The following is a 57,671-nucleotide window of genomic DNA, read 5'->3' on the forward strand; positions in this document are numbered from 1 at the left end:
ATAGAGAATAACGTTGTTAAGTCAAACAAATATGGTATTTACCTTAACAATTCAGATAATAATGAAATAATCAATAATACCCTGGAATCTAACGATTATATTGGATTATGCCTCTTTGAAAGTAATAGTAATGAAATAAAATCAACATATTCATTTAATGACCTTATAGGATTTGATCTTGTAAAATCCTGCAACAATACTGTTATTGAAAACCATTTACAGGACGATAAAGTATACGGGATATATTTCCATGAGTCATCTCACAACAATTCACTGATTAATAACTCTATAATTCACACTTATTCTTATGAAGTTTCATCAACAAGTGTAAACTCATTGAGTGTTGATTCCTCAAATATTGATAGTCCTGATGAGTTTGAACTTGTTACAAAAGAGATAGTAATCTACCCAAACGAAAATGATGGTAAAAACAGCACAGATTTAGTATTGAGCTCTGCCTCTAGCTCCTATGTCACCCCTAATCTGGCAGTAGCAAGCGGAATTGGATTGTTTTTGAGATATAACAATAAAGAAAACCTGATAGCTGGAAATACTATAGAGAACAGTTATATGGAAGGAATGTACGTTGGCTACAATTCTTCCGGAAATACAATATATAACAATTATTTCAACAACGATTTAAACCTGAAACAATATTCAAATTCATCTAATACATGGAATATCGATAAAACAGCAGGAGAAAATATTGTTGGCGGACCATATCTTGGAGGGAATTGTTGGACCAATCCATCAGGAACGGATTTTTGCCAAACGCATCTTGATACAGATGAAGATGGAATTTGCGATGAGACCTATACAATTAATGAAAACAATGTAGATTTCTTACCTCTTTATTCCTACCAAAATCTAATTCCTGAAGCTTCAATTTTCTCAGTATCACCTGGATACGTAAAGGCCGGGGAGACTATTCACTTTGCAGGAATAGGTATTGATCACGACGGTTATATTCTGGAATATAAATGGGAATCAAGCATTGATGGAATATTGAGTGACAATGCTTACTTCAACACTAATAAATTGTCACCTGGAAATCACACCATTTATCTCAAAGTAAAAGACAACGAAGATGAATGGTCAGCAGAAGTTACAAGCCTATTGGTCGTGGAAAATGATAATGATGCATATATCAGAAGTCAGGTTTATAATGGAAGTAACCTCTACTCTATTTTTAAAGAAAATGCTATTAACATTGAAAACGGATCTTCTGCAATCGAAATAAATTCTTCTAATTTCAAAGCCTTCAACTACGATCTGGATACTAATAAAGGCAGTGAATCATTAAGGATTTACAATACCACAAATACTAACCAATCAGCAGATAGCAGGACTCTCGAAGAAGGAATGATCAACTACAAAACTGAAATACTTCAGGTAGCTTACGAAGCAGATTTTGATAACGAAGATGTATACGGATCTATACATCCTGCCACATACCCATCAATAGGGTTCTTTGGTGATAGATATGTATCTCTTTCAGATGAAAATCCAGATGAAATTGTTAAATTGCTTTTAGATAGCGATGATAAACATCTGATTAGAAAAAGTTTTACCTTTGAGCTTCCGGAAGGCTATGAACTTACAGCAAAACAAATCGATGTTGAAGGAGATAAAGTCTGGTTGGAACTATCCCAAAATGGAGAGTTTATAGAAGATGAAGTTATTGATCTTTCAAGAGGTCCTGTTACATGGGAGTATTATCAGGATGTTGGTGATGAGGATAATGTCATTGTTTTTAGATTACTTGTTACTGATGTATTCATGGGAGAGGTAGACGAATTTGTTGATGTAGAAGGTATATGGTTAATTGATTTTGAAAATCCCATAAATGTAGAAGAGGGATCTACTTTCAATGAAATGGAAGTCCAACTGGTGGATAATGATTCAATCAGAATGAACAATTCGAATAATATTGTTCTTGAAAAAGATAGTACTATAAATGTTGCCAATGACCTTAACTTTAAAGTTGCTGATTCAGATTCATTACGTTTCTGTCTGATTAAAACATACGACCAATCAACTCAACATGACATCCCAGGTGCTATTGCAACAGGACCGGAATCATGGGATTATTTGAATTTTGCTGGTCTATTCTATGATATTGACAATGCCATATCTTCTGAAACACTTGAAGTAACACAACCTTTGACGAGTACTGAACGAATAATAGACCCAGGAAACCTCACATATAGAACAACTATCCAGAAAAGTTATTTCTCATGTGATGAATTAAATTCTGACGGAGAGCAATATGAAGTTGTAGGTATACTCGGAGAGAAGTACATACCTTTAGAACAGGGAAATCCGGCAAAACTTGGAAAACTGCTTCTTGATACAGATAAAGAATATATTGTGACCGGAAGTGGTAATATTGATTTTAAGGATGATTACAGTATTCGTTATTCCTATGATGAAGAAGAAGACGAGTTTCACATTTATTTCCAAAAAGGAAACTGGATATATGGTGGAACATCCATTGATAACACCATAGTTTTTGACCCGGTATCTCAAGATGCTATATGGAAATGGGAATATGACATTGCAGGTGTAGACGATGTCAGAGTTATGAAATTGCATATTAAAAAAATAGAGGGACCGGTTTCGAAACAATTTATAATTGATGGTATTTGGATTCTGGACTTTGACGATATACTGGACTTTGAAATTTCAGATGAAGAGGGTCTACTAGAAGTAGCTGATATTTCAGAGAATTCTATCACTTTCTCAAATTCGAATTATATCAATCTGTTATCAGGAGAGAGATTTGATATTTACAATTGTTTGAAATTGGAAGTTGCAGATAACAGTACACTTTATTACTATCCGGTGATTGAAAAGACAATACCCGAAAATACACCAGCAAATATTGATTCTTATGAAACCAGAATAAGAAGTTACCAAAATGAGAATCCTACAATTAATATAAGCCTGGATTGTCCTTCTGATGTGGTATGGTATTTAGATGGAGATTATCAACAGATCAATTACTCAGTAACAGATGCATCCTATTATTCAGATACTTATGCATCAGGTGATTATGACATTACTGCCTTTGTATCAAACGAAAATGGAACAGATGTTATAAACTGGGACTGGGGAATTATAAAACCAACAACTTCAGTTGATATTACCCATACAGGAAATATCGAAGTCAGAAGCCCTGTATATGACAAAAATGATATATTTGCACTTAATGATAACAATACTTTCCTAGAAATCAATGCTTCCAATTTTGCAGGTTTTTATTATGACCTTGACAGAAACACTTCAACTGAATCGATTATTATAAAAAATATTACCGCTGCAGAAAACGGAGACTTAAAGGTTGGAAAATATGGGCTAAATTATTCCACTTCTATTCAGCAGGTCATGTACAAATCAGATTATGGAAATAGCAAATATGGATTAAATGAAACATATCAAGTAATAGGAATTCTGGGTGATCCTTATGTTCCAATTACTGAAATAGAAAATAGTAAAACTTGCAAGTTTGCAAAATTACTGGTTGACACTGATAATAAATACACATTAAGAACAAATTCTTCTCTTGAACTTGCAAATGGCTATGCTCTTACAGCAAAACAAATTAAAGTTGAAGAAAATAAGGTCTTGTTGGAGCTATCCCGAAACGGAGAGTTCGTTGAAGATGAAGTAATAGATGTAAGTGATGGATTAGCAATATGGGAGTATTATTCTGATCTTGGAAACGAATCTAATGTACTTATCTACAGACTACTTGTAAGTGATGTATTCATGGGGCAAGTCGATGCTCTTGCAGTTACACAAGGAATGTGGTTGATAGACAGTAATGAAGATAACCTGCTTGAAATTGATCACGGAGACCGCTTCAGCGAACTAGATGTCGATCTCTTGGACAACAACAGAATAACGATGTCCAATAACCATGATGCCATCATTCTGAAAAAAGGAGAAGACACAACCATTGCACTGGATTTATCAATAAAACTTTCAAATTCAAGTGATCACAATTTCTATCTTAAAAAGGATATTTATCCTACTGAGGAATATGAACTTAGAGGTACAGTAGCTACAGGACCAATTATATGGAATAATGGATTGTCCTGGAATTTCAAGGACTTTGCAGGCTTTGTATATGACTTTGAAGAAAACATCGGAACAGAACAAATCAATATCAACTATATTTCAAATAGCTCTATCGAAGAAGAAGGAATCACTTATTACTCCACACTCATTCAAAAAGAGTATGCTGGAAATTTCACTCCTGAAAACAACATCCATAATAATGAAACATATCCTATGGTAGGTATTTTCGGAGAAGAATACGTATCCCTTAAAGACAGTAGACCGGATGAATTAGCAAAACTGGTAATTGATTCTGATTCACAATATACTTTGAAAATAGGTTCACCGCTTGAACTTCCAGAAAGTTATGAATTAATCGTAAATGAGATTGAAAACAATAATACTGCAGTTATAAGCATATTAAAGAACAGAGAACTACTATTCAGTGAAAATATAGATTCTTTTGCTGGAGAATTTACTCTGGAATTTAAGGAAGATATAGGTTCTCAGGAAAATGTTATTGTTGTCCGCACAAATATCAAAGAAATAGTTACCGAACAAACAGACAGTTATATAGTCCTGAATGGTCTCTGGATAGTAGATTCTGAAAGCTATCTTGCAATAAATATAGGAGACAGATTTGGAGAATTTGTAGTCGATTTTATCACAGAAGATAATATCTATATGTTTAATTTTAGAAAGATTTCCATAGGTAAAGGGCACGAAATAGAACTTGCTGAAGGGATCAACCTTAGAATATCAGACAGTGATTCACTACTGTTCTATCCTTATAGAGAATATAAGCCAACCGGAGCACTAAGCAATTATTTACCATCTGTCTCATCATTACTTCTATCAACAAATATTACAACATTCAACTCAGACGTAAGCTTCTATGGAAATGGAACCGATCAAGATGGTTCCATAGTCGCCTACAACTGGCGTTCCAACATCGATGGCCAATTAAGCACCAACTCCAGTTTCACAAGTTCTGAGCTCTCTATAGGTAATCACACGATATACTTCAAAGCCAAAGACGACAATGGTGACTGGTCCGAAGAGGTTTCAACAAATCTTCTGGTTAATGCAGCTTCTCCTACAATCACAACAACCTCGAGCTCCGGCGGCGGTGGCGGAGGAGGCGGTGGAACCTCTGGCGAACTTTACGAAAACATCGCATTCAAGGACGTTAAATCTGAATTCATAACCAAAGATTCAGTCACAACCTACGACTTTGAGAATGAGAACAATGAAGTAGAATTCATCCAGTTCACAGCTTCCCGCAACTGGGGTAAGATATCTGCAACCATTGAATGTTTGCATGACACATCTGCCCTCGTGGACAAGGAGCCTGAAGGAACAGTGTACCGCAACCTCAACATATGGGTTGGAAAATCAGGATTCTCAGATTCAGACAATATCAAAGACTGCATTATAGGGTTTAAAGTAAGCAGGCAGTGGCTTGAGGACAACGACATAGATGAAGATTCTATCAGGCTGTTGCACTATTCAGATGGAGAATGGGAAGAACTTGATACGGAAATGACAGGTGAAGATGATGAGTATCTTCACTTTGAAGCAAAAACATCAGGATTTTCTCCGTTTGCAATAGTTGGCAATTCTAAGGAAGAAAACCTGAATTCTAACTCTGACGACTCAAAAATGTCAACTAATTCAATTGAAAACAACAATAATGTTGAAGAGGAAATAACTGAAACTGCATCACAGAGCACACCTGGCTTTGAAAGCATTACTTTAATAACCGCATTTTTGCTTGCTGTCTGTTGCATTACTCGCGTGAGGAAGGACTAAAACTGAAAGTTTCAGTTTTTCTTCTCCAATCTTTTTTTAACCTGCCATTATTATATTTGCACTTAAATTCCCTGGAACTGCAGATAGCCCAGTCCACCACTGTTAAATATATAGTACAATATTTGAATCCCTATATATTTGTAAATACATTCTTATTTATTTCAGGTGAAATTTTTGATCGGAAAACTAGTCAAAGAAAAGGTAAAAGCCGGAAAAAAAGCCATCAATGAGCTTTACAACACCGGGTACTATGGTCGTCCAAAGGGCGATGTTCTTGAACTCACACTCGTTGAAGCCGCATATTTACTTTACAAGAACAAACTGGAGATAAGTCAGGATGAAAAGAACCTTGGATTTGAAGAGTTTTTCACAGAAGCATCAAGAAGACAGCAATTCTTTGAATTGAAATACATCGTTTACAAAGACCTCCGTGAAAGAGGCTACTATGTACAACCCAGTGTAACTGACTTCAGGGTCTATCCTAGAGGCGGACACCCTGGCAAGACACAGGCAAAGATGTTTGTTTACGTCAGATCAGAACGTGTACCAATGTTACTGAAAGACCTGCTTACCCAGTATAACGCCGCACTTAATGTCCGCAAACAAATGGTTCTTGCCATCGTTGACGAGGAAAGTGACATCACATACTACGAAGTTAAAAGACTGGATATTAAAGGAGAAATGGGACAAATTCCACCTCTGGAAAAGCCTGCATCTGTTACGATGCTCGAAGACCGTGTCCTTGTCTGGGATGGCGAAACATCCAGGCTTCTTTATGAGAACGGCTTTTATGGCAAACCACTAGATAATGAACGCCTTCAGTTGTCACTTGTGGAATCTGCCTACCTGCTTGATAAAGGCATAATAGAGATAAAGAACAGTAATGACGAAATAATTCCTGACATTTCTGAATTCTCAGAAATTGCGGCCTCAATTGATCCTGATTTCACACGCAAGTACAGTGCCTATGTAGACCTTCGAAGCAGAGGATTTGTCCCGAAGACCGGTTTTAAGTTCGGAACACACTTCAGGGTTTACAGCGAAGTGCACTCTACTGACAAGCTTCCACACTCTAATTTCCTGATTCATGCCATACCACATAACCACGAATTCTTACTCCCTGTTATGTCCAGAGCCATCAGGCTTGCAAACAGCGTCAGAAAACAGATGCTCTATGCAGTGGAATTTAATGGTGCTATTGAATACATCGATATCGGCAGGATAAAGATGTAATTACAGTTTCATGAATGAATAAAGAGAACAGGAATAAACTCCAAAACTGCTCAAACTTATATAAGATACCCGACTTTGCTTTAGAAGATGTTTGATATAATCGCGGTGGATATTTCCGGCAGGCATAAGGTAAATGATGAATACCTCATGGTATGTGCAGCAGTTGCTGCTTCTGTCACTGCAGACCACATTGAAAAAGTCAATCAGATAAACCTGAGGTCTTTCAGGAGTAAATCCGCACCTGATGTCCAGTTTGTTGTAAAAATGGTAGAAACCACTGTTTCCGAACTGAAATCCTGTGGAACCATTGTTACAGAAGCGGGTGATTTTTATAATAAACCCCAATGGTTAATCGACAGTATGTTCACCCGGGATTTCAAATATCAGGAATCACTCAGTGAGAGAAGATGTATTGAGATTGCCCATCATGCATCACTCAGTTCACGAAAGCTTCTTTTAAAAGAACTGGATATTCAGTGAAATGCCAATTCAAGGTACCCCTATGATGCGTGCTATATTAGTAAAGAGGAATGACCCAAGGTCTGAAGATGAAAAAAATGACCTTCAAATGAATGAACTTCGGGAACTTGCCGGAGCAGCAGGTTATGAAATCATTTTGGAAATAAGCCAGACACGTCATCCCGACCGCAAATATCACCTTGGAAGAGGAAAGGTTGAGGAACTTGCACTGATGGTCTCTGACCTGAAACCAGATAAGCTAATATTCCACAACCCTCTCAGCACCATGCAGATCTACAATATTTCTGAAACATGCCGCTGTGAAACTATTGACAAATTTCAACTAATTCTGGAAATCTTCGCAACAAGAGCAACTACACATCGTTCCAAATTACAGGTGGAACTTGCAAGACTGGAATATGAACTCCCACGTGCAAGAGCAGTAATATCCATTCTGAAAAAGGACGAAAGACCTGGTTTTATGGGACTTGGCGGTTATGAGGACTCATATGCCCAGGATATCAAAAACCGGATGACACGTATCAGAAGTGAGCTTGAGACCATACAGAAGGATAACGAATCCTTGCGGGCACATCGTCATTCAAAAGGATTCTCACTTGCGGCACTTGCAGGTTATACTAACGCCGGAAAAAGTACTCTGTTCAATGCACTCGTGGACGAAACTGTCGAATCAAAGGATATGTTATTCACCACTCTTCTACCCACAACAAGATCGCTTAAAGTAGAGGGTCGTGATATTCTTGTCACGGATACTGTTGGTTTTATAGAAGACCTTCCTCACTGGATGGTTGACGCTTTCAGATCAACACTTAATGAGATATTCCTTGCCGATGTCGTGCTTCTTGTAGTAGACTCATCAGAACCGTTTGAGATTATACGTAAAAAGCTTCTTGTATGTCATGAAACAATGTGGGACCAATTACAGGAAGTAGCTATTGTCACCGTTTTCAATAAAGCAGATCTTGTAACAGATGAGGAACTGCAGGAAAAGATGACAGGTCTTGCATATCTTGCCCCAAATTCTGTAACTGTATCTGCAAAAACAGGTTTTGGATTTGAAAAGCTCAAAAAACAGATACGAAACCAATTACCTGAGTGGAAAAGAATCAGTATTACGATACCAATGTCGGAAGAGGGTATGTCACTTGTAGCATGGATCTATGACGAAGGAGTAGTCCATAATATCAGTTACACTGATGTAATTTCAATTGATTTTGAAGCAAGGGATAAAGTTATAAATAAAGCCATATCTCTAGTGAATGAACTATCATGACATGTATATACAGCTGTAATTTTTAAAGATTTTAATTCACAGCGTTATATATATATGCGATCCGGTAGTTAGTATATATGCGAACGGGAACAAATACTCTAATGTACCACCAATCCTATCCAACCACCCAACCACCAAAATTCTATCCCCGTTCGCAGTATTTTCTATTATTCACCTTGGTTTACCTGATTTCAACTGGTTTCCAGCATAGAATCTAAAATATCTTTATTAACCTGTAAGACCAAGATGCTTACATGAAGTTCGATCTTCACGTACATTCCTGTTACTCTAAAGACAGCAACGCCAGTCTTGATGAGATTCTAAAAAATGCTGAATCCAATGGACTTGATGGTTTTGCAATATGTGACCACGATCGTATTGAAGGAGGATTTGCCTGCGTCAAAAGAGCGCAGGAACTTGGTTCAAAAATGATTGTCATCCCAGGTGTTGAAGTCAGTTCTTCAAAAGGCCATATACTTGTTCTCGGTGTCCATAAACCAATAAAACCTGGACTCAGTCCGGAAGAAACTATAAAAAAAGCACGTCAACAGGGCGCAGTAGTTATAATCCCACACCCCTTTAAAGTGACATCCCACGGAATAGGTTACATTGAAGGATTAGATGCGGATGCAATCGAAGTCCTGAATTCAAGATGCGTAACAGACGGCCCCAATAACAAAGCCCGAAAAGCTTCAGAAGAACTTGGATTCCCAATGGCAGGTGGGAGTGACGCACATGAAGCTGAAATGGTAGGAATATCATATACTGAAATTGATACCGACGCCACAACTGTAGAAGAGGTTCTGGATGCAATCAGAGCAGGAAAGACAAGTCCCGGCGGAAGAAAAACACCTGTGTCATTTGTGGTGAAACAAATGTTTATTGGACATATGAACAAAATCACCAGGCGCCTTGGAATGAGATGAAAATAAAAAGAGGAAATGATAATTCCTTTTTTGCTTATATTTCATCCATAATTAAAGGTATATCTTCCGGTTTTTCCAGTATAGTAATACCTTCGAGTTCCCTTATGATTTCCACGTTTCTGGCATCAATATCCCTTACTTTCAACTCAACAGGACCGCCTTTTATAGCATTAAAGTTGCAAAGGTCTTTGCATATACCGCAACCACTGCATTTGAGCAAGTCAATCTGGTCGTTTATTGCACCGTTTGGACAGTTATCCCGGGGCGGACAGGAGTCACATTTTCGGCATTTTTCCCTGGCAATGCCATAAGGAAGCTCAGATATAACCACTCCTGCGATATCCACAGGAACAACATAAACCGGCACACTACCTTTTACAGCCTGGGCAACAGCATTGCTCACAAGTGAATCTGCGGTACCGTGCGCTATCTTGGAAACCGTGTTTGATGTCGCGGGTGTTACTACAAGAGCATCATATTTGTCAAGTAAAAAGCGTCCTGTTTTAGGCCAGCTTTTGCCCTGATGTGTTTCAAGGAAGACTTCCTCAAGGTATTCACCACAGGATATCTTTTCCAGTTCATGCTCAAGTCCGTACATCCTCACAACTTCCTCAGCTGCACTGGAAAGGAAAGTGTTCACTCTGATATCATATTCGTTTTTCATCTGCCCGAATATGTCAAAACTCGAAGTAAGGAAATGACCTGCTCCGGTAATTCCCCATGCTATCGTTTTTGTCATAGGGAGAAAATGGTTCTTCTGTGTTATATACTTTAATATACCGGATTTAGTTTGAATCTGGAGTTACAGGTAGGCATAGAGCAGCTTCATGGCTTCCTTTTCTTTTTCCCCGCCGCACTTATCCACAATTTCGCCATAGGCCTTGATGAGTTTTAGATATTTTTCCTCACCTGTAAGCCGGTATCTGGTTGCATGGATGCATGCTTCAATCACACCGAAAAGTCCGCGGTTTGGAGCTCTTATCCGGCACTTGTTAACATGTGTTCTCAAAGGAATAAGCTCAGCAACCAGGGCCTCTGATGTAAGTTTTATATTCATGCATTCAAAAGCTATCCAGCACTGTGCCTCTTTGAGAGCTACAATTGTTCTTCCATTAACATTAATGGATTCAAAATCAGAATCCTGCAGATCGGAAAATGTAGAGTTTACAAAAATTGCGGCATTCCACGTGGTATTTGCAACAAGGACTTTTTCCGACAATACATTATCATAAGTAGTTGAGCCTTTGAAAAGACGCACAAACAACTTATCGTTCCTGCGGATAATTCCCATAGGTGCAGCATTCATAGACCATCCCCTGTTTGTCGTAACAATGGTTTCCGAAATGCCTTCATATATCCCGTAATCCTCAAGATTTAATTTAATATGCATCAAAATCGGACTCCGGCAAGTAATGCTATGAACAAACCTGCAATGACTATATCTGCTGTAGAACCCGGATTTATCTTCTTCCGGAGAAGTTCCTGATCCAGTTTCTCAATCAATGGTAATATACTATTAAAGTCTTCACCGATATTATACATTTGCTCAAGTATCTCTTTTGCTTTTTCTGATACATAGAGAGCCGTATCCGTATCATATTTGGTGCTGATGAACGTATCCTCATTCTCAGAAAGCATCTTCAGGAATGCATAAACAGTAACGTTATTAATATCAGCCCGAAGTCTGGGAGCCTCAAGACCTTTCATTCCATCAATAATCAGGTCTGCACAACGGGCACACCTCTTAAAACCTGTGACCCATTCATTAGCTATGATATCATAACCCCTGGCAATATCCATGAGTTTGTAAAGACTCATATCCTTTTCGTGGAGCTCATCTATAGCACTGTTATCCTCAAGATCAAACTCATCTACCGAATTGACCTTAACACCTGCATTATCAAAACAACTGTAGAAATCCACTGAATCCTCAGTTGTGGTGCTCTTTACTATCCTGTATGCAGATTCTGTCAGTTGCTGGATAGTAAATGTCTCATCTTCCTCAAACATTTCCCCTGCAGCCATCGCAAAAGGAATCAATAGCAAGAAAGCACCGAAATGAGTATTACCACCTTTCTGCCAGCGCATACTTTCAGTAACAGCACCCTTAATAAGCCTCCCTACACCGGCCTCACAGGAAACTGCTTCCTCAATGACAGGATAGACAGCACTTGATGACGCAAGAAAATGTTCGTATCGAGTGTCATCATAATCATTAAACCTGTCAATGTTTCCAGGTTTAGGTGAAGAGGACACTTCAAGACACATAGCAAGCTGTGCGCACCGTGCAATGTGTGCCGGCAGAGGATAAGCTCCCCTGTCAATTGTGTAGAGTGAATCTATCATCGTACCTTCTTATGCCTTATAATAAAGAGTTGATTTAATTTTAGCACTCATACCTGAGCGTTGACTGGCTTTTTAGCGTTCTCCAGTATGTAGTCTGCAAGTTCCTTTTTAAGGCGCATGTATTCTGAATCAGAAAGACCAAGAGTTTCCAGAACACCGTCTCTCAGGTAGCATGGTTTTGATATCTTACAGCACCATACAAGACTGCCAAAACATGTACTGTCACCGTATTCAAGCATTGTACCTTTTGCAAACTCATTCTTTATATCTGCAAATTCCTGTGCAGAGTAACCGAGTTTGGCAATATTGTTATGAACAGGGCATGGTTTTACAGGCAGGCAACAGAATGCAAGTCCCCTGAGGTCTCCTTCCCCACGACAAACATGTTTAGGTGCGTTATACCATCCCATATCTTCCTGCTGTATTGAGATCCTGTTTACAAGCTGACTTATTATTCCTGGTTCATCCATTACAGCACGTGCTACAGAAACCATATCAGCTCCTCTTGTAAACATATCCTTTGCAGTCTCAATATCTGTGACAGAGTTGTTGCAGATAAGGAACATTCTTGTGGAGTCACGTATCTCTTTTATGAGTTTAAGATCTGCACCGGCACCTTCCTGCATTGCATCAAGGTGAAGAACATCTGCACCGGCTGATTCGATTGCTTTGACAAGTTCAATATCATTAACAACATTTGCACGTATTTTTACAGAAAGTACGACACCTGTTTCCTTGATTTTAGAGATCCAGTCGCTGAGTTTTGGAAGATCGCTGAGTAATGCCTGACCAACACCAATGCCAGTCATTTCATTCTGCCTGCAATGAGCATCAAGCTCAAGTATGGCACCTGCATTCCTTACAAGTTCAGCTGCCTTAATGAGAGGTTCAAGTTTTGAACTCCTTACATTGACACCGACGATGGGGCCTTCATTTACAGCTTTTATCTCATCTTCCATGACCTTGAAAGGCTCATGGGACTCAAACTCCTTTCTTCCACGGGATACCATTTCTGCAGCAGCTTTCTGTGTCGCAGAATCCAGATTGTATCCTCCTAGAATTACAAGTCCGGCATCATTTGCATTCTTGTTTGCAAAAGTACTGTTTGTTATTCCCCCCATGGGTGCAAGCGCAATTGGATTTCTGAATGAGAAATCTCCTACTTTAATATCAAAAAGATTATCAGACACGTTTTTACCTCAGGTAAATTTGATATTCATCAACATTAATTTGAATTTCCTTTTATGTCGCTGAATAATGAGAGTTTCCATTATTAAAATTGCGCCTTGTTTTGAACATTTTCCATGTAAACCCTTTCAGGCTCAAAACCTATATACTATCAGCACAGACATTTAAAATAACCAGAGATTCGCACCAATGAGAATCTAGGAATAATGTAAATGTGGAGGTAAATTATGAATTGTATTGTTTGTGGTATTGAAAGTGATACAAAGTATTGTAATGAGTGTGGGAAAGTAATGGATGAGGTAATAAGAACCGTAGGAGAGAAGCGATGGAATGCGATAGACGATTGTTCGTTTATTTATCCAATGGTCCTCAGGGTTGCCAGAGGTGAACTTACAGTCCATGATATTATCCAGGCCCTGGAAGTCGAAGACTGATTACTTTTTTGTAAAACAGATTAATTGGGAAGAAAAGAAAGTAAGCATATGCTTACCTTTTTTTATTCTTACGTAATTTCTTCTGAAATAAAGTACTGCAAACTTCAAGTAGTATATTTGATACATATTAGAAATGTTTTATATAGGACTTATTGTTTCTTCCTGTTAATATGATTCAGGACATAATGATCCCATTCTTCCTCGTAGGTCTGGCAGAACTGGGAGACAAAACACAACTAGCCGTATTGGTTTTATCTACTAAAACAAGAGAATACACTCGTTTACTTGCCGGTGTGATGCTTGCTTTTATTATAACAGATGGCCTGGCAATCCTTCTAGGAAATGTAATTGCCAACAGAATACCAATGGAATACGTGCGTATCGGTGCCGGAGTTATGTTCATCATTTTCGGTGTAATGACACTGATAAACAAGGAAGATGATGATCAGGAAGGTTCATACGAACTAAAAACTCCCTTTATGTCGGGTTTTGGTCTTATTTTAGTATCAGAGATGGGAGATAAGACACAGCTTGCATCTGCACTTTTTGCAACCCAATACAACCCATTGATGGTATTCATAGGTGTTGTACTTGCACTATTACTGCTTTCATCTATGGCAGTATATGTTGGCAAAGTACTCATGGAAAAGATAAATAAGAATACAATTTCCAAAGCTGCAGGCGTACTTTTTATTATAATTGGTATTTCATTCTTCTTCTGAAGTACGGTTATTTTTACTTCCTTTTTTGCAGTCAAAACAAAAACTTATAAGGCAGGAGTTGTAACGTTAAGTAGGAGGTTATACTATAGTACATATACTCAGATGCAAGGACCTTGGTTTTAATGACGATTTTATAGTCATCGACAATGATCCAAAAAAAGCAAAAGAAAGAATGAAGGAACATGTCCTGACTGAGCACGAGGAAGAGTTCGAATCACTATCAGACTTCCATCAAGAAGAGATCATTTCAAAAATGGATTTCCTGCTCACACGTGGCTGTGGCTGTGGTGTGCTTAAACTCTAAGCCATCATTTCACATTTTAATTAAAAATGATATTCATTACTTAAATTTAGGATGAATTCTCCTTTTTAGATCTGAAAACAACGTAAATAGCTGCAAGCAATAAAGGAAGTCCTATACCCAGTACCAATACTTCAAATCCATTTTCCCCGGCATCGAATCCATTGACATTAAACAGCTCGGTGTCTGTTACGGAAACAGCTCCGGAGAATATGAAAAGGAATAGTACCGTCAACAGTGTGATACCAATTATGAGATACCTATTATATTTCATACCAACCATCTTAGTTGTTTCATAGGATTCTTAATAAATGTTTTGATTCATAATGAACTATTTTAAAATGAGATATTATTTTTAAATAGCATATGAAATTTTAATGACGTGTTAAATTAATATGATATTGAAACCAGTTAAATTGCCAGGCATTGTCACAAGTTATATATCATTTGATTTCATCTCAATCACTGAGAGAGGAAGGACGGCTGCCGGGTCATTTGACCTGAGGAAAGTCTCCCCACCTTCTAAACACACGAATACCTGTAAAGGGTATCTGGCGAGAGCCAGGGCAGTTGCTTTGCAACTCATGTGCTTTGCACATGCTGGCACAGAAACGATACCGCAACATGTCAATGCGATGATGCTGAAAAGCTGAGTTCTCATGAAATGCGGATGGAACGGCGAATCCTCGTGGGTGCAAGTCGGAAGTAGGGGGCAATGGTTGTTTAGACCATTCCCGAAGTTTATGTACGCGTAGCCGAATGCCGTCAATGCAGCTCTTTTGAGCGCATCATTCTGCCATGTTGGAATGAATGTATTGCATTAACAGAAGGGAGCTTACTCTCCTCACTCAATATTCTTCAATTAGTCGATGTCTCTTTTTTATATAGTTAATTAGAGAACAGTTCCAGAGTTTCAATCACTTTTTCATATTCAACTTCGGTATTAAAACATCCGTCATTAAGCATCGGGACACCATAAGTTATCAGTCTCTTACCCTTTAGCCCCATCATAACCTTATTCAGTTCATAATCACAGGCAATAAGTAAAGCTGCATCATAGCTCTTTTCTTTAATCACATGTTTAACAAAGGATGAACCGGTAACAATATAGAGATCGTACCCATATTTTGATGCATCTTCCCCGAGTCTGCTAAAAATACATTTTCCACATGAAACACACTGTATACCAGTTCTTTTAGATGATGCCGGACACTCCATATGTCGCATACAGTGAGGAGCGATAATCATACGTCTGTCAGCTTTCTTAAAACTGTTCCTGTTGGAGATATTCTTCAGGGATACCATCCATTTATCAAGAATACGCGGATCTGAAAACTTATAGAAGAAATATTTTAGAGGCATGTAGAAGAAGTCCAGTATACCTGCAAAAAATCCTGCAAGCCATACATGCCTGTTAAGACTGATACGACTGACCAGCAGTGCCAGGGCTGCCAGCAGTATTGACATGATAAACAAAAGGGTCACAATAATGCCGATAATCCTATACATCGTCACATTCCTCCATTTTTCTTATGACCTCATCTACATCTACTCTGGTATTGTAACAACCATCCTGTAATAGTGAAACTCCCTGGACAACCATAAATGGTGAAGCACCCTGCATTGACTCGGCCAGTTCAGGATAGCATGCGACGCCAATACAACTTTCAGGCCTGTGAGCTTTAATTATTTTTTTGACAAAACTGCCGCCGGGAATTACATAAACTTCGAAACCTCGTTCATTGGCAGCTTTACATATAGTTCCAATGTCACACAGACCGCATAATTTGCATTCATACCCAATCAAAGGGTCACAGCGAGCTTTACAGTTTGGATGCCTGAGACACTGAGGAAGAAAAACAACCCTCCCGTTTTTAATTTCTCTGAACTGATCAAGCATTACGGCATTACGTACCTCAACCAGAATTTCATCAACCAGTGTGTCCTTAATGCCAAATACACGGCATATCCATTTTGAGGGGCCGTAGAACAGATAGAGAATGAATAGGACAAAATTTGGGAACAGTATTTTATGATTCTTAAAACTATATAAACCCAATAGTAAAGCAATTAATAGGACTAAAAGTGCAGCAAAAGCTACAAAAATAAAGATTTTTCCAAGTAATTCATAAGGGATTTGCATGAGAAAAGTAAATAGTACGAATAGGTATATTCAATTTGCCCTAAAAATAAAAAGATAGAGTGATAAAATCACTCTGGTGAGTCGCTGAGGTCAATTCCCATTGCTTCTGCAGCAAGAACTACTACATCCTCAACTTCAAGATCCTTTGCGCCTATTGCGTCCCTACCATCACTGAGGTTTCTCTTACAGAATGGGCAGGCACTTGAAAGGAGCTCTGCTTTTGTTGCAAGTGCATCTTCAACACGTGTTGAAGCAACACCGAGTGCAAGATCAGGAATACCTGCCTTGACACCACCGCCAGCTCCACAGCAACGCTGATTCTCTTCGATTCTTTCCATCTCAATGAACTTAATACCTGGTATTGCTTCAAGTACAGCTCTTGGTGGCTCGAATACTCCAACGTGACGTCCGAGGTGGCATGGATCGTGGTATGTTACTGTCTTGTCAATTGACTTCTCCCACTTGATCTCTCCTTTCTCGATAAGACCCTGGAGATACTCTGTAATGTGCATTACCTTAAATGGAAGTTCCTTCTCAGTGAGCCTTGGCCAGTCTACTTTAGAAGCCCTGAAACATCCTGCACATGCGTAAAGTACAATTTTAGCACCTTTTGCCTTGATGTTGTCAACATTTTTCTGAGCATTTACTTTTGCAGTGTCGTTGATGAAATACTGACCTGTCCTGATAAGAGCTGAACCACAGCAGATCTCATCTTCACCGAGCATTGTGAACTTAATTCCAAGCTTGTTCAGAAGACGGGCTGTTGCAAGCGCAAGCTTCCTCTGTTTGAGTTCTGCGGTACATCCTCCGAAGTAAAGGATTTCTGCCTTGTCTTCGACCTTGATGTCTTCAGGGAACCAGTTTACCCTGTTTGCGTTGTCTTCCATGTAAGGGTTCTTGTACTCTCCAATAAGTTTAAGGAAAGCACCCTGCTTACCGAATGGACCGTTTCCACGCTTTACAAGGTTTGCACGCATGGATTCCCAGAGTTCTACTGTGTTAATTGCAGATTCACAGACTGTTGCGCACATACCACATGTTGTACAGCCGTATACATCATCTTTGAACTGCTCGATCTCTTCTTCTGAGATCTCTTTTGGACCGAAGAGTTTTGCACGAAGTCCATAGGACTGGTTCATGTATTCTCTCCATCTGAGGATCTTGTCTCTTGGTGCAAGTCCCGGATCCTGTCCGGATGCATCGTATGTTGGACACCAGTCCACACATTCGCCACAGCGGCTGCATGAGTCAAGTTCCATAAGCTGAACAGCGGTAAAGTTTTCAGTTGTAATAGATGGTTCACGTTTTGCCATTTTATTCTCCTCCCTTGTTTGCAAGGAGTGCAAGTGGTATTGCAATCACATGGATATATTTACTGAATGGGATGTATGCAATACAGAACAGAAGTGAAATTACAACATGGAAAAGTGCCATTGGTGGTGCGATCTCGGAATCAATTCCAAGTCCCCAAAGCCTTCCTGTCCTGATACCATCTGCAACAAATCCTGAGATTGTAATGATTGTAAGTCCGATAAGAAGAATAGAATCGTATGCGATTGTTGCTTCTCTTACCTTTGTGACAAAAAGTCTTCTGTAGATAGCTATGATGATACCAATGAGTAAAATGTAACTGAATACATCATTTGGTACTGCAAGAAGCTCTCTGAATGTCTCAGGTATCATGAACCATGGAAGAGAATGAGCATATCCTACCTTTTCGCCTATCAGGTGTATCATTTCAACAGCGAACATTGCACCGGACATTGCAAAAAGTGTCATCCAGCCAACGAAAATTGTGAAGTGCATAAACCATCTGAGAGGGCTTCTTCTCAGGATCCTTCTCTGGAAAAGGATGTCAAGGACAAATGTTTCAAGAACAGACTGATTGTGAACATGTGCATGCTCATTCATCTGATACATAAGCATTTTAGGGAATGCCATAATACTTTTAGATGGAGCAGCGCCATACCCTGTGGAGCCCATACCCCATTTCTTTAAGTTGATGTACATTCCTACAACGAAAATACCCATGGCTAAAAAGGAAATGAGCATCATCTGCACAAAAGTAACCCTTAGTGCATCGGTTACACCGGCAAAATAATCCATATTTTTCTTCTCCTGATGTTATTATAAATATATAATTATTATAAAGATAATTTATTCTTTACTCTAAAGTAACCAGTTTGGTTTGCATGATTGTAGTGCCGATATTATTTAAAGATTGTCATCATTAAAATCTACATCGGCTGACGTATTGTTGTGCTTAATATCCACACAAATGATGGCAAAAAATTAATTAACCTTATATGTCGTCAAATGCTTAATTAGGCAAAAACAAAAAGAAGCAATAGGTAGTCATAATAAATGGACCTTAGAATAGTGCTCGTTGAACCCCTGTACCAGGGAAATGTAGGTTCAGTTACAAGGGCAATGAAAAATTTTGGATATTCTGATCTTGTACTTGTAAATCCCTGTAAACTTGAAGGAGAGGCAAGAGCAATGTCGTCTCATGCGAGGGATCTGCTGGAAAGTGCAAAGAGAGTTTCAACCCTTGACGAAGCAATTGAAGATTGCAGTATAATAATAGGTACTACAGGTATAGCAGGTTCCAGATTTGATCTGCACCTCAGAGTCCCCGGTTATTCGCCTAAAGAAATGAAAGAGAGACTCTCAGGTTGCAGTGGAAAAGTTGCAGTGCTTTTTGGAAGAGAGGACAATGGGTTCACCAGAGAAGAACTTAAAAAATGCGATATGATTATGTCCATTCCAACTTCGGATATCTATCCGATCATGAATCTCTCACATGCTGTGGCAGTTGTCCTTTACGAGTTCAGTGATATCAAAAATACACAGGCTCCACTGGCAGACCCAGGGGATATGAGATTGCTTTATGAACACCTTACAGAACTTCTAGATGATATCAACTACCCGGAACATAAAAAGGAAAAAACAAATTTGATGCTCAGGAGGATATTTGGAAGGTCCTGCCTGTTATCCAGGGAAGTTTACACATTGCATGGCATTCTCAGGAAGATCAAAAGAAATTCTGGCAATGATACTGATGATGATTCCGATTATGAAAATTAGGATTGATAGTGAGGGATGCGTTTCGAAATATTCATATCATTTGAAACCCATGTTGCATTCCCTAAATGATTTTTAAGCAATTATTGATTGAACATGACTGAAGGTAAGTGGGACGAAAAATTCGTAGTTTTCCTGAAAAAATACTATTGGGATAGCATTCTTCAACTAGCTAACAGTTATCCTGACGAGCGTAGTCTGGAAGTGGAGTTCTACGACCTTGATGTTTTTGACAGGGAAATAGCAAGCGATCTTCTTGTTAATCCTGATGAGGTATTGCCAAGTGCGAACAATGCTCTTCAACAGATTGATCTTCCTGTAGAGAAAAAGCTCATAGATGCTAAGGTACGCTTTATCAAGATTCCAAACAAAATTCCTAACAGGGATCTTCGAAGTAAGCATCTCTCGAATTTCATTGCTATTGAAGGAATGATACGTAAAGCAACAGAAGTACGCCCAAAAGTCATCAATGCTGCATTCAAATGTATGCGTTGTGACCATGTAAGTATGATTCCCCAAAATGATGTGAAATTCGAGGAGCCTAAAGAGTGTGAGAATGAAACTTGCGGTCGAAAAGGTCCGTTTAAAATATTAGTAAATGAATCTGACTTTGTTGATGCACAGAAACTTCAGATACAGGAATCTCCGGAAAACCTGAAGGGTGGTACACAGCCACAGAGCCTTGATGTTGATATTGAGGATGACCTTGCAGGTCTTGTTAAACCGGGTGACCGTGTAATTATAAATGGAGTGCTTCGCTCTCACCAGCGAACCACAAGAGAAGGAAAATCTCCTTTCTATGATCTAGTCCTGCACGCCAATTCCATTGAATACACTGATCTTGAGTTTGATGAGCTTGAAATCACACCCGAAGAGGAAGAGGAGATACTTGCCCTGAGTCGCGATCCTGAAATATACCAGAAAGTTATCGGATCTATTGCTCCTTCTATTTACGGTTATGAAGAGGTGAAAGAAGCACTTTCACTTCAATTATTCTCAGGTGTTGCAAAACACCTTCCTGACGGATCCAGGGTGCGTGGTGATATTCACATGCTATTTATGGGTGATCCGGGTGTAGCTAAAAGTCAGTTGCTCAGATACATGGTAAAACTTTCACCGCGTGGTGTTTTTGCATCCGGTAAAAGTGCATCGTCAAGTGGTCTTACCGCTGCGGCTGTACGTGATGATCTTGGAGATGGACGCTGGACGCTGGAAGCCGGTGCGCTTGTCATGGCGGACATGGGAATTGCCGCAGTGGATGAAATGGATAAGATGAGCACTGAAGATAAGAGTGCACTCCACGAAGCAATGGAACAGCAGACAATCAGTGTTGCAAAGGCTGGTATCCTTGCCACATTAAAATCCCGTTGTGCACTACTTGGTGCAGCTAACCCTAAATACGGTCGTTTTGACAGGTATGAAGGTATCGCACAACAGATAAACATGCCTCCAGCTCTTATTTCCAGGTTTGATATGATATTTGTCCTGCTGGATACTCCTAATGAGGACATGGACTCAAAGATCGCAAAACACATTCTCAAATCACACTACGCAGGTGAACTCTCCGAACAGCGCAAGAACCTGCCTTCAAGTACAATCACCCAGGAACAGGTTGACGGCCACATGGAAGTCATCAAACCTGTAATTGATCCCGATTTCCTTAGAAAATACGTTGCATATTCCAGAAGGAATATTTTCCCGGTAATGGAAGATGATGCACGTGACCATCTTGTAAAATTCTATATGGATTTGCGAAGAATGGGAGACGGAAAGGATGCACCTGTCCCCGTAACAGCACGTCAGCTTGAAGCTCTTGTGAGACTTGCCGAGGCCAGTGCACGCTTGCGACTCAGTAACGTTGCAAATATGGATGATGCTAAAAGGACAACAAGAATTGTATATTCATGTCTCAGGCAGGTTGGTGTTGATCCAGATACAGGAGCTTTCGATGTTGATGTGATTGCCTCCGGTACAAGCAAGAGCCAGAGAGACAGAATAAAGATTGTCAAAGAAATTATAAAATCAGTTGGAGAAAAGCATCCCGGTGGAAAAGCCCCGCTTGAAGAAGTCTATGCAGAAGCCCAGAACCAGCAGATAGACAGGCAACATGCTGAAGACCTTATTGCACGCATGAGGCGTTCCGGTGATCTTATCAAACCCGACAAAGAGCATGTAAAAGTAGTTTAGAACTAATGGTGGAGTGACCTCATGTATCTGAAGATCCATAAATCAGGCGACAGCACAATTGTTGCTCTGTGCGACAGAGAACTTATTGGAAAGACACTTAAAGAAGGTAACATAAATGTTACTATAACTGAGGAATTCTACAAAGGAGAACTCATATCCAGAGAAAAGGCAGTTGAAGTTCTTTCAAAAGCCGGCAATGTTAATATCTTTGGGGAAAAAGCAGTTTCCTGTGCCATTGAATGTGGGGTTGTAGATAAAAATAATGTGAAAATCATAAATGAAGTAGCACATGCCCAGGTATTCAGAATATAATTGCTACGAGGTTTAGTTATGAATAACGACATGGCGGATCAGGGCGCGAATAACAGTGCGCCACATACCTATGACAGGAAAGAGCTTATCGAAGCCGTTGTACAGAAGCACAAAAAGTACATTGATGAATATACTACTGAATTCAATGAACTTGGAAGCAAAATGAAGGAACTTCAGGATAACATTGATTCTTCCAGACAGAATCGAACAGATATTCTGGAAAAGATGGAGATACTGGCTGAAAAAAGACAGCTGTTCTATCATCAGGCAGAAAAATTACTGGATGAGCTCGCAGAATCTGTATCTGATAGCGATTTTACCCGCGAGAAATCTAATGTAATGGATAAGCTGTCCAAAGTAAAAGGTTCACTAAGTCCTGAAGAAGAAAAGCAACAGGTTGATTCAATTCTTCAGAGTATTTCAGAACTGAAGTCAAAATCATCCGGCATCGACGATAAGCTTGCGGCCATCAGTGACAGGGTGAAAGATGCTCTGGGATATAAAATAGAGATGAGCTCAATAGACAGCTCTGAAGAATCATTTAATAGCAATATGTCTTCCTATGAGGAAGGAGTTAAAGAGATTGAGCCACGCTACAAATGGCTGGAGAACAGGATCAACAGTCACAAGGAAGCTCAGGGTTACTGGGAAAAACAACCACTTACCGGTGAGAAGCAGGAGGTTGAAGCATGAGCGATATCGATGTTTCGTCAATGAATGAAAAAGACCTCAAAAATAAGGTGAACGATCTTCGAACCCAGATCGGCCACCATGAACGTGAGCTTAAAGGTATTTTCCGTGAACTCAAACTTCACCGTACAAATACCGATGACCTGAAAAAGGAAAGAGACAAGCTGAACGCCCAGGTAAGAGATCTGGTAGGAAAAGCACGTGATTCAAAGTCAAAAAGAGACGAAATAAATGCAAAGATCTCTTCACTGAAGGCATCCAGAAATGCAGTCAATGAAAAGAGCCGTGTGTTCTCTGATAACATCAGCGATTTCAAGACGAAAAGAGACGAACTCAATAAGCTGTCTAAAGGAAGTGTAGAGACACTATCCAAAGCCTATGCTGCAGACCTTGAACTTTTCCTTAATGCAGATATTCCCCTTAAACATGAAATAGACCTTTTCGGAAGACTACTTGACCTGAAAGAACGTCTGGGAGCAGCTTTTGATGCTAATGCAATGCATGAAAAACTGATGGAGACATATGCCGAATCAAAAGAAGTATTTGAGTCCAGAGAGGATTTCGGCAGTGAAATTGGCAAGCTTGCTGAAGAGTCACAGAAGCATCATTTAGAAATGATAGAACTCTACAATCAGGCAGATGAACTGAGAAAAGCAGCAGACACCGCTCACTCACAGATATCCGAGAAATATGCAGTTACCGCTCCAATCAGGGAAAAAATAGACCCACTCAAAAAGAAGATAGCAGCTCTTAGGGAAGAACTTGATGTTTATCTTAGCAAACTCAATGACATCCAGGTTGAAAAGGATGATAAGAAGCAGGAAGAGCATCTTGTTGTTGCAAAAGAGAAACTGGAAAAGAGTGGTCGCCTGAGTCTTGAAGACCTGAAAGTTCTTATGGAAAAGGGAGATCTTAAATTCTGATCTTTCCCTTCTGTTTTTATTATATTTTTTATATAAGTAATATTTAAACTTATACTGGATTCACCTGTTAATAGCAATTCTGCACAATATTACTGCAGATATGCATGCAAATGCCTGAAAAATGGAAAATCCATTTGTCTGCATGGAAGATGGATTAACTGTTGAATTTTGCTCTTCTTCCTGTGTGGAATTATCCATCGTTTCTTCGAGCTCTGGTTCAGGATACTCTTCATCCAGATATTGATAAATAGGTTTGAATGTGATCAGTTCTCCTCCGGGACTTATGTAAATGGTATCTACCGTAATGTTCATTATTTCCGTATTTTTGGAATATACAAAAATATCACCTTCTGACAGGATATCATCCTGTAGTAGTTCACCATCATGTAAAAGCTTCACCCACACCTGCTTTTGGTCTTGATTAACACTTTTTACATTTAAGGAATAACCCTGGTAAAAATCCCAGGAATCACCTGTTGTCAGAAATATCCCTGTACCGTTGATAAGTACAGTATCTGCATCCCCATCCATGCCCAGAGCCGCATTGATACGCAAAGGTTCGGCACTAACCGCTGTTACAACTATTAGTATCATGCTTAAAAAAAGAATCATGAAGAACACATAAGACGTTCTTTTCAAAAAAGTCATGAAGAACACATCACTGTTTAATCAGCATAACGGCAATTACCGGCAATGATCTCGTGTTTTTTATCATTTTTATCAAGAACCACAAGTGCCCCTTTTTCAGTAATTCCAACTGCTTTACCTTCAATGAGCATAGCAGGAGTCCTTACTCTTACATTTCTTCCTATTGTATCTGAAAGATTGATCCACTCATCCACAATCTCAGCAAACTGTCTTGTCTTAAACCTTATGTACTGCTGCTCAAGTTCATAAAGAAGAGATGCAAGAAAAGATGTCCTGTCAAGAGGTTTTCCGATTTCATTTGAAACACTAGTGGAATTTCTTCTTATATCCTCATTTAGATCAGAAAGCTTGACATTTACGTTTATGCCGATTCCAAGAACAACATAATCTACTTTTCCAATCTCAGCACTGACTTCGGTGAGAATTCCACATATTTTCCTATCTCTAACAAGAACATCGTTAGGCCATTTGATATGTGCATCCACATCTACAGCTCTCAGAGCATTAGTTACAGCAATACCCGCAACAAGAGTGATTTTTGAAAGACTCTCCAGAGGAATCGAAGGTTTAAGTATCAGGGACAGCCACAATCCACCAGGAACAGATTGCCATTCCGAACCCATGCGCCCTCTTCCGTTTTTCTGGGTCTCTGCCAGTACAACAGTACCTTCTAAAGCCCCAGGGGCAATTTCCCTGGCAGTATTATTAGTGGATTCCAGTTCTGCATAATACTGAATATCACTACCAATGAGAGTGGTCTTAAGAATGCTTTGCAGCATATCAGGATCTATTTTATCAGGACATGAATCCAGTATATACCCGGTCTTAGGAGAAGAACGGACATCGTATCCTTCTTTGCGAAGGGCTTTTATGTACTTCCATACCATGGCCCTGGTAATGCCTAATTTTTGCCCTATCTCCTGGCCGGACACTGGAGTTCCTTCTGATTTTCTTAATATGCTGATAATTGCTTTTTTATTATCATTCACAGGCATTCCACCATCGGATGTTTACTCCCAAATTAAACATACGCTGCCAAAGTTTATTACTTTGTCTGTTTTTTGGCAGCATTCACATATGAGCTAACAGCAGCAGTTACCGCAGCAACTTTCTGATCCTGGTTGGAAAGTGCTGATGCAAGTGTTGCTCCCTTGGCGGAATCTTCCTCAACAACCTTTCTGACATCATCGATGATATTATAATCATCTATAAAATGTGTGGTGAGTTTTCCTTCCCTGAATGCAGGATGTCTCATTACCGCCTTGTGGAATGGTATGTTAGTAGTTACACCCACAACAACGTATTCATAGAGCGCGCGCTGCATCCTGTCAATGGCTTCATTCCTGTCACTTCCCCATGCACAGAGCTTGGATATCATTGAATCATAATATGGTGAAATAGTGTAACCCATGTGGACACCACTGTCGACCCTGATACCTGGTCCTCCTGCCGAGCGATATCTTCTAATTTTACCTGGTGAAGGAGCAAAATCATTCAGCGGATCTTCAGCATTGACACGACATTCAATAGCCCATCCACGAATGGTGATATCTTCCTGCTTGAATGGCAGGTGTTCTCCACATGCAATATGAAGTTGCTGTTTTGCAAGATCAATACCTGTTATCATCTCACTGATGGTGTGTTCTACCTGAAGTCTGGTGTTAACTTCAAGGAAATAGAAGTCACCTTTTGAGTAAAGGAACTCCACTGTACCTGCATTTTCATATCCTATTGCTTTTGCAGCCTTTACAGCAGTTTCACCCATCTGCTTACGCAATTCAGGCGTCATTACCGGGGATGGAGCTTCCTCGATAAGCTTCTGGTGCCTGCGCTGGATTGAGCATTCCCTTTCCATTACATATACAGCATCACCATACTTGTCAGCAAGTATCTGGAACTCAATGTGCCTTGGTTCCTCCACGTATTTCTCTATAAATACGGTTGAATCTCCGAAAGCTGATTCCGCAACTGACTGTATTGAGTTAAGAGCATTCTGGAAATCACCTCTGGAATGGACTATCTTCATTCCAATTCCACCGCCACCAGCAGATGCCTTGATTATAACAGGATAGCCTATACCATCTGCAATATCTGCAGCTTCTTCTGGATCAGAGATTGCTTCGTTGGTTCCAGGAACCACAGGAACGCCGGCTGCTATCATGGTATTTCTAGCAGCAATTTTACTTCCCATTTGTTCAATAGCCTTACTTGAAGGGCCGATAAACGTAATACCTGCTTCCTCACACTTGCGTGCAAATTTAGCATTTTCTGAAAGGAAACCGTATCCGGGATGGATTCCTTCTGCTCCGCATTCAAGTGCGACTTCTATTATTTTGTCACCATTCAGATAGCTCTGGCTGGAAGGTGCAGGACCTATATTGTATGCTTCATCCGCATACTTTGCAAAGAGAGCATTCTTGTCAGCTTCGGAGTGTACTGCGACTGTCTGCACACCCAGTTCACGGCATGCACGCATTGCACGTATTGCTATCTCACCCCTGTTAGCGATAAGTACCTTCTTGAACATGTCTGTTCACCTACTCAATACTCAAAAGTACATCGCCTGATTTCACGGCATCACCCTCTGAAATCAGTATAGCCTTTACAGTACCGCCATGAGGTGCATGAATCGCATTTTCCATCTTCATGGCTTCAATAACACAAACCGTGTCACCTTCATTGATGCAGTCTCCTATAGCCACTTTGACAGATAGTACCATTCCCTGCATGTGGCTTGTTACAGCTCCGGCCACAGAGTCTGCCGTTGGCTTCTCAGCAGAGTCTACAACCTGAACTGAGCCACCAACAGGATTGACCTTTACATTGAAAACCTCGCCATCAATCTCAACTTTATAGTCTGTTGGTATGCCAGTAACATCAGCTGCTGCAGCACAAGGATGCTTTTTCTCCATAACAGGCGTAAGTTGTTCTTCCTCGAGTTCGCCCTTGAGGAATGCTGGAGCAATTGCAGGGTAGAGTGCGTATGTCAGGATGTCTTCTTCCTTACTGACAATACCCATTTCCTCAGCTTCCTTTTTAGCCTTCTCATATTCCGGAGCAATGAGATCTGCAGGTCTGCATGAAATCGGTTCTTCGTCACCAATTATCTTTGCAATAATTTCATCACTGATCTTCTGTGGTGGCCTGCCGTAGAGGCCGCGGACATAATCCTTCACCTCTTTTGGAATTACCTTGTATCTTTCACCCATAAGCACATTAAGAACTGCCTGGGTACCTACAATCTGGCTTGTAGGTGTAACAAGTGGCGGGTAACCAAGTTCTGCACGGACAAGTGGCATTTCCTTGAGTACATCATCAAACTTGTCAAGTGCATCTTGCTCTTTAAGCTGAGAAACAAGGTTGGAAAGCATTCCACCGGGGATCTGGTAAAGCAGGACATTGGTATCTACCTGCTCGGAAATCGGGTCAAGGATACAGCGATATTCTTCCTTGAGATCCTTGAAATATTGTGAAATTTCGGATATAAGTTCGAGATCAAGTCCTGTTGCACGTTTTGTCTCAGCAAGTGATGCCACAATGGACTCTGTAGGTGGCTGTGATGTTCCCCATGCAAATGGAGAAAGTGCAGTGTCAAGAATATCAACACCGGCTCTGCATGCGGACATATAACTCATTGGTGCCATACCTGATGTACAGTGAGCATGCAGGTCAACAGGGATATTCACCTCTGCCTTGAGTGCTTTTACAAGGTCATATGCCTGCTGTGGGGAGATAAGACCTGCCATATCCTTTATACAGATTGAATCACATTCAAGCTCTGCAAGACCGGTTGCAAGTTCCACGTATTTGTCAATGGTGTGAACCGGACTGATAGTATACGCAATTGTACCCTGTACGTGTGCTCCTTCCTTTTTAGCTACAGTTATAGCTTTTTCCATGTTGCGTATATCGTTAACAGCATCAAATACTCTGAAGATATCGATACCGTTTTCATAAGCTTTCTTTACGAACTTCTCAACAATATCATCAGAATAATGCCTGTAACCTACAAGATTCTGCCCCCTGAGAAGCATCTGTGCAGGAGTCTCTTGCATGTGTTTTTTAAGTTCTCTCAACCTCTCCCATGGGTCTTCATTAAGATACCTTATAGAACTGTCAAATGTTGCACCGCCCCACATTTCTAAGGAATAGTATCCGACCTGATCTAGCTTATCCACAATCGGAAGCATGTTCCGTGTGCGCATTCTTGTGGCAATGAGGGATTGATGCGCATCTCGAAGAATAGTTTCAGTTATTTTTACTTTCATAGGAATCCTCCGGGAGTATTTATAATAATATAATAGTCAATGTGATAGAGAATCATCTAATTTCCAGATGAAATTGTACCTTATATATCATGTTCTTTTATGTAGTTTCTGGTGAGCGTTTATATATCTACAAATGCCACATAATCATGATTTATAAATGAAAAAACAGAACAAAATATAGTTACATTGCCATGAAATATTAATCAAAATTCTATTTTCCTGGTAGTTCCCTGAAAACCCTGATACTTCCCATGCTCATCAAGAAGCATTTTTCCATAGATATCAATAGGCACCAGATCCCTGTTCTTATTATACATTTTAGACTCTATGCGGGTTCTTGAATAATCTGGACCGTTTATCTGGAAGTACCAGATGATATCATTAAGCTTTTTCATTTCTTCTTCGGGAAAATGATCACTCAGTTTAGTACCAATCCACTCTTGAGGCGTATAACCTGTTATATCAGATACGGCAGGATTCACATAAGTAAAAACCAGATCTTTGTCGATTGTCCAGATGCAATCCATGGTATTTTCGGCAAGAAGGCGATATTTGTTCTCACTTTCTCTTAATTCAGCTTCGATCTTTATTCTCTCAGCAATTTCTCTTTTTAGCATCTCATTAGCTTTTTCAATTTCAGATGTCCTCTGGGAAACCAGTAATTCCAGTTCTTCCTGCTGACTCTTGAGAAGATTCCGGGAATTAATTTCTTCTGTAATATTTTCCATGATCAGAGTGACACCGATTTCTCCGTCATCAAATGTAGAAGGGATTATCTTGGTCTTGAAAAAACACAACTTATTGTCAACAAACAAATCCAGTGTTTCCACCTGATCATCCCCTTTCCTGGCATGTTTTATACTATCAAGCAGAGTTTTATTGGATATCATTGGAGGAAACACATCACAGAGTTTTTTTCCCTGAATTTCACTTTTAGAAACCTTTGCCAGTTCCGTAAACCTGTCATTTGCCTGAACTATTCTGTTGTTATCATCAATAACTACAATAAAATCAGATGAAAAGTTAAGTAATGTGGAAACCGGTATCCTCTGGGATAAAAAATAGACTTTTGCAGTACCCACATTTTCCATTTCAATATGGCCACTGATTCTCAGGAGTTCAAGATATTTTGCAACAGTATTTCGATTAACAGCTACCTTTTTAGAAATATCCGTAACACTCATACCACGAGGATTTTCTTTAAGAAGAGATTTAATCTTAGCAGACTCCTCTTTGTATAACTCCATAAATATAATGGTGTACTGTATCCTCATATAAATTTTGCGATTGATACGACTGTTAATCGGAAGTAATACACAATAACACAGGGGCTTGTTTGCACTTAATATCAAAATACGATAGCATCTTCCATAAAAGAACTAACAAAAAAACTAGCTCACCTTACTTCTTGTTCAATATATATTTGTATATAGAATAAATTTATATATCTAGTCAATATAATATTCTTTTGCATTGCAAAGATGCTCATCAAATGTGAGACTCTACGCAAAAATATCACAGAGAGATGTGCAAAAGTTGCCAATCGTTAGCGGACGGGTTAACTATGTTAGGAATGAACGATAAATTAAAAACAGAACTTATTAATGTACTTGAAGCAGTTGGCTCAGGAGATACAGAAGCCAGGATTTCTCCCAAAGATTCAAATCAGGATGCTCAAATTGCCCAATCATTAAATTTTCTTTTGGATGACTATTTTTCTCTTAAAAATGAAGTAATGCAAAACAAAAGTATTATTGAACTAAAAGAAGCGGAAGATTTCCATAACGAAATGCTTGCAAATCAGGTTGCAGATCTGATTAATGCAGTGGTGGAGGGGAAACTGGATGCCCGTGGTGATACTTCCGGGTTAGCCGGTAATTGCAAGAGTATACTGGAAGGTGTAAACCAGCTACTTGATGCTGTGATGGGACCACTAAATGTATCTGCAGAATATATTGACAGAATATCAAAAGGAGACATTCCTGAAAAGATTACTGACGAATACAAAGGAGACTTCAACGAGATAAAGAACAATCTCAACATGTGCATTGATTCTATCAACGCCCTGGTAGAAGATTCTATAATGCTGGCACAGGCAGGAGTTGAAGGACAACTTGACATGCGTGCCGATGCCAGCAGACACAATGGGGATTTCTGCAAGGTTGTGGAAGGAGTAAACGGCTGTCTTGATGCATTCATTGGTCCGCTGAATGTTGCAGCTGAGTATATTGACAGGATTTCAAAAGGTGACATCCCACAGAAGATCACAGACTCATATAATGGAGACTTCAACGAAATAAGGAACAATCTCAACATGTGTATTGACGGTTTGGGAGCACTTACGGAATGTAATGAGGTACTCCAAAAAATGGCAGTCAACGATCTCACAACCAAAGTAGAGAGTGAATATCAGGGAATATATAAGGAAATTGCTGAAGGTACAAATAAAGCAATAGAACACAACAGAGTCGTTCTGAACACAACCCAGGAAATTGCCAGCGGAAATTTAAAAATGCTGGAAATATACAGGGAAATTGGACAGAGATGCGAAAATGACGAATTCATTCCTGCATACATAAAGATGATGGAGAGCATAAAGGGTCTGGTAGACGAATTCGTAGTCCTTGGTTCAGAAGTTGAAAATGGAAAACTTGATCACAGGGCTAACCCATCTGGTTTTGAAGGTGTTTTTGAAGAAGCAATACAGGATGTAAACACAGCTTTTGATGCCGTCATCTCACCCCTGAATGTTGCAGCCGAATATATTGACAGAATATCAAAAGGAGATATTCCTGCACCTATCACTGATACGTATTACGGGGACTTCAATGAGATAAAGAACAACATCAACGGATGTATTTATGCTGTGAATTATTTAGTTGAGGAGTCAGTAATGCTGGCACAGGCAGGGGTTGACGGACGTCTGGACACACGTGCAGATGCCAGTAAGCATCACGGAGACTTCCGCAAAGTTGTAGAAGGAGTAAACGATTGTCTTGATGCATGCATAGGACCTCTGAATGTAGCAGCCGAATACATTGACCGCATTTCAAAAGGAGAAATTCCCGAAAAGATCACAGATGAGTACAGAGGGGACTTCAATGAAATAAAGAACAACCTCAATATGTGTATTGACGGACTTGGAGCTCTTACTGAATGTAATACCGTTCTTCACAACTCAGCAGTCAATGATCTTACTGTAAAGGTCGAAAATAACTATCAGGGAATATTCGGGGAACTTGCAAAAGGAACAAATGAAGCTTTAGACCATATAATTCGTATTCTGGATACAACCAAGGAAATAGCTGCAGGTGATCTTCAGATGCTTGACGTTTACAGAGGTCTTGGAAAGAGATCTGAAAACGATGAATTCCTGCCTGCATACATCCATATGATGGAAAACATACAGGGTCTTGTTGACCAGTTTGTTGCCCTTGGTGCTGCCGTAGAGGAAGGTAAACTGGATTTCAGAGCAGATCCATCTGGTTTTGAAGGAGTGTACAATGAAGCCATACAGGATGTAAATTTAGCTTTCGATGCTGTGGTGTCACCTTTGAATGTAGCTGCGGAATATATTGACAGGATTTCAAAAGGTGATATTCCGCAAAGAATCACAGATACTTATTACGGAGACTTCAACGAGATTAAAAACAATATCAATACCTGCATTGATGCTATAAATCTCCTTGTAAAGGATTCACAATTACTGGCGCAGGCAGGTGTGGAAGGGCAGCTTTCAATTCGTGCTGATGATTCACAGCATGGTGGCGATTTCGCGAGAATAGTTGCAGGATTTAACAACACACTTGATGCGATTGTAACACCATTGAACATAAGTTGCGAGGTGATCAACTCCTATGCAAATGGTGATCTTGACTCCAGAATACAAATGAAAATGAATGGTGACTTTGCTGAACTGGCAAATACCCTGAACACTTTTGGTAAGGATCTGCAGGAACTGATTAATGATTCCAGCGAGGTTCTGGCAGAGATGGCAAAAGACAACCTTACAAGAGGAGTTGCCGTGGAATCTGTAGGGGATTTCAGAAAACTTACAGATGGAATTGAAAGTGCACGTATGTCACTCAACGATGTTGTCTCACATGTAATGAACGTTGCAGAGATGGTGGTTAATACTGCGGAAAACATGTCAGCAGCAACCACACAACTAAACTCTTCTGCAAATGAAGTTTCAGGAACGGTGGAAGAAATATCACGCGGATCACAGGACCAGTCTACTAAAACAGAAGAAGTTTCACGCACCATGCAGCATATGACAAAGAGTATACAGGATGTTGCATGCAATTCACAAAATGTTGCAAGCCATGCACGCGAATCAAATCAGAAAATGACTGAGCTTGGCAGAACCAGTAATGAACTTCTCAAAATGATGGATGACATTAAAGATGCTGTATCCGGATCTGCTTCTGTTATCAATAATCTTGAAGAAAAATCAAGGCGTATTGACGAGATTGTTAACCTTATCACAAATATTGCTGATCAGACTAACCTGCTTGCACTGAATGCCGCAATCGAAGCAGCACGTGCAGGGGATCACGGACGTGGATTTGCTGTTGTGGCAGATGAGGTCAGAAAACTTGCAGAGGATTCAGGAAACGCTGCAAAACAGATTGCAGATCTGATTCATGAAATACAGGACGGAACTTCAGAAGCAGTCACCTCAATGGAAATGGGTACCACCGAAGTTACACGGGGTGCAGAGTCATTAGGCGAAGGCGTCAGGGAAATTGAACAAGTAATAATTGCTGTGGATGATATCACCAGAATGGTTGTTGACATTGCAGCAGCTGCTGAAGAACAATCTGCAGCCATTGAACAGGTTGCATCATCTATTGAAGAAGTGGCGGCTATTTCCGAACAAACAGCAGCAGGAACTGAACAAACTGCAGCAGCAGTTCAGGAGCAAACATCTTCAATGCACGAACTTGCAAATTCTGCTGATGGGTTATCAGAGATTGCTAAAGATATGAATAGAGTTGTCAACAGGTTCAGAATCGTTTGCACAGAATCCGGAATGAATAGCATAGGTTCCGGGAAAACTGAAAAAGATGAATCTTTAGTTAAGAATACCGCACTTATCTGATAAGGAGGAATTGTTAATGGAAGATACGATTTCAAATACAAATGCAACTACTGGAGACATGCTCCAGGTAGTTGTTTTTCAACTTGCCGGTGAAGAATTCGGAATGGATATTTCCAGCGTTAAGGAAATAATACGCGTTCCTGAACTGGTACAAATTCCACAGACACCGGATTATGTTGAAGGGATTGTCAACATACGCGGCGATATAATTGTAGCTGTAAATATTGCAAATATGTTTAATGTAGAAATGAAAGAACAGGATCACAATTCACGTATAATTGTCACGGAACTTGAAGATATAATTGTAGGACTTATGGTTGATTCTGTCAGTGAAGTACTCAGGATTCCTTCTACTGATATTGACCCGGCACCTGAAATGCTCATTTCCGGTAAAAGTTCAAAGTGTGTAAAAGGTGTAGGCAAACTTGAGAATCGCATTCTCTTATTAATAGATTCCAGAAATATATTAGGAAAAGATGAACAATTGAATATTGTCAAATCCGGGTATCAGGATATTGTTTCTGAATAATCCTCAATAATATAAAATCAGCATCTAAAGACATTGAGGCATATATAGATGCATTTATATAGTATTTGAGGATATATTTTTATATAATTATTTACATCTATAAATCTGCATAATTATAATTATACGGAAGAGTATGATGTGCGAAATGGCAGCAGGAGAGTAAAAGTTGAACAATTATTAATGACTTTTATTACTGTTAGGGTGAAAACATGTTAGGGAAAAACAACAATAAAACATACAACGAAATCATCGAAGTCCTGAAATCTATTGATGAAGGACAGTTAGATGCAAGACTGGATCTGGCATCAACTGGTGTTGAAAAAGAAATGGCAGATGCTCTAAACTCATTTTTAGATGAAGCTACCGGATGGAAAAATGAAGTTGAACAGCAGCATGAACTGTCAAAACAGGTAAATCAGATGGTAACTGCAACGGTTGAAGGCCGCCTGGACGTAAGAACAAAACCTGATGACTTTGAAGGCGAATTCAGGGAACTTGCAGCAGGTGTTAACCAGATGCTTGATGCCATTGTAACCCCTTTTATGGCAGCATCAAAATACGTGACACGTCTTTCTGACGGAGATATTCCTCCTAAAATAACAAAGGAATTCAAAGGCAGTTACAACGACTTCAAAAACAGGCTCAATATTTGCGTGGATGCTATCAACGCCCTTATTGAAGATTCCGAAATGCTGGCACAAGCCGGTTCAGTAGGTAATGTTGATATCCGTGCAGATGCCACCAGACACGGTGGAGAATTCCGCACTATTATAGAGAACCTTAATAATACTCTTGATTCCATGGCAAAACCATTGAACGAAAGTACGGATATTCTACTCAAACTGGCTGTCAATGACTTTGAAAACGGTGTAGAAGGCCAATATGAAGGAATATTCAAAGATAATGCATACGCAGTTAATGAAGTCCGAAACAGACTCCTGAATATTCAGCGTACATTTGAGTTCATGGCCAGAGGTGATTTCAGTGATCTGCCAAGATACAAGCAGGCTGGAAAGCGATCTGACAACGATAAATTGTTGCCATACACTATCGGACTCATGGAAACTGTCAAGGGAATGGCAGATGAATTCATAGAACTTGGTGGAGCTGCTGAAGCCGGAAACCTCGAATACAGACTGGACGCTTCCAACTTCGACGGACTTTTCCAGGAAGCGGTTGGCACTGTAAACAGTGCATTTGATGCATTGATCAATCCACTTAACATGACTGCTGATTACGTAGATTGTATCTCAAAAGGAAAAATACCTGAGAAAATCACAGATGAGTATCATGGAGACTTCAACATAATCAAAGATAACATAAATGCATGTATCGATGGTCTTGGCGGCATGGTTGAAGCCAACAATGTGCTGCAGAAAATGGCAGTTAATGATTATACAAGCCATGTTGAAGGTAACTATCAGGGAATTTATGCTGAAGTCGGTAATGCAGTAAATGATGTTCGCGGACGTCTTCTCCATATAACAGACACCGCCCAGAATATTTCACGCGGAGATATGAGTGACCTTGGAGCATACCGCGAGATAGGAAACGGAACTGGTAAACGTTCAGAAAATGATAATATTACTCCTTCTTTCATTAAAATGATGGAAAATGTCAACGGTATGATCAATGAGACTGTTGACCTTACAGATGCAGCAAAAGCCGGAAACCTTGATTACAGAGCAGATTCTTCCGGCTATGAAGGTGGATTTAAACTTGTTCTAGACGGAATAAACCAAACACTTGACTCCGTGGTCGGTCCGCTTAACGTTGCAGCAGACTATGTCGACCGTATTTCAAAAGGTAATATTCCAGAGAAAATCACAGATGAATACAACGGTGACTTTAACCACATTAAAGACAACCTCAATCAGTGTATTGATGCTGTGAACATGCTTGTTGATGATGCTCTGTTACTGGCAAATGCAGGTGTTGAAGGTCGTCTGGACGTAAGAGCAGATGCCTCCAGACATACAGGAGACTTCAGCAAGGTTGTTGAAGGAGTTAACAATTGCCTTGATGCCATTATTTGTCCGCTTAATGTAACTGCCGGTTATATTGAGCAGATCTCAAGAGGAGAAATTCCTGAAAGAATAACTGATGAATACCTCGGGGATTTCAACAGAATAAAAGGCAATATCAATGATTGTATTGACGGACTCGGAGGACTTGTAGAAGCAAATGAAGTCCTGCACCTGATGCAGGAAAACGATCACACCAGAAGCGTTGAAGGTGACTATCAGGGAATCTACGCTGAAGTTGCTGAAGCAACCAATGGAATACGTCAGAGAATGCTCACCATTATGGATGTGAACAAGAAGATTGCAGTAGGTGATCTGAGCAATCTTGAAGGGCTGAAGAAAGTTGGTAAGCGCTCCGAGAATGATGAACTTATCCCATGTTACATTTCTATGATGACCAACATTGAGAACCTTGGTAATGAATTTGTCAAACTGGGTCACGCTGCAAAGAGCGGTAACCTCGATTACAAGGCGGATTCATCACAATTCGATGGTGCATATAAGGATGCAATAGAAGCAGTTTCCGAAGCTATTGATGCCCTTGTGACACCAATGAATGAAGCAATGCGCATGGTTAATGAATTCTCATCAGGTAAACTTAACACAAGGTTCAGCTTTGAAACAGAAGGCGATTTTAAGGTATTTGCTGACACTGTTGATGCTTTTGGTAATAACCTGCAGGCAATTATTGCTGATTCATCCCACGTACTTGAAGCAATTGCAAACAACGATCTGAGCCAGCCAGTTTCTGTTCATGGCGTAGGTGAATTCAAGCTACTTACAGATAATGTGGAAAACACCAGAAGATCACTGAACGAAGTTGTATCCATGGTACATGACAGTTCGAGAAACGTTGCATCAACCGCTGAAGAAATGTCTGCTTCAGTTGAAGAGATGTCAGCATCATCATATCAGGTAGCTGATACTGTTTCAGAGATATCAAGAGGTGCACAGAGCCAGGCTTCTAAAACAGAGGAAGTATCCCGTGCAATGGTTGACATGACCATGACAGTTCAGGAAGTTGCAACTAACTCCCAGAAAGCGGCAGAGAATGCAAAAGACTCCAATGAACTGATAAGCAACCTTGGTACGATTGCAAAGGATCTGATAATTAAGATGGATTCAATTAAGACTGCAACTGCTGATTCCTCAGGAGTAATTATGGAGCTTGATGGTAAATCCAAGCAGATTGGAGAAATTGTTAACCTCATTACTAATATTGCAGACCAGACTAACCTTCTAGCACTGAACGCAGCCATTGAAGCAGCACGTGCAGGCGAACATGGTCGTGGATTTGCAGTGGTGGCAGATGAAGTCAGAAAGCTTGCAGAAGATTCAGGTAATGCAGCAAAACAGATATCAACACTCATAGGCGAGATCCAGGAAGGAACTCACAATGCAGTTACTTCAATGCAGCAGGGTTCAGCTGAAGTTGATACCGGTGCACTTGCCCTGAACGAAGCAGTGCAGGTTGTTGAACAGGTAGTAGATGCAGGTACACTTATAGCTAACATGGTACAGGATATTGCTGCTGCTGCCCAGGAGCAGTCTGCTTCCATTGAAGAGGTTACTTCCTCAATAGAAGAAGTAAGCGCAATATCAGAAGAATCCGCAGCAGGAACTGAAGAAGCATCAGCAGCTGTAGAACAACAGAGTGCAACAATGCAGGAGCTTTCAAGTTCAGCAGGAGATCTTTCAAGACTTGCAGCTGATATGAAAGTTGTAGTTGACAAATTTATATTAGAAACCGTTTCCATGAATGGCGGGAATACTGCTGGCCCCGGGAAAAGGGAAGAAACTGAGAAAGAGGAGCACATCCTTGTATAATGAGATGAGAATATGAAAGATGTTTCAATATCCGGAAATGGCCCGACTGATGAGTTATTACAGATGGTAGTCTTCCAGCTGGGTGGCGAGGAGTTTGGCGTAGAGATTATGAAAGTACAGGAGATTATCAGGATGCCTGAGATCACTCAGATCCCACAATCTCCTGAATTTGTGGAAGGAGTTATCAACCTACGTGGCAGGATTATCGTTGTCATCAACCTTGACAAACGTTTCAACCTTGCTTCAAAGGAAGTTGATGCACATTCACGTATCATTGTGGTTGAGATTGGAGAAAATGTTGTTGGAATGATAGTTGATTCTGTCAATGAAGTCCTGAGAATTCCAAAGTCAAGTGTAGATCCTGCACCGGAACTTGTAACATCAAACATTAGCCGTGAGTACATCACAGGTGTTGGAAAAATAGATGGCCGTCTTCTGATCCTTCTTGACCTTGCAAAGGTAATGGACAAAAAGGAAGCAGCAGAAATTGCAAGTCTTGCCTGATAAGGCAGGATTTTATCTTTTTATTTTGTTAATCCATAGTACTTGTTTTACTTTTTATTAATTTTTGATTTCATATTGCTTAATTTCTTATATTGTACAAACATGCAATCTAATTACGCCATCAAGCTCCATGACCATACTTATGGTATTTTTGTACATAATATATATATTTAGATCCATGGGTTATTTTCAATATAGGAGAGAAAAATTATGGCATTCACTTATTTCTTTAGAGACATGCAAACACTGGAAATGATCAGAGACTATGTAATTCCTGAACTCAGAAGCCGCAGATATATCCACATATGGGATGCAGGGTGTGCAATGGGCCCGGAACCGTATTCACTTGCCATTGTGTTAAGAGAGAATATGGGAATGATCTTCAGGAATGTGAAAATACACGCAACTGACATTGACAACAGTAATCTTTTTGGTGACATTATCAAAGATGGAATATACCCAAGAGAAATGGTTCAAAGAATACCACAACCTATATTTGAAAAGTATTTCTCACCAGCAGATGAACCAGACCATTTCCAGATATCCGATGAGATAAGAAAAAGTGTTGATTTTACAAGACAGAATCTCCTTGACATGAAACCAATCAGGTCGGGACTAAACCTTATTCTCTGCAAAAATGTCCTTCTTCACTTCACAGAAGCTGAAAGAGTAGAAGTAATGCAAATGTTCCATGATTCCCTTGACGGCGGATATTTCGCAACCGAACAGACACAGAAGCTTCCGGCTGAGCTTCAGAACCAGTTTGAACCGGTTGTAGCAAACGCACAGTTGTATCGTAAAATAAACAACTAAGCATATATGGACACAAAGTAGAGAGATTGTGAACATGCCCCAGGAACTGAAATTCACACTACTGCCGCCTGCACCGGGCTCTGAATACAGGTGGATGAATATAGACAGAAAGGGGATAAGAGTCGGAAAAGCCAGGGGTAAGGCAGACGGTAACGTCCTTATAATCTACTCCATCAACATTTTCCCGGAATTTGAAGGAAAGCATTACGGGAAAAGGACAATTGATTATTTCAAATCCCAGTTCGGTACCATTGTTGCAGATCGAGTAAGACCTACAGCAATTGGTTTCTGGGAAAAAATGGGATTTACAAGCAAAGGAGATGGTTCCTTTGTTTTCATGAAAAAAGGAACAACATCCCCCGTTGTTTCTGCAGTGAACTCCTGATTAAAAACAGCAGTTTCATGCGACTGCCAATCCAAATTCCATTTCATCAACAAGTTCTGTATTTAGTCCAATATCTTCAAACATACTTTTCAGCACCACCTTCCCATCTTCAAGTGAAACGCCATTGATCGATGTATGGATAGCTGCTGTAAGGTTTCCCGACCCGTCAATTCTAATTTCATATCTGGCATTTTCTGTGGAATGAATTATTTTTAAGTATCGAGTATGTACAAAAATGCTTCCTGCAGCCTTATATTCATAAGGTAAAGAATCATTTAAAAATTCGATTAGATAATTTCCATTTCCTAAAGACTGTATATCTGAATCTCCATGTTCGTTCAGGTAATCAACGATGACTCTGACTTCAGGTTGATGTGGAATGGATATTGTTGTGATGTTTTCGCCAAATATTTCAGCATATTGATCACTCTTCTTATCAGATATGTTGAATGATAGTTTTACAATGTCAGCAACAAAATTCTGTGGATAATTACTGTTACTCTGAGGAATTGCAGACCACGCCATTTCAGCATTATTCTGATGAATGAAGAAGGTTAGATATTCCGGGTATTCATCATCAAATATTTTATTATCATGAGGCACCAACACTTTTAAGAGATAAACAGTAGAGTTATTATCAAATAGTGAAGGCAATATATTATCATTTTCAAGAGGTATTCCCTCAGTAGGCAAAACATCTTCAACAGAATAGTGTTGTGATGCCAGCGTGCCCACATTTCTAAGATTCAGGTTATTTCCTTCAAAGTTGGCATTAATAGATGATGAGGAATATACATTCGTATATCTGTACTTTTCAAGATCAACACATCCTTCCGCTAATAACATGCAACTTATTAGAAGCAGTACCATTATCATTCCGGATTTCCTCATATTTTATCACTCCAAGCGTCTAGCGTTGCATATAAGCTCAATCTGATAAATAATTTTACAATATAATCTATGAAAATTTGGCAGTTTGTGTTTAATTAGTAAGATAACAACACTAATATCGATCTAAAATACGATTTTTTAGAGAAAATCAGGAATATTCGGACAAAGCGGTTTTCATCTCTGTATTTCCACATCAATATAAGAAACCTTTTTAGTCTTGGTATATATTTCTCTGTATGGAAATTGAAGCTAAATTCATCATATCTGAACGTGATAGCTTTGAAAAACTCAAAGGCATTACATCTATTGCCGGATTTGATGCCGGCGAGCCTGTTGATAAAGAATTCACAGATACATATCTTGATACGATGGATATGGCTATTTACGCTTCTGGTTTTTCATTCCGCTGCCGCGAAAAAGGTAGCAAGGTAACTTACACACTAAAATCACTTTCTACTTCAAACTCTCTTGTGCACATGAGAGAGGAAGTTGAGTTTACACTTACCGAGAAGTTACCTGTAAAAGACTGGGATAATTGTGTCCTCAGGGAAAGAGTGCTTTCCATGACAGGCTCAGGGGAACTTTTTCCTTTATTCACTGTAACTCATAAAAGAACTGATTTCCTTCTGGACACCGGCCAGAGAAATGTTGCAGAGCTGAGCTTTGATGATGTAATTCTCAAATGCGAGAAGAGCAAGAAAAGTTATCTCGAACTGGAAGTTGAACTTACAGGCGATGGTACGGAATCAGAACTGAACCAGATAGCTGAATATCTCAGGGACGAAGAAGGACTTACTCCGGGAAGCAGTTCAAAGTTCGATAATGGTCTTAAGCTTTTTATGAAAAATGTAAGAAAAAATGCCAGTATACTTAACTACAATATAGATGCTGAGAACAGAACTGTTAAATATTCACCTCTTCAGGAAATAATAGAGGAATATGGAATTGAAAGAGAACATGCACGAAGAGTTGCAGAAAATTCCTACAGGCTTTTTACAGAACTAAAAAGCATACATCATTTGCGCAGTGAGTTACTTCATACACTCAGAATTGCTTCGCTTGTTCATGACATAGGAGTCATGACCGATGTAAAAAAGCATCATAAGGTTGGACGGGATCTTCTCTCGGAAACATGTCCAGATGAACTCCCATGTCCACTCTGTGCAATTCTTCCATGGATGGCATTCCTGCATAAGAAAAGAATAGACCTCAAAAAACTGGAAAAACTATCCCTTAAAAGAAATTTCTTTATACTCCCATCCCAGATGCGTGAGGATATACTCATTCTTTCGGCCATATTAAGAATGGCTGATGGCCTGGATTACAGCAGGATGGGAAGCCGGATCACAGAGATTGATCTTACAAAAGAGGATATCATCGTAAAAATAAGCGGTAAAGGAGCAGAACTTGATGCAGACAGAGCGGACACAAAAGCAGACCTCTGGCGCTTGCTCTTTGAAAGGGATATCTACTTCAGGGAAGATTATTGATTTATCTGGTTTATTGGAATTCTGACGGTGAAAGTGCTTCCTTTGCCGGATTCACTTTCTACAATTATTTCCCCTGAATGCATCTCGATGTAATGTCTGGCAATGGCAAGTCCAAGTCCTGTTCCACCATGACTGCGGTTTACAAAAGAACTAACCTGTTTAAACGGATTAAATATTATTTTTTGCTGATCAAGAGGAATACCTATACCATTATCGCATATAGATATCTCAACATTGCCATCCACAATTTTAGAATTTAGTTGCACTTTACCTTTTACAGGTGTGAATTTAATAGCATTGCTAAGAAGGTTATAAATTACCTGTTTGAACTTTAAACGGTCAGCATTGATTTCCAGCTTTTCAAATTCGATATTGACTTCAAAATCATGTTTTTTCTCTTTGAACAAAGGATCCATCAATGATATGACCTCATGCATCTCCTCATAAATGTCAATCATTTCAGGATTATAATCCATGCTGCCAGATTCTATTTTAGAAAGATCAAGAATATCATTGATTAATTCCAGCAGATGATTTCCACTTTTAAGTATATTACAAACATACTGATTTTGCTTATCGTTCAGGTCACCAAATATTTTATCATTTAATATCTGTGAAAAACCAATAACTGAATTAAGAGGTGTGCGAAGTTCATGGCTCATATTCGCGATGAATTCTGATTTAATCTGACTCGATTCTTCAGCCAGTGCTTTTGCCTGGACAAGAGCCATTTCAGCCTGTTTACTTTCAGTTATGTCTGTTAAGAACAATGTAAGCCCGATAATATTTCCTTCGTCATCTTCCAGAGGACTGTACACATTCTCGTACCATTTTCTTTCGAATAAGGAATCACCATACTCTTCGACAATGGTGAAAGCCTCTCCTGCAAGTACCCTGTCAAAATTAGATTTTGCTTTTTGCCTGTCATCGGGATTTTGAATATACTCTAGCATACTGGAGCCAATTTCAATTTTAGTACCCCATATATTTTCCATTGTTATCCGATGGTTCTCGTTAAAAGTAATGTAACAATAATTTTTGTCCAGAGCAAATATAACAACATCCTTTGGACTTTCAATTACTTCCCTCAAGAGCTTGTAGGCATGCTTGTATTTCTTCTCTGCCTGCCTTAGCATTTCTTCGGCTCTTTTCCTATCAGTAATATCCCTGCAAACACAAAAGGCCAGTTTCTGACCACTTAAAATAGCCCCGTTCGAACTAACCTCAACATCAAGTAGTTTCCCATCTTTACGACGATGACATGTCTCGAATGTAAATCCGGACTCATCAATATCATTTATTATCTCAAGTATTTCTTCGCGTGTTGAAACATTTTCCCAGTCCCAAACATGTAAACTTAGAACTTCATCCATCGTATAGCCCAGCATATCTGCAAATTTCTGGTTACCCTCAACTACTTCACCTTTGCCATTTACAACGACAATACCATCATTTGATTGTTCAACGAGTATTTTCTTTCTGGTACGTTCCTCTTCAATTTTCTTTTCAGATCTCTTTTTCTCTGTAATATCAAAGTGGGTTCCGTACATAAGAAGGGGCTTCCCATCTTCATCCCATTCTATAACTTTACCACGATCAAGCACCCATACCCAGTCCCCATTTTTGTGCTTCATACGAGCTTCATACTCGTAGTTATCCAATAGACCGGCAAAATGCTTTTTAAGAACTGCTTCTGATCTTTTCATATCTACAGGATGAACCAGCTTATTCCACGTATGGATATCAAATGGAGTCAACTCATCCAGGGTATAGCCAAGCATCTCTGCCCAGCGATCATTGAAAATGGTTTCACCAGTCTGTATATTCCATTCCCATGTACCGACATTTGTACCTTCGATGATATTCGCCAGACGCTTGCGTTCCTCTAAGATGTCTTTTTCCGCCTGTTTTCTTTCAGAAATGTTCCTTCCAACGCCTAAAACTCCTATGGTTTTACCACTGGAATCATGCATGGGACTTTTAATGGTTTCCAGATATTCCTGATGCCCGTCATCCGCAAAGGTAATGAGTTCCTCATTTACAGATGGTCCGCCGGCTTCCAATGCTTCAATGTCTTTTTGCCTGAAGAGATCTGCAAGTTCTTTATTGACAAAATCATAATCGGTTTTCCCGACGATATCTTCCTCTTTTGCACCAAAAAAACGTTCAAATTTGGTATTACATGACAGGTATACTCCATCGGAATTCTTCAGCCAGACAAGATCAGGAATGGTATCTACTAATGTACGCAGTTGTCCCTCACTGTTTTTTAATGCAATCTCCGCATTTTTACGTTCAGTTATGTCAACCGTAGTTGCCATTACCCTTTCTACACCGTTGATGTTTATAGGGCTTAAACGGACATGCTCCCAGAATAATTCTCCAGTTACCTTTTTGTTGAACCATTCAAATTCCTGAGTACCTTCGGCTGCAGCTTTATGTATCCATCCCAATGCATCTTCAAAAGAATATGGTGGCTCCATCCAGAATTCATTTGTTTGTAATTGCTCAAGCGAGGAAAAACCATATATTTCCCAGGCATTGGGATTAGCATCGATAATTTCACCGCTTTCTTTGTCATGTATGATTATCGAAAGAGGAGCTTCTGTGAAAAGCGTCCTGTATTGCTCTTCACTTTCAAGAATAGCATTTTCTGCTTGTTTGCGTTCAGTAATATCCTGAAATACAGTAGCAAAAGACTCATTGTCTATTTTATGTACACTAATATTGTAATGCTTATTCAATTGTGGCGAATATGTTTCAAAAACAGCAGGCTTTCCAGTTAGTACAACTTTTCCATATGTTTCTATCAAAGATGTTTCTTCAGTACCCGGGAGAACTTCAGTAACACGCTTTCCTATGATATCAGTTATTTCCAGTCCGGTATGTTTTTCAAATGCTTCATTTGCATCAAGAAAGATGTAATCAATTGGATTTCCATCATCATCGAAAATTATTTTATGGATTGCCACACCACTTATATCGTTTTCAAAAAGTCCCCTGTATTTTTGTTCACTTTCTTTTAGCGCATTCTCAGCTCCGATCTTTCCTATGATATTCCATAAGGAATCCATTAGTAGAGTAAGCTGTAGAGTGTCATTCTCATTATAATTTGATTCCTTGTTGGCAACCCCAACTACAGCAACAATCTTATTGTTCTTAAAAATAGGAATTGTCATGAAATTATGAAGTATGACATGTCCTTCAGGGTAGCCTTTTTTTAATGGGTTCGGAGCGGGGAAATCATTTACAATTATAGATTTACGCTGCCTGACCGCCTCTCCCCATATACCCGTCTCCTTGAGATTATATATGGTCCGGGGTTCTGTGATGTCACATTCCCTCATCACCCCTTTTGACCATGTGTTCAAGGTGAACTGTTCTTTTTTCTCATTATAATAGTAGATATAACCAATTTTACTGTTGGTGAGTTTAATAGCCTCATTTAATGCAAAGTCAAGGAATTCCTGAATAGAATCATGCTTTGATTCTAAAATTTCAAGGATACTTCTTAATCTTGCTTTTTCAAGAATATTTTCTTTTTCTATTTGCTTTGTTTTAGTTATATCATGGATAATGAGACACAGCAGTGTTTTATTCTTGTCTTTTATTGGAATGGCACAGAGTTCAACATCATGTATTTCAAGATTTTGTAGTTGATGCTTAAAGTGAAAATGATTTTTTATCCCGGTTTTAGCTTTACAAAGCTCCGTTTTTAATTCATCTTCAGAAGAGATATCAATCTGGCTTATTTTCTTTAGTATCAGTTCTTCACATGACCAGCCGTAATAATCAGAAGCAGCATTATTGACATTGATAATCTGAAGGCTTTCTGGATCAATAATTAACATGATAGTATAATCGTTATTGAATAACTGGTTATAGTCCAGTTTTAGTTCACCCGGAATACATGTTGAAGGAATGTTATTATTTTGCATTATAACCCTTTGTCTGCATTTTTGAATATCAATGGTCGCCGGCCATGTTAGCACATAATATGCATTTTAAGCACATTGAATGTGTGTTGAACTTTTGCCCAGTTAATAGATTTTGTGGTCGAATATACTATATAATTAAATCTATAAAAAGAGATCTAGATACAAATCTAAACACAATATGCAAAAGAAGAGATTCACTAATTTTGTTAGTTATGTTATATTTGTAAGCCCTTTATTTCCAGTGCAAAATATACTAAATTGTTTATTTTATTATGTTTTAAGAGTTACAATTTTAGTGGACAGATTTTTCAAAATATTTTGGAAAATAAGAAAAACAAAACAAATGTTGATGGGAACAATTACTGAAGTCCCCGTTCCTTAAGTTCACTCTCAATGCGGCCAATGACCGTATTCATAATTTTGATTCTGGAATAGTATTTATCATTGGATTCCACAATGGTCCAGGGAGCCCATGAAGTACTGGTCTTTGTGAGCATTTCATCGGCAGCATCAAGGTAAAGATTCCACTTCTCGCGATTGCGCCAGTCGTCAGGAGTTATCTTCCATTGTTTATAATATACTTTTTCGCGCTCTTTGAACCTTCTAAGCTGCTCATCCTTATCAATGTGCATCCAGAACTTGACAATTATAGTACCGTAGTTAGAGAGAGTTTCTTCAAATTCATTGATTTCCCTGTAAGCACGTTTCCATTCCTCAACATTGCACAGGTCCTCAACTCTCTCAACCAATACCCGTCCATACCAGCTCCGGTCATAAATTCCTATATGGCCTGCCTCTGGAATCTGATTATAGAATCTCCACAGGTAATGACGTCGAAGCTCATCCGGAGTGGGCACTCCCACTGGAGTTACCTGGTAAAGCCGGGGATTTAGCTTTTTAACAAGCCTTCTGATACCTCCACCTTTGCCGGAAGCATCCCAGCCTTCAAATACAACAATAAGTGGTATTCTGTTTCTGAAAAGATCATACTGGAGGGTTTTCAGCTTTTTCTGGCATTTTTTCTTTTCTGCCTTGTACTCTTCATAAGTGAGACTCTTGTCAGGATTTATTTTTTCCAGAATGGAAGAGTCGATATTAGGAATGACACATGTATCTTTTTTCTGGTTTTGTTCCAATAATTCCTTGTTTTCAAGATCCTGAATCCTGTATTCAATAGATTCTATAACCTTTGCCAGCACTTTTACAGTTGCAAAATTCCTGTCATCTGCTTCTACAATTGTCCATGGTGCAAAGGAACGATCTGTTTTTTCAAGAATTCCTTCAATAAGTGGCAGGTATTTATCATATCCATTCAGGTAATCCCTTTCTTCCTCTTCAATGATAAACTGGGGAATCCCGGTATCTTTCATTTCCCCATATCGCTTATCCTGTTCATCCTTGCTTATGTGAAGGAAGAGTTTAATCAGAAGATATCCACCGTCTGTGAGCTGTCGTTCAAAATATGTAAGATTGGAAAGGCATTTTTGCATATTCTTATTGGCTTTGCCCTTCTTGTTATGTTCAATAATTATTCTGCGATACCAGCTTCTGTCAAAAATTGCCATTCTGCCTTTTTGTGGAATCTTTGTCCAGAAACGCCACAAAAGAGGTTTCTGTTCTTCCTGATAACAAGGCCTTCCGGTAGTATGCAAATTGAAACCCATCGGGCTTAAGGTTAGAAGGAACCTGTTTATGATCTCAGACATACCTGAAGCATGCCATCCCTCAAAAACGATAATTATCGGAATATCCATTTTCCACGCTTTTCGCTGCAGCTCACCCATCTGAATTTTAAGGTCTTCCATTATCGTTTTATACTCTTCCTTTGGAAGCGTTTTGGTGAGATCTACATTTTCAAGCATAATATCATTTTAAATATGGTTCATCTTCGTATATATAGTTATATTTATATGTATATCATAGGATTATCACATATAGAAACTCCATATCAACAGAGTGACTGCTCCACACAATGCAATAATTATGAAAGACAGGACGGCTGTCCTGAAAAACTCAGGTGAACCGCTTATTTTGATATACAATGGCTTATTGAGAGTACTTATAAGGCCTGCAAGCACAGCCGTTATTCCTGCGGTCTGGACAGAAATGTTACCTGAGAAAGCGAGAGCTGCAACCGAAGCAGTAACTGCCGAGCTACTGACAATTCCACCAAGTGCGGTTATATAGGTTCCTTCGGCGCCTCCGTACACATTAGCATAATTTGCAAAAATCAGCAGTATTGTAAAAACAGCACCAAACTTGAATGCCGGACCAAGTGCAAACGGTGAACCTATATCTATAGTATCATTGGGATTTACTGTCTTTTTCCATTTCAGACCTACAAATATGAGAGTTACAATGCCCATAATAATAAACGGAGGAGCCATCAGAGAAGCGGTCCGGGCAGTTGGATCGGCTATTAATGCAATAATAGTGTTGCTTATGATCATAGAAACCACTGACAATAAAGAGCCGATGTGAACCGAATCTTTAAGCAATGAACCTTTTTTTGACATACCGGACAGAGCTGCAACAGTTGCTTCACTGCTAATAAAACCTCCAAAGAAACCCGAGTAAGGAATACCCCCGCGAGGGCCGAGTTTTTTCAGGGAGATGTAACTTACAAAACTGATAAAGGAAACAAGTACAACAATTAGTATGGATTGTTTCAGGTTTAGTATTCCAAAGATAGGTTCTTCAGGCATAACAGGATACAGCACAAAAGCAACTGCAAGGAACTTCAGAGCACTGCTTATATCCTCATCAGAGAGATGTTCTGCAAAGGAGTGAAGCGGTTTTTTCTCAATAAGCAGGAATGTAACCAGAAGTCCTGTGACTATTGCTATAAGATAAAGACCCTGGGCAACTATTATTCCCAGAAGATATGTACAGAACAATGCAATAGCTGTGGTAAGACCTGATTTTCCTTTGAGAATATTGACCAGGTAAATAAGGGAGGCAGAGGCAATTAATACCAACACTGTAGCTAATATTAGTATCCACATTCCGATGTAATCAACAAGAAATGCAGCAACTGCACCTGTAATACATGTAATGGAAAAAGTTCTCACACCTGCAAATACTTTCTTGTCTGATCGCCAGTGTTCCCTTTCAAGACCTATAAGAATTCCTATCATCATTGAAAGTACGATTTTTTCCAGTATAGTGGCATATAGCGGATCAATGCCCGGTTGAATGCTTATAATATCCTCATCCCTCCTGAAGAAATAATTCTGGTATCTGTCCAAAACGGGTTTAATTATACCAGTGCACAAATGACTGTCCAGTTGTTTATCTATACTACATATATTACTATATATTTTTATATCTGCTTAACAAACTAATAGTGAGGACTGATATAATGCCATGGGTTAATAAGAAAAAATGCGTGTCGTGCAAGAAATGCGTCAAAAAATGCCCAGTGGATGCCATTGAAATGGTAAAAGGAAAGGCCTTAATCGAAGAAGATAAGTGCATCAATTGTGGGAAATGCATAAAAATATGTCCTGTCAAAGCGATACTCAAAGATAAGGAAATCGTGAAGTTCAAAATAAGTGAAAATATCAAATCTGCTAAAAACTCACTTGAACGATCCAAAAATAAGAGTTCAAAGAAACGTCTTATCAAGAGTCAGCTACGTCAGCTTAAACGTGAACAGGAAATTATCCGTGGAACTATGAAAGAACTGAAACGGATAAAACTTTAATTTGAATCTATAGAGATTACATATAAATATAACCTGAATAAAGAGGAGCAGCTTGTAATTGCTGAGGGGAGAACAATGTCATCGAATATATTTGTAAGAAAATACTCCTTAGCGGCATCACTGGGTTTTCTTGCAGGCCTGGTGTCATGCATGACAGGGTTACTTTTTGCTATTGTCAGCAGACTCAACCGAGGTTCCGGGACTGAGACAATCCTGGTTGTCTGCATGTTACTTGCCACCGGAGTAGTATTGATCCTATCTGGAATCAATGCTGCAGGAATACGCCAGAAGCTCTCACGTAGTTATTCTTTCCTTGCAGGTCTGTTGTTATCCGCAACCGGACTGCTTGTTTTTATGTCATCTTTCCCTGACAACTGGGTTTATCCACGGGTCAGCTATGCAATAATAGCCTATTCACTTGGAATTTTCCTGCTTTTAATCAATATCTTTGTTAATTATTTCCTGCAGGCACTGGGAGATTCCAGGCGGCAGGAAGAAAAATACCAGAAGGATAGTGTTCCATGTACTGAACCTCAGCACAATGACTGTTCTGTCCTTACAACATTTGCAGGCATTCTAATGACTAATATCACATCAGGTACCTATGAGCCTGCTTTTCTTACAGGTACAAGTGATAATGAAAATACCTACATGGTAAGTGATACCAATTCTGAAGAAAAACGTTCGGAGTCCATAATTATGGAATTCAATGAGGAAAAAACCATCACCGAAACTGAAGTTGTAACTGCAGCAGATGCAGTTGACGATGAAAATTATAAAATGTGTAATGTTGAAGAGGAAACGGAAGAAACTACAGCTCTTGAAACAACACAGTTCCCTGAAATAGCAGAAGCTATTGAACCTGAAATTGAAAAAGAAATCGAGGATATTGAAGAAACTCAGGAAACAGAGGATGAAGATAAAGCAGATAATCCACCTGAAGAAGATCTTTCTTCAAATGAAAAGTCTGATCTTAAGGAACTTATTGTACCCTATGCGGAATTCAGGTCACTTAAAAAGACAAATATAAAATCTGATGATACAATGCGTGAAGCTGCACGCAAGATCCTCATGTATCATTTCGGTCAGATGCTTGAACATGAAAGAGGTACAAAAATCGGAAGGGATATTGAAGAACTCCATGATATGAGGGTTGCTGCAATGCGTATGCGTTCAATTGTAGAGGTTCTTGAGGATTATCTTAACATGAAAGATATGACTCCCTATTACAAGGGCGTAAAATCCATAAGGAGAACACTTGGAACTGTTCGTGATCTGGACGTGTTCCTTGAGAAGATAGACCATTATCTTACAGCCCAGCCACTTGAAAGAGCCCTGGAAATTGAGCCTCTCACAGACTCTCTCCTGATAGAAAGAGCAAAGCATCGTGGAAATATGCTTGTGTACCTTGATGATTCACCTTATAATAAATTCAAAAAGAACTTTGCAGACTATCTGAATACTAAGAAATCATGGAAGATGAAATCTGCAAAGAAAAATGGCGAACCTATACCTGCCAGAGTCGTTGATGTGCTGCCAGTGCTTCTTTATTCCCAGCTTGCAACTGTCAGGGCATATGGTGATGTACTTACTGACGACACAAAAATTGATCCTTACCTTGAAAAATACCACCAGCTAAGAATTGATGTGAAGATACTGCGTTATACCATTGAGTTCTTTAAGGAAGTTCTTGGTTCCGAATCAAAGAGCATTATAAAAGATCTCAAAGGTCTTCAAGACAATCTTGGTGATATGCATGATACTGTGGTTGCACTCGAAATGCTTGAAAACTTTGAGAAATATGGCGTGTGGGGAGAAGCACACGGAAAGAAATCAAGTATCAGGGATTATCCGGGCGTCGATGCATATATGGAATACAGGAAAAAGGAACTTGCATCCTTGCTGGATTCATTTCCTGAAGCATGGTCAAAGGTTATTGACCCTGATTTCAGTGTAAGGTTTTCACAGGCAATTGCAGGAATTTACAACTCCTGATAACAGGCTGCAGCCTGAATAGTATTGAATATGTAAGCTATATTGTGCTATATACTACTATATATGAAACTGTATGAAGTGTTATATAATAGAATCACTGTTGTTTTATCAAAACACAACAGCGTTCTAACGTTTTTGAAGCTGAAAAACATGAGTTTTATGTCTAATGAAGTAAACGAATATGTCAACAGGGAAATAAGCTGGCTTTCTTTCAATGCAAGAGTACTGCAGGAAGCAAAGGATCCCAGTGTCCCTTTACTTGAGCGTCTGAAATTCCTTGGGATATTTTCTTCCAATCTGGATGAATTCTTTAGCGTAAGGGTAGGTACTCTGCAAAGGATGATAGATGCGGATGTGAAATCAAAAGCAATGGTCGGAGCATCGCCTAAAAAGGTCATGAAAGAAGTACACAGTACCGTACTTGACCTGAGGGATGAATTCGATAAGGTTTTCACAAGAGTTACTAAAGAACTTGAAACTCAGAATATTTTCATTGTCGATGAAACCCAGCTTGATGATAATCAGAAAGCATTCCTGAAAATTTATTTCCAGGAGAAAGTTCGCCCACGTCTTATTCCTGTAATGCTGAAAGACATCCCGGATTTCCCATACCTTAAAAACCAGGTCATATACCTGGTGGTAGATGTCAGAAAGAAATGGGATCCCCAAAGCTCAAAATTTGCATTGATAGAAGTTCCTGCAGACGTGCTTCCACGTTTTGTTAATCTTCCTGATTCAGAGGGACGAAAATGTGTAATCATGCTTGATGACATCATCCGTTTCGGACTGGATGACATATTCTCAACCTTTGATTATGACTCCATAGGCGCATACACTATTAAACTTACAAGAGATGCTGAGCTTGATATTGATGATGATGTGACCAAGAGTTTCTTTGAAAAAGTATCAGAGAGTCTTGAGGAAAGAAAAAAAGGCCAGCCGGTACGTTTTGTTTATGACAGGGAAATGCCGTATTATCTTCTTGATTTCACTCTGAAAAGGCTGGATATACAGAAATTCGAAAACCTTGTACCAGGCGGGAAATATCATAATGCAAAGGATTTCATGGGATTCCCGGAAATAGGGCCCGAATCATTTTATTATGAAAAGAAGCAGCCTTTGCCACACAAAGACCTGAGAAAGCATAAGAGTATGCTTGCTGCTATCAGGGAAAAGGACATTCTTCTACACTATCCATATCAGTCTTTTGATTATTTCATTGATCTGCTTCGGGAAGCGGCAATCGATCCTAATGTTACAAGCATAAAAGTTACCTTATACAGGGTCGCACGCAATTCAAATGTAATCAATGCACTCATAAACGCTATCAAGAATGGAAAAACAGTTACTGTTGTCATTGAACTCCAGGCTCGTTTTGATGAAGAATCCAACATTTACTGGACACAGAAACTTGAACATGCTGGTGCAAGAATTATTGATGGTGTGCCGGGTCTGAAAGTGCATTCCAAACTCTGCCACATTACCCGGAAAGAAGGAGAAGACACTATTCATTATTCCTGTATCGGAACCGGGAACTTCAATGAATCCACTGCCAAACTCTATTGCGACCACATGTTGATGACAAGAAATGAAGATATCACAAATGAAGTTGAAAAAATCTTTGATTTCTTTGACCATAACTACAAGGTATACGATTATGAGCATCTGGTCGTTGCACCACTCCAGATGCGTAATAAGTTTGTAAAACTCATTGATAATGAAATAAAAAACGCAAGAGCAGGGAAACCGACATACATTCATGCCAAGATGAACAGCCTTGTTGACAGTGGTATGATAGACAAACTCTATGAAGCCAATGATGCCGGAGTTAAGATTAAGCTTGTTATCAGGGGAATATGTTCACTTGTCCCGGGTGTTGAAGGACTTAGTGAGAATATTGAAGTTACAAGTATAGTAGATAAATATCTTGAGCACTCCAGAATATTTATTTTCTGTAACGAGGGACAGGAAAAATATTACATTTCATCTGCTGACTGGATGGGAAGAAACCTCAACAGGCGTGTTGAAGTTGCTACACCAATATACGATCTGGCTTTACAGAAAGAACTGAGAGAACACATGGACATCCAGTTTTCTGATAATACAAAAGCCAGAATAATTAATGAAAAACAGGACAACAGATATGTCAGAAACGAATGTAATTTCTGCCGTGCCCAGGAAGATATATACGCGTTCCTTGAAAAACAACTGCAAAATGAGGACACATAATGAAATTTGCTGCCATTGACGTTGGTTCGAATGCTGTCAGGCTTCTTCTCTCAAAAGTAGATTCTGAAGGAGTTGAACCGGTCTTTGAGAAGATATCATTTATACGCATGCCAATCAGACTTGGTGAAGATGCTTTCATTCACAATAATATTTCTCCGGAAAAAGAATCACGTCTCATAAAAACCATGATTGGATTTAAGTATCTGATGGACGCGTACGAACCACTGGATTACATGGCATGCGCCACTTCAGCCATGCGTGAAGCAGAAAACAGCGATGAAATCATTGCCAGGATTAAAAAGAAAAGCGGCATTGATCTGAATGTGATAAGCGGCAGGAAAGAAGCAAAGATAATCTATTCAAACAGGATTGAAAAGATAATCGGAAGCGATGATTCAACTTACCTGCATGTTGATGTGGGTGGTGGAAGCACAGAACTTATCCTGTTTAAGGGGAAAAAAGTATTCGCATACAGTTCATTCAATATTGGTACAATCCGGTTGCTTGAAGGCATTGTAACAAAAGATGAATGGAATGAGATGAAAAAATGGGTCAGGAAAGTGACCAATGACCATACTCCGGATTATGCCATTGGCAGTGGCGGCAACATCAATAAACTTCATCGCATGTCAGGCAGAAAAGACGGTACGCTACTTTTAAGGGATGATATACGTCAGCTTAAAAAATACCTTAGAGGCTTTACTCTGGAACAGAGGATAACAAAACTTGGTTTAAGGCCGGACAGGGCTGATGTTATAGTTCCAGCTTCCAAGATTTATTACTCTGTCATGAAATGGGGTGACATTGAATACATGCATGTACCAAAACTTGGTCTTGCGGATGGAATAGTGCATGTACTGTACAAGAAACATACAGATAGATATATAAAATAACTCTCATATATTCCGTGTTTTTGGACATGAAACATTTTTTCAAAAAACAGTATATAGCTACCTTTTTTTATCTTTCATGGATTTTATTGACTTGAAAGTATAGCCATAACTGCAAATCCTATGTTCATAATATATAAATACTGATTTAATCGAATCAACTTTTATTAAGAAAAACGGATCCCATGTATTTTGTTGTAATTCCATGTGGGTCTTAAAAACAAGTAGTTGATTACATGGAAGATCAGACAACCAGTGACAATAGCCTGTATATTGGAATAGATGCAGGAATGTTCAAAACATCTGTGTGTACCAGTGAAGGTAAAAAATTCACAGAACGCAGTGCAGTTGTTGTTTCCACTGAGGGCAGCAACAACCAGGAACAAAAAGTAGTATCCGGCAAGGATGCACTTGAACTGGAAGATGGGAATATAATAGAGCTTTTCAAAGGTGAACTCCGGACAGAGGAAGACATAGACGCTTGCAGAAAGTTCCTGAAATCCATTCTTGAAAAGCACGATGTTGACGCAAGCAGAGATAAGTATGCGATACTTGGAACTCCTCCAAATGCAAGCAGAGAATACAAACGTAAATTCCTTGAGCTTGCAAATGAGGTATTTTCAGGTGCTATGCTTGTCGATGAACTCTTTTGTGCATCCTACAAGAATAATCTTCCTGACAAATCCATTATAGTAGATATTGGGTACAGTAAAACAGATATATCCATAATTGACAGTGAAGTTCCCAGAGAAAACGATTGCCTGAGACTTTCATGTGCCGGGAAAGATATTGATTCTGAAATTGTTAAGCTTATTAGCGAAAGGTGGGAAGATTCAAAAGTAACCGAGGAACTTGCCAGTGAATGGAAAGAGAAATACGGCCGTCTGGGTTCAGCTCCTGACACATGTGTCGTTGACGTACCTCTTGAAAGTGGCAATGTTCAGGAATCTATTATTGAAGAGTTGCAACTGGCATGTGAATTCGTTGTAACGGATATTGTGTCGGGAATCATCAAACTGATATCTGATATTGAACCGGAATTGCGTGAAAAACTAAGGAACAACATCCATATTTTAGGGGGGACCAGCGACCTTGAGGGACTTGATACTTTTATCGAGAACGAACTAAAGGTGCTTGGCGGTGGTAAAGTCATTTCTGATATCGATCCTGTATACGGGATCTCAGAAGGTGCACTTGAAATTGCAAAGAATATGCCACCGGAATTCTGGACTCAGCTGAATGCTGAAAACAAAACTAAGGAAATGATAGTATGAATCCATTGAACTTAACAGGTAGGAACAAGGAAAATGATAATTCATCCAAGGTATTCACCCCTAATATCTACCGCAAGCCCGTTATGAAAGAGGAACATGAAGACGTAAATAATGCTTCATCAGGTCCTCAGAACTATGTACCTGCATCCGATAAAAATGATGACACTTTTTCCAGTAATTCTAATATTTCTACTCAGGCATCAACCCAGGTAGTTAATATTCCGGAGGGTTTCAATTCCAATATAGAGGGACTTATTGAGAAAGAAGCTGAACTCGTTAAAATCAGAGAACGCTATGAGTCTGAAATTAGCGAGTATGAAAGCAAGCAGAAAGAACTTGATAAGCTTAAAAATGAATTTAGCGAACAGGAAAAACAACTCCGCAAAAAGTGTTCTATCATAAAATCTGCCAGTGAAAGAGCAAATAAGGCTATTTCACAAGACCAGAAAGATGATCTTGAAAAAGAGATTGCTGAATTTGAAAAGAAGCGTGAGGAACTTGAAGTCCGTGTCAAAGAGTTTGAAGTATCCAGACAGAAACATGAGAAGGATTTTGCTGAATATAAAGCTAAAAAGGATGAACTTGATTCCCTGAGACTAGCTTATGAAACTGAATTTGAACAGTACAAAGTAAAGAGATCCGAGCTGGATGATCAATGCAGGATACTTGAAGAACAACTTGCAAAAGGAGAAGAACTATCCATTGAGTTCAGTGAAGCAACATCACAGGCGGCACTTGAAGTTATTAAGGCGGGATATTATTCAGAGCTGAAAGAGTTTAACAGGAAAAAGGCAGATTTCCAGACAATAAAAACACAGTTAGAAGATGATGAATCACTTCTGAATGAAAAACGCTCTTCCATTGAGAAGATGAGAGAGCACATCCAGACTGATATTTCTGACATTGGAAACAAGGCAAAGGAACTTGAAAGTACTGTTGCTGGCTATGAAGAAAGGCTTAAAGAGCATCAGGAAAAGGAGCTTTCTTTTGAAGAAAAGATAAAGGCTTTTGATGAAAAGAAAGCAGAATTTAAAGCCGAA

Annotated in this window: 44 protein-coding genes and 1 other RNA gene (2 of these 45 cut by a window edge); 27 read left to right on the forward strand and 18 right to left on the reverse strand. The window is 39.3% G+C overall.

Features of this window, described 5'->3' with window-relative positions; translation table 11 throughout:
• From V7O61_RS10105 to V7O61_RS10125, 5 genes are all read left to right on the forward strand, one after another.
• Nucleotides 1-5,874, forward strand: partial view of an S-layer protein domain-containing protein gene (locus tag V7O61_RS10105; protein ID WP_407281910.1) — the 3' portion only. The gene continues 1,437 nt to the left of window position 1, outside the view; the window shows 5,874 of its 7,311 coding nt (coding positions 1,438-7,311); its start codon lies off the left edge, out of view; it ends in the stop codon at nt 5,872-5,874.
• Nucleotides 5,875-6,048: 174 nt separating this feature from the next.
• Nucleotides 6,049-7,107 (forward strand): tRNA-intron lyase, encoded by a 1,059-nt coding sequence (endA, locus tag V7O61_RS10110; RefSeq protein ID WP_407281909.1) that lies wholly within the window; start codon nt 6,049-6,051, stop codon nt 7,105-7,107.
• 87 nt (nt 7,108-7,194) lie between these two features.
• Nucleotides 7,195-7,587, forward strand: coding sequence for a DUF2209 domain-containing protein (locus tag V7O61_RS10115; protein ID WP_023846123.1), 393 nt, complete (start codon nt 7,195-7,197; stop codon nt 7,585-7,587).
• Nucleotides 7,588-7,609: 22 nt separating this feature from the next.
• Complete coding sequence (gene hflX / locus V7O61_RS10120; protein WP_407283405.1) at nt 7,610-8,860, forward strand: GTPase HflX; 1,251 nt, start codon at nt 7,610-7,612, stop codon at nt 8,858-8,860.
• 254 nt (nt 8,861-9,114) lie between these two features.
• Nucleotides 9,115-9,786 carry a PHP domain-containing protein gene (locus V7O61_RS10125; RefSeq protein ID WP_023846121.1) on the forward strand — a complete coding sequence of 224 codons (672 nt, stop codon included), beginning with the start codon at nt 9,115-9,117 and terminating at the stop codon, nt 9,784-9,786.
• A 34-nt stretch (nt 9,787-9,820) separates the two neighbouring features.
• On the opposite strand, the gene V7O61_RS10130 is transcribed toward V7O61_RS10125, so the two are convergent.
• From V7O61_RS10130 to V7O61_RS10145, 4 genes are all read right to left on the reverse strand, one after another.
• Nucleotides 9,821-10,525: a dihydromethanopterin reductase (acceptor) gene (locus tag V7O61_RS10130; RefSeq protein ID WP_407281907.1), complete on the reverse strand. Its 705-nt coding sequence runs from the start codon at nt 10,523-10,525 to the stop codon at nt 9,821-9,823.
• A 63-nt stretch (nt 10,526-10,588) separates the two neighbouring features.
• Entirely contained in the window at nt 10,589-11,176 is a 588-nt protein-coding gene (locus V7O61_RS10135; protein ID WP_407281906.1) for a DUF447 domain-containing protein, read from the reverse strand.
• Nucleotides 11,176-12,132: a triphosphoribosyl-dephospho-CoA synthase gene (locus V7O61_RS10140; RefSeq protein ID WP_407281905.1), complete on the reverse strand. Its 957-nt coding sequence runs from the start codon at nt 12,130-12,132 to the stop codon at nt 11,176-11,178. Before V7O61_RS10140 ends, V7O61_RS10135 begins: the two co-directional genes overlap by 1 nt.
• 47 nt (nt 12,133-12,179) lie before the next feature.
• Nucleotides 12,180-13,322 (reverse strand): methanogenesis marker 9 domain-containing protein, encoded by a 1,143-nt coding sequence (locus tag V7O61_RS10145; RefSeq protein WP_407281904.1) that lies wholly within the window; start codon nt 13,320-13,322, stop codon nt 12,180-12,182.
• A gap of 225 nt (nt 13,323-13,547) precedes the next feature.
• On the opposite strand from V7O61_RS10145, the gene V7O61_RS10150 reads away from it, so the two are divergent.
• The 3 genes from V7O61_RS10150 to V7O61_RS10160 all read left to right on the forward strand — a co-directional run bounded on the left by V7O61_RS10150 (nt 13,548) and on the right by V7O61_RS10160 (nt 14,780).
• Nucleotides 13,548-13,754, forward strand: a complete 207-nt coding sequence (locus V7O61_RS10150; RefSeq protein WP_023846116.1) for a hypothetical protein — start codon at nt 13,548-13,550, stop codon at nt 13,752-13,754.
• 170 nt (nt 13,755-13,924) lie between these two features.
• On the forward strand, nt 13,925-14,476 hold the full coding sequence (locus V7O61_RS10155; RefSeq protein ID WP_407281903.1) for a TMEM165/GDT1 family protein: 552 nt from the start codon (nt 13,925-13,927) through the stop codon (nt 14,474-14,476).
• Nucleotides 14,477-14,648: 172 nt separating this feature from the next.
• Entirely contained in the window at nt 14,649-14,780 is a 132-nt protein-coding gene (locus V7O61_RS10160; protein ID WP_407281901.1) for a hypothetical protein, read from the forward strand.
• 46 nt (nt 14,781-14,826) lie between these two features.
• Here the strand turns inward: V7O61_RS10160 and V7O61_RS10165 are convergent, their stop codons facing one another.
• A complete protein-coding gene (locus V7O61_RS10165) occupies nt 14,827-15,051 on the reverse strand; it encodes a hypothetical protein (protein WP_156916286.1) in 225 nt (74 codons plus the stop codon).
• A gap of 193 nt (nt 15,052-15,244) precedes the next feature.
• Here V7O61_RS10165 and rnpB point away from each other — a divergent pair.
• An RNA gene (rnpB, locus tag V7O61_RS10170) (RNase P RNA component) lies at nt 15,245-15,627 on the forward strand.
• A gap of 38 nt (nt 15,628-15,665) precedes the next feature.
• Here rnpB and V7O61_RS10175 read toward each other — a convergent pair.
• The 4 genes from V7O61_RS10175 to V7O61_RS10190 form a co-directional block, all read right to left on the reverse strand.
• Nucleotides 15,666-16,286 carry a DUF116 domain-containing protein gene (locus V7O61_RS10175; protein ID WP_407281899.1) on the reverse strand — a complete coding sequence of 207 codons (621 nt, stop codon included), beginning with the start codon at nt 16,284-16,286 and terminating at the stop codon, nt 15,666-15,668.
• The gene (locus V7O61_RS10180) at nt 16,279-16,920 is read right to left on the reverse strand and encodes a DUF116 domain-containing protein (RefSeq protein WP_023846111.1); all 642 of its coding nucleotides are present in this window, start codon (nt 16,918-16,920) and stop codon (nt 16,279-16,281) included. Before V7O61_RS10180 ends, V7O61_RS10175 begins: the two co-directional genes overlap by 8 nt.
• Nucleotides 16,921-16,988: 68 nt before the next feature.
• Entirely contained in the window at nt 16,989-18,233 is a 1,245-nt protein-coding gene (locus tag V7O61_RS10185) for a (Fe-S)-binding protein (protein ID WP_023846110.1), read from the reverse strand.
• Nucleotide 18,234: 1 nt separating this feature from the next.
• Nucleotides 18,235-19,026, reverse strand: a complete 792-nt coding sequence (locus V7O61_RS10190; RefSeq protein WP_407281897.1) for a respiratory nitrate reductase subunit gamma — start codon at nt 19,024-19,026, stop codon at nt 18,235-18,237.
• Nucleotides 19,027-19,284: 258 nt separating this feature from the next.
• Between V7O61_RS10190 and V7O61_RS10195 the strand changes: the two genes are divergently transcribed.
• The 5 genes from V7O61_RS10195 to V7O61_RS10215 all read left to right on the forward strand — a co-directional run bounded on the left by V7O61_RS10195 (nt 19,285) and on the right by V7O61_RS10215 (nt 24,116).
• Nucleotides 19,285-20,007: an RNA methyltransferase gene (locus V7O61_RS10195; RefSeq protein WP_407281895.1), complete on the forward strand. Its 723-nt coding sequence runs from the start codon at nt 19,285-19,287 to the stop codon at nt 20,005-20,007.
• 93 nt (nt 20,008-20,100) lie between these two features.
• Entirely contained in the window at nt 20,101-22,191 is a 2,091-nt protein-coding gene (locus V7O61_RS10200) for a minichromosome maintenance protein MCM (RefSeq protein ID WP_407281893.1), read from the forward strand.
• A 21-nt stretch (nt 22,192-22,212) separates the two neighbouring features.
• Nucleotides 22,213-22,503, forward strand: coding sequence for a DUF424 domain-containing protein (locus V7O61_RS10205; protein WP_288067602.1), 291 nt, complete (start codon nt 22,213-22,215; stop codon nt 22,501-22,503).
• An 18-nt stretch (nt 22,504-22,521) separates the two neighbouring features.
• A complete protein-coding gene (locus V7O61_RS10210; protein ID WP_023846105.1) occupies nt 22,522-23,196 on the forward strand; it encodes a hypothetical protein in 675 nt (224 codons plus the stop codon).
• Entirely contained in the window at nt 23,193-24,116 is a 924-nt protein-coding gene (locus V7O61_RS10215; RefSeq protein WP_288067599.1) for a coiled-coil protein, read from the forward strand. Before V7O61_RS10210 ends, V7O61_RS10215 begins: the two co-directional genes overlap by 4 nt.
• Before the next feature lie 60 nt (nt 24,117-24,176).
• Here V7O61_RS10215 and V7O61_RS10220 read toward each other — a convergent pair whose 3' ends face one another.
• The 5 genes from V7O61_RS10220 to V7O61_RS10240 all read right to left on the reverse strand — a co-directional run bounded on the left by V7O61_RS10220 (nt 24,177) and on the right by V7O61_RS10240 (nt 30,279).
• The gene (locus tag V7O61_RS10220; RefSeq protein WP_084324014.1) at nt 24,177-24,764 is read right to left on the reverse strand and encodes an S-layer protein domain-containing protein; all 588 of its coding nucleotides are present in this window, start codon (nt 24,762-24,764) and stop codon (nt 24,177-24,179) included.
• Between the two features lie 17 nt (nt 24,765-24,781).
• Nucleotides 24,782-25,753: a biotin--[acetyl-CoA-carboxylase] ligase gene (locus V7O61_RS10225; RefSeq protein ID WP_407281891.1), complete on the reverse strand. Its 972-nt coding sequence runs from the start codon at nt 25,751-25,753 to the stop codon at nt 24,782-24,784.
• A 56-nt stretch (nt 25,754-25,809) separates the two neighbouring features.
• Entirely contained in the window at nt 25,810-27,291 is a 1,482-nt protein-coding gene (locus tag V7O61_RS10230; RefSeq protein WP_023846101.1) for an acetyl-CoA carboxylase biotin carboxylase subunit, read from the reverse strand.
• Between the two features lie 10 nt (nt 27,292-27,301).
• A complete protein-coding gene (gene oadA / locus V7O61_RS10235) occupies nt 27,302-29,032 on the reverse strand; it encodes a sodium-extruding oxaloacetate decarboxylase subunit alpha (protein ID WP_407281890.1) in 1,731 nt (576 codons plus the stop codon).
• A gap of 203 nt (nt 29,033-29,235) precedes the next feature.
• Entirely contained in the window at nt 29,236-30,279 is a 1,044-nt protein-coding gene (locus V7O61_RS10240) for a PAS domain S-box protein (RefSeq protein ID WP_407281888.1), read from the reverse strand.
• Nucleotides 30,280-30,596: 317 nt separating this feature from the next.
• On the opposite strand from V7O61_RS10240, the gene V7O61_RS10245 reads away from it, so the two are divergent.
• From V7O61_RS10245 to V7O61_RS10270, 6 genes are all read left to right on the forward strand, one after another.
• Nucleotides 30,597-34,136, forward strand: coding sequence for a methyl-accepting chemotaxis protein (locus V7O61_RS10245; RefSeq protein WP_407281887.1), 3,540 nt, complete (start codon nt 30,597-30,599; stop codon nt 34,134-34,136).
• Nucleotides 34,137-34,152: 16 nt separating this feature from the next.
• A complete protein-coding gene (locus tag V7O61_RS10250; RefSeq protein ID WP_407281886.1) occupies nt 34,153-34,665 on the forward strand; it encodes a chemotaxis protein CheW in 513 nt (170 codons plus the stop codon).
• Between the two features lie 209 nt (nt 34,666-34,874).
• On the forward strand, nt 34,875-38,516 hold the full coding sequence (locus tag V7O61_RS10255) for a methyl-accepting chemotaxis protein (RefSeq protein WP_023846096.1): 3,642 nt from the start codon (nt 34,875-34,877) through the stop codon (nt 38,514-38,516).
• Nucleotides 38,517-38,528: 12 nt separating this feature from the next.
• Nucleotides 38,529-39,020 (forward strand): chemotaxis protein CheW, encoded by a 492-nt coding sequence (locus V7O61_RS10260; RefSeq protein ID WP_023846095.1) that lies wholly within the window; start codon nt 38,529-38,531, stop codon nt 39,018-39,020.
• Between the two features lie 210 nt (nt 39,021-39,230).
• On the forward strand, nt 39,231-39,833 hold the full coding sequence (locus V7O61_RS10265; protein ID WP_407281885.1) for a CheR family methyltransferase: 603 nt from the start codon (nt 39,231-39,233) through the stop codon (nt 39,831-39,833).
• Nucleotides 39,834-39,867: 34 nt separating this feature from the next.
• Entirely contained in the window at nt 39,868-40,218 is a 351-nt protein-coding gene (locus V7O61_RS10270; protein WP_023846093.1) for a hypothetical protein, read from the forward strand.
• A 15-nt stretch (nt 40,219-40,233) separates the two neighbouring features.
• On the opposite strand, the gene V7O61_RS10275 is transcribed toward V7O61_RS10270, so the two are convergent.
• The gene (locus tag V7O61_RS10275) at nt 40,234-41,109 is read right to left on the reverse strand and encodes a hypothetical protein (protein WP_023846092.1); all 876 of its coding nucleotides are present in this window, start codon (nt 41,107-41,109) and stop codon (nt 40,234-40,236) included.
• A gap of 236 nt (nt 41,110-41,345) precedes the next feature.
• Between V7O61_RS10275 and V7O61_RS10280 the strand changes: the two genes are divergently transcribed.
• Complete coding sequence (locus tag V7O61_RS10280) at nt 41,346-42,599, forward strand: CYTH domain-containing protein (protein WP_407281884.1); 1,254 nt, start codon at nt 41,346-41,348, stop codon at nt 42,597-42,599.
• Here V7O61_RS10280 and V7O61_RS10285 read toward each other — a convergent pair.
• From V7O61_RS10285 to V7O61_RS10295, 3 genes are all read right to left on the reverse strand, one after another.
• Nucleotides 42,593-46,537 carry a PAS domain S-box protein gene (locus V7O61_RS10285; protein WP_407281883.1) on the reverse strand — a complete coding sequence of 1,315 codons (3,945 nt, stop codon included), beginning with the start codon at nt 46,535-46,537 and terminating at the stop codon, nt 42,593-42,595. The genes V7O61_RS10280 and V7O61_RS10285 overlap by 7 nt on opposite strands.
• Before the next feature lie 359 nt (nt 46,538-46,896).
• Entirely contained in the window at nt 46,897-48,399 is a 1,503-nt protein-coding gene (pap, locus tag V7O61_RS10290; RefSeq protein WP_407281882.1) for a polyphosphate:AMP phosphotransferase, read from the reverse strand.
• Nucleotides 48,400-48,465: 66 nt separating this feature from the next.
• Nucleotides 48,466-49,785, reverse strand: a complete 1,320-nt coding sequence (locus V7O61_RS10295) for an MgtC/SapB family protein (protein ID WP_245596127.1) — start codon at nt 49,783-49,785, stop codon at nt 48,466-48,468.
• Nucleotides 49,786-49,925: 140 nt separating this feature from the next.
• Between V7O61_RS10295 and V7O61_RS10300 the strand changes: the two genes are divergently transcribed.
• From V7O61_RS10300 to V7O61_RS10325, 6 genes are all read left to right on the forward strand, one after another.
• Nucleotides 49,926-50,243, forward strand: coding sequence for a DUF362 domain-containing protein (locus V7O61_RS10300; protein ID WP_169729118.1), 318 nt, complete (start codon nt 49,926-49,928; stop codon nt 50,241-50,243).
• 75 nt (nt 50,244-50,318) lie between these two features.
• Nucleotides 50,319-52,238 carry a CHAD domain-containing protein gene (locus V7O61_RS10305; protein ID WP_407281880.1) on the forward strand — a complete coding sequence of 640 codons (1,920 nt, stop codon included), beginning with the start codon at nt 50,319-50,321 and terminating at the stop codon, nt 52,236-52,238.
• A 150-nt stretch (nt 52,239-52,388) separates the two neighbouring features.
• A complete protein-coding gene (gene ppk1, locus V7O61_RS10310) occupies nt 52,389-54,467 on the forward strand; it encodes a polyphosphate kinase 1 (RefSeq protein ID WP_407281879.1) in 2,079 nt (692 codons plus the stop codon).
• Nucleotides 54,467-55,360, forward strand: coding sequence for a Ppx/GppA phosphatase family protein (locus V7O61_RS10315; protein WP_407281878.1), 894 nt, complete (start codon nt 54,467-54,469; stop codon nt 55,358-55,360). The genes ppk1 and V7O61_RS10315 overlap by 1 nt, the downstream gene beginning before the upstream one ends.
• Nucleotides 55,361-55,593: 233 nt before the next feature.
• Nucleotides 55,594-56,631, forward strand: a complete 1,038-nt coding sequence (locus V7O61_RS10320) for a rod shape-determining protein (RefSeq protein ID WP_407281877.1) — start codon at nt 55,594-55,596, stop codon at nt 56,629-56,631.
• Nucleotides 56,628-57,671 carry the 5' portion of a hypothetical protein gene (locus tag V7O61_RS10325; RefSeq protein WP_407281876.1) on the forward strand. Its footprint extends 549 nt past the window's final position, so the window shows 1,044 of its 1,593 coding nt (coding positions 1-1,044); its start codon is at nt 56,628-56,630; its stop codon lies beyond the right edge, outside the window. Before V7O61_RS10320 ends, V7O61_RS10325 begins: the two co-directional genes overlap by 4 nt.

Origin of the sequence: Methanolobus sp. WCC1 (assembly GCF_045690315.1) — an archaeon.
Classification (GTDB): Archaea; Halobacteriota; Methanosarcinia; order Methanosarcinales; family Methanosarcinaceae; genus Methanolobus; species Methanolobus tindarius.

Bases quoted from the DNA above. Each gene is read 5' to 3' on its own strand.
- V7O61_RS10240 (WP_407281888.1), bottom strand. From the start codon at position 30,279: ATGGAGTTATACAAAGAGGAGTCTGCTAAGATTAAATCTCTTCTTAAA.
- V7O61_RS10190 (WP_407281897.1), bottom strand. From the start codon at position 19,026: ATGGATTATTTTGCCGGTGTAACCGATGCACTAAGGGTTACTTTTGTG.
- V7O61_RS10135 (WP_407281906.1), bottom strand. From the start codon at position 11,176: ATGCATATTAAATTAAATCTTGAGGATTACGGGATATATGAAGGCATT.
- V7O61_RS10195 (WP_407281895.1), top strand. From the start codon at position 19,285: ATGGACCTTAGAATAGTGCTCGTTGAACCCCTGTACCAGGGAAATGTA.
- V7O61_RS10155 (WP_407281903.1), top strand. From the start codon at position 13,925: ATGATTCAGGACATAATGATCCCATTCTTCCTCGTAGGTCTGGCAGAA.
- V7O61_RS10280 (WP_407281884.1), top strand. From the start codon at position 41,346: ATGGAAATTGAAGCTAAATTCATCATATCTGAACGTGATAGCTTTGAA.
- V7O61_RS10125 (WP_023846121.1), top strand. From the start codon at position 9,115: ATGAAGTTCGATCTTCACGTACATTCCTGTTACTCTAAAGACAGCAAC.
- V7O61_RS10275 (WP_023846092.1), bottom strand. From the start codon at position 41,109: ATGAGGAAATCCGGAATGATAATGGTACTGCTTCTAATAAGTTGCATG.
- hflX (WP_407283405.1), top strand. From the start codon at position 7,610: ATGATGCGTGCTATATTAGTAAAGAGGAATGACCCAAGGTCTGAAGAT.
- V7O61_RS10205 (WP_288067602.1), top strand. From the start codon at position 22,213: ATGTATCTGAAGATCCATAAATCAGGCGACAGCACAATTGTTGCTCTG.
- V7O61_RS10180 (WP_023846111.1), bottom strand. From the start codon at position 16,920: ATGCAAATCCCTTATGAATTACTTGGAAAAATCTTTATTTTTGTAGCT.
- oadA (WP_407281890.1), bottom strand. From the start codon at position 29,032: ATGAAAGTAAAAATAACTGAAACTATTCTTCGAGATGCGCATCAATCC.
- V7O61_RS10200 (WP_407281893.1), top strand. From the start codon at position 20,101: ATGACTGAAGGTAAGTGGGACGAAAAATTCGTAGTTTTCCTGAAAAAA.
- V7O61_RS10140 (WP_407281905.1), bottom strand. From the start codon at position 12,132: ATGATAGATTCACTCTACACAATTGACAGGGGAGCTTATCCTCTGCCG.
- pap (WP_407281882.1), bottom strand. From the start codon at position 48,399: ATGCTTGAAAATGTAGATCTCACCAAAACGCTTCCAAAGGAAGAGTAT.
- V7O61_RS10150 (WP_023846116.1), top strand. From the start codon at position 13,548: ATGAATTGTATTGTTTGTGGTATTGAAAGTGATACAAAGTATTGTAAT.
- V7O61_RS10250 (WP_407281886.1), top strand. From the start codon at position 34,153: ATGGAAGATACGATTTCAAATACAAATGCAACTACTGGAGACATGCTC.
- V7O61_RS10160 (WP_407281901.1), top strand. From the start codon at position 14,649: ATGAAGGAACATGTCCTGACTGAGCACGAGGAAGAGTTCGAATCACTA.
- V7O61_RS10210 (WP_023846105.1), top strand. From the start codon at position 22,522: ATGAATAACGACATGGCGGATCAGGGCGCGAATAACAGTGCGCCACAT.
- V7O61_RS10165 (WP_156916286.1), bottom strand. From the start codon at position 15,051: ATGAAATATAATAGGTATCTCATAATTGGTATCACACTGTTGACGGTA.
- V7O61_RS10220 (WP_084324014.1), bottom strand. From the start codon at position 24,764: ATGACTTTTTTGAAAAGAACGTCTTATGTGTTCTTCATGATTCTTTTT.
- V7O61_RS10185 (WP_023846110.1), bottom strand. From the start codon at position 18,233: ATGGCAAAACGTGAACCATCTATTACAACTGAAAACTTTACCGCTGTT.
- V7O61_RS10320 (WP_407281877.1), top strand. From the start codon at position 55,594: ATGGAAGATCAGACAACCAGTGACAATAGCCTGTATATTGGAATAGAT.
- V7O61_RS10265 (WP_407281885.1), top strand. From the start codon at position 39,231: ATGGCATTCACTTATTTCTTTAGAGACATGCAAACACTGGAAATGATC.
- V7O61_RS10255 (WP_023846096.1), top strand. From the start codon at position 34,875: ATGTTAGGGAAAAACAACAATAAAACATACAACGAAATCATCGAAGTC.
- ppk1 (WP_407281879.1), top strand. From the start codon at position 52,389: ATGAGTTTTATGTCTAATGAAGTAAACGAATATGTCAACAGGGAAATA.
- V7O61_RS10260 (WP_023846095.1), top strand. From the start codon at position 38,529: ATGAAAGATGTTTCAATATCCGGAAATGGCCCGACTGATGAGTTATTA.
- V7O61_RS10115 (WP_023846123.1), top strand. From the start codon at position 7,195: ATGTTTGATATAATCGCGGTGGATATTTCCGGCAGGCATAAGGTAAAT.
- V7O61_RS10175 (WP_407281899.1), bottom strand. From the start codon at position 16,286: ATGTATAGGATTATCGGCATTATTGTGACCCTTTTGTTTATCATGTCA.
- V7O61_RS10130 (WP_407281907.1), bottom strand. From the start codon at position 10,525: ATGACAAAAACGATAGCATGGGGAATTACCGGAGCAGGTCATTTCCTT.
- V7O61_RS10215 (WP_288067599.1), top strand. From the start codon at position 23,193: ATGAGCGATATCGATGTTTCGTCAATGAATGAAAAAGACCTCAAAAAT.
- V7O61_RS10315 (WP_407281878.1), top strand. From the start codon at position 54,467: ATGAAATTTGCTGCCATTGACGTTGGTTCGAATGCTGTCAGGCTTCTT.
- V7O61_RS10285 (WP_407281883.1), bottom strand. From the start codon at position 46,537: ATGCAAAATAATAACATTCCTTCAACATGTATTCCGGGTGAACTAAAA.
- V7O61_RS10305 (WP_407281880.1), top strand. From the start codon at position 50,319: ATGTCATCGAATATATTTGTAAGAAAATACTCCTTAGCGGCATCACTG.
- V7O61_RS10270 (WP_023846093.1), top strand. From the start codon at position 39,868: ATGCCCCAGGAACTGAAATTCACACTACTGCCGCCTGCACCGGGCTCT.
- V7O61_RS10230 (WP_023846101.1), bottom strand. From the start codon at position 27,291: ATGTTCAAGAAGGTACTTATCGCTAACAGGGGTGAGATAGCAATACGT.
- V7O61_RS10245 (WP_407281887.1), top strand. From the start codon at position 30,597: ATGTTAGGAATGAACGATAAATTAAAAACAGAACTTATTAATGTACTT.